The organism is Fulvimarina manganoxydans (assembly GCF_900176465.1).
Taxonomy (GTDB): domain Bacteria; phylum Pseudomonadota; class Alphaproteobacteria; order Rhizobiales; family Rhizobiaceae; genus Fulvimarina; species Fulvimarina manganoxydans.
This window is the reverse complement of record NZ_FWXR01000026.1, coordinates 1-57,671: the sequence shown is the minus strand read 5'-3', so window position 1 is coordinate 57,671 and position 57,671 is coordinate 1. Positions and strand designations below refer to the sequence as shown.

General features: G+C 63.7%; 48 protein-coding genes and 2 tRNA genes (1 of these 50 running past the window's edge). 20 read left to right on the top strand and 30 right to left on the bottom strand.

Annotated features, from left to right (window positions below):
* On the bottom strand, positions 1-330 hold the 5' portion of the coding sequence (locus B9A15_RS19980; RefSeq protein WP_084412331.1) for a hypothetical protein. 234 nt of this gene lie to the left of the window's left edge; the window shows 330 of its 564 coding nt (coding positions 1-330); it begins with the start codon at positions 328-330; its stop codon lies beyond the left edge, outside the window.
* 537 nt (positions 331-867) lie between these two features.
* Between B9A15_RS19980 and B9A15_RS19975 the strand changes: the two genes are divergently transcribed.
* Positions 868-2,415, top strand: a complete 1,548-nt coding sequence (locus B9A15_RS19975; protein WP_139798509.1) for a glutamine synthetase family protein — start codon at positions 868-870, stop codon at positions 2,413-2,415.
* Between the two features lie 122 nt (positions 2,416-2,537).
* Positions 2,538-3,818, top strand: a complete 1,281-nt coding sequence (locus tag B9A15_RS19970) for an NAD(P)/FAD-dependent oxidoreductase (protein ID WP_244557051.1) — start codon at positions 2,538-2,540, stop codon at positions 3,816-3,818.
* Here B9A15_RS19970 and B9A15_RS19965 read toward each other — a convergent pair.
* Positions 3,815-4,582: a hypothetical protein gene (locus tag B9A15_RS19965; protein ID WP_139798508.1), complete on the bottom strand. Its 768-nt coding sequence runs from the start codon at positions 4,580-4,582 to the stop codon at positions 3,815-3,817. The two genes, B9A15_RS19970 and B9A15_RS19965, sit on opposite strands and share 4 nt — an antisense overlap.
* Before the next feature lie 542 nt (positions 4,583-5,124).
* On the opposite strand from B9A15_RS19965, the gene B9A15_RS19960 reads away from it, so the two are divergent.
* The 6 genes from B9A15_RS19960 (at position 5,125) to B9A15_RS19935 (ending at position 15,134) form a co-directional block, all read left to right on the top strand.
* The gene (locus B9A15_RS19960) at positions 5,125-5,745 is read left to right on the top strand and encodes a biliverdin-producing heme oxygenase (RefSeq protein ID WP_084412326.1); all 621 of its coding nucleotides are present in this window, start codon (positions 5,125-5,127) and stop codon (positions 5,743-5,745) included.
* A 4-nt stretch (positions 5,746-5,749) separates the two neighbouring features.
* Complete coding sequence (locus B9A15_RS19955) at positions 5,750-8,341, top strand: HWE histidine kinase domain-containing protein (RefSeq protein ID WP_084412324.1); 2,592 nt, start codon at positions 5,750-5,752, stop codon at positions 8,339-8,341.
* Positions 8,342-8,612: 271 nt separating this feature from the next.
* The gene (gene zwf / locus B9A15_RS19950; RefSeq protein ID WP_084412322.1) at positions 8,613-10,091 is read left to right on the top strand and encodes a glucose-6-phosphate dehydrogenase; all 1,479 of its coding nucleotides are present in this window, start codon (positions 8,613-8,615) and stop codon (positions 10,089-10,091) included.
* A 245-nt stretch (positions 10,092-10,336) separates the two neighbouring features.
* Positions 10,337-11,041 (top strand): 6-phosphogluconolactonase, encoded by a 705-nt coding sequence (gene pgl / locus B9A15_RS19945; RefSeq protein ID WP_084412319.1) that lies wholly within the window; start codon positions 10,337-10,339, stop codon positions 11,039-11,041.
* A 104-nt stretch (positions 11,042-11,145) separates the two neighbouring features.
* The gene (edd, locus tag B9A15_RS19940; RefSeq protein WP_084412317.1) at positions 11,146-12,969 is read left to right on the top strand and encodes a phosphogluconate dehydratase; all 1,824 of its coding nucleotides are present in this window, start codon (positions 11,146-11,148) and stop codon (positions 12,967-12,969) included.
* Positions 12,970-13,100: 131 nt separating this feature from the next.
* Positions 13,101-15,134 carry a polysaccharide biosynthesis protein gene (locus tag B9A15_RS19935; RefSeq protein WP_084412314.1) on the top strand — a complete coding sequence of 678 codons (2,034 nt, stop codon included), beginning with the start codon at positions 13,101-13,103 and terminating at the stop codon, positions 15,132-15,134.
* Here B9A15_RS19935 and B9A15_RS19930 read toward each other — a convergent pair whose 3' ends face one another.
* Positions 15,135-17,267, bottom strand: a complete 2,133-nt coding sequence (locus tag B9A15_RS19930) for a GNVR domain-containing protein (RefSeq protein ID WP_084412312.1) — start codon at positions 17,265-17,267, stop codon at positions 15,135-15,137. It lies immediately after the preceding gene.
* 145 nt (positions 17,268-17,412) lie between these two features.
* Positions 17,413-18,516 (bottom strand): endo-1,4-beta-xylanase, encoded by a 1,104-nt coding sequence (locus B9A15_RS19925; RefSeq protein WP_244557050.1) that lies wholly within the window; start codon positions 18,514-18,516, stop codon positions 17,413-17,415.
* A 75-nt stretch (positions 18,517-18,591) separates the two neighbouring features.
* On the opposite strand from B9A15_RS19925, the gene B9A15_RS19920 reads away from it, so the two are divergent.
* Positions 18,592-19,905: a lipopolysaccharide biosynthesis protein gene (locus B9A15_RS19920; protein ID WP_084412310.1), complete on the top strand. Its 1,314-nt coding sequence runs from the start codon at positions 18,592-18,594 to the stop codon at positions 19,903-19,905.
* Here B9A15_RS19920 and B9A15_RS19915 read toward each other — a convergent pair.
* From B9A15_RS19915 to B9A15_RS19885, 7 genes are all read right to left on the bottom strand, one after another.
* A complete protein-coding gene (locus tag B9A15_RS19915; RefSeq protein ID WP_084412308.1) occupies positions 19,877-20,758 on the bottom strand; it encodes a DUF6492 family protein in 882 nt (293 codons plus the stop codon). The genes B9A15_RS19920 and B9A15_RS19915 overlap by 29 nt on opposite strands.
* A 12-nt stretch (positions 20,759-20,770) precedes the next feature.
* On the bottom strand, positions 20,771-21,655 hold the full coding sequence (locus tag B9A15_RS19910) for a WecB/TagA/CpsF family glycosyltransferase (protein ID WP_084412306.1): 885 nt from the start codon (positions 21,653-21,655) through the stop codon (positions 20,771-20,773).
* Complete coding sequence (locus B9A15_RS19905; protein WP_084412304.1) at positions 21,655-22,881, bottom strand: glycosyltransferase; 1,227 nt, start codon at positions 22,879-22,881, stop codon at positions 21,655-21,657. Before B9A15_RS19905 ends, B9A15_RS19910 begins: the two co-directional genes overlap by 1 nt.
* Before the next feature lie 436 nt (positions 22,882-23,317).
* The gene (hisG, locus tag B9A15_RS19900) at positions 23,318-24,022 is read right to left on the bottom strand and encodes an ATP phosphoribosyltransferase (protein ID WP_084412302.1); all 705 of its coding nucleotides are present in this window, start codon (positions 24,020-24,022) and stop codon (positions 23,318-23,320) included.
* Positions 24,019-25,179: an ATP phosphoribosyltransferase regulatory subunit gene (locus tag B9A15_RS19895; protein ID WP_084412300.1), complete on the bottom strand. Its 1,161-nt coding sequence runs from the start codon at positions 25,177-25,179 to the stop codon at positions 24,019-24,021. The genes hisG and B9A15_RS19895 overlap by 4 nt, the downstream gene beginning before the upstream one ends.
* Positions 25,176-26,732, bottom strand: coding sequence for a histidine--tRNA ligase (hisS, locus tag B9A15_RS19890; protein ID WP_084412298.1), 1,557 nt, complete (start codon positions 26,730-26,732; stop codon positions 25,176-25,178). The genes B9A15_RS19895 and hisS overlap by 4 nt, the downstream gene beginning before the upstream one ends.
* A 191-nt stretch (positions 26,733-26,923) precedes the next feature.
* Complete coding sequence (locus tag B9A15_RS19885) at positions 26,924-27,355, bottom strand: BLUF domain-containing protein (RefSeq protein WP_084412296.1); 432 nt, start codon at positions 27,353-27,355, stop codon at positions 26,924-26,926.
* A gap of 447 nt (positions 27,356-27,802) precedes the next feature.
* On the opposite strand from B9A15_RS19885, the gene mutL reads away from it, so the two are divergent.
* Both mutL and B9A15_RS19875 read left to right on the top strand, forming a co-directional pair.
* Positions 27,803-29,797, top strand: a complete 1,995-nt coding sequence (gene mutL / locus B9A15_RS19880) for a DNA mismatch repair endonuclease MutL (RefSeq protein ID WP_084412294.1) — start codon at positions 27,803-27,805, stop codon at positions 29,795-29,797.
* An 80-nt stretch (positions 29,798-29,877) separates the two neighbouring features.
* Entirely contained in the window at positions 29,878-30,093 is a 216-nt protein-coding gene (locus B9A15_RS19875; protein WP_084412291.1) for a DUF2093 domain-containing protein, read from the top strand.
* Between the two features lie 26 nt (positions 30,094-30,119).
* Here B9A15_RS19875 and lpxK read toward each other — a convergent pair whose 3' ends face one another.
* The 6 genes from lpxK to B9A15_RS19845 form a co-directional block, all read right to left on the bottom strand.
* Positions 30,120-31,106: a tetraacyldisaccharide 4'-kinase gene (gene lpxK, locus B9A15_RS19870; protein ID WP_244557049.1), complete on the bottom strand. Its 987-nt coding sequence runs from the start codon at positions 31,104-31,106 to the stop codon at positions 30,120-30,122.
* Positions 31,107-31,147: 41 nt separating this feature from the next.
* The gene (gene waaA / locus B9A15_RS19865) at positions 31,148-32,485 is read right to left on the bottom strand and encodes a lipid IV(A) 3-deoxy-D-manno-octulosonic acid transferase (RefSeq protein ID WP_084412346.1); all 1,338 of its coding nucleotides are present in this window, start codon (positions 32,483-32,485) and stop codon (positions 31,148-31,150) included.
* On the bottom strand, positions 32,482-33,270 hold the full coding sequence (locus B9A15_RS19860; protein ID WP_084412289.1) for a lysophospholipid acyltransferase family protein: 789 nt from the start codon (positions 33,268-33,270) through the stop codon (positions 32,482-32,484). The genes waaA and B9A15_RS19860 overlap by 4 nt, the downstream gene beginning before the upstream one ends.
* Before the next feature lie 194 nt (positions 33,271-33,464).
* Entirely contained in the window at positions 33,465-33,698 is a 234-nt protein-coding gene (locus B9A15_RS19855; RefSeq protein ID WP_084412344.1) for a DUF4170 domain-containing protein, read from the bottom strand.
* A gap of 41 nt (positions 33,699-33,739) precedes the next feature.
* Positions 33,740-34,564, bottom strand: coding sequence for a 3'(2'),5'-bisphosphate nucleotidase CysQ (locus B9A15_RS19850; protein ID WP_084412287.1), 825 nt, complete (start codon positions 34,562-34,564; stop codon positions 33,740-33,742).
* 7 nt (positions 34,565-34,571) lie between these two features.
* Positions 34,572-35,909, bottom strand: coding sequence for a TldD/PmbA family protein (locus tag B9A15_RS19845; protein WP_084412285.1), 1,338 nt, complete (start codon positions 35,907-35,909; stop codon positions 34,572-34,574).
* Between the two features lie 118 nt (positions 35,910-36,027).
* Between B9A15_RS19845 and B9A15_RS19840 the strand changes: the two genes are divergently transcribed.
* Positions 36,028-37,947, top strand: coding sequence for a monovalent cation:proton antiporter-2 (CPA2) family protein (locus B9A15_RS19840; protein ID WP_244557048.1), 1,920 nt, complete (start codon positions 36,028-36,030; stop codon positions 37,945-37,947).
* Positions 37,948-37,965: 18 nt separating this feature from the next.
* Here the strand turns inward: B9A15_RS19840 and B9A15_RS19835 are convergent, their stop codons facing one another.
* The gene (locus B9A15_RS19835; protein WP_084412281.1) at positions 37,966-38,187 is read right to left on the bottom strand and encodes a hypervirulence associated TUDOR domain-containing protein; all 222 of its coding nucleotides are present in this window, start codon (positions 38,185-38,187) and stop codon (positions 37,966-37,968) included.
* A 195-nt stretch (positions 38,188-38,382) separates the two neighbouring features.
* On the opposite strand from B9A15_RS19835, the gene B9A15_RS19830 reads away from it, so the two are divergent.
* From B9A15_RS19830 to B9A15_RS19815, 4 genes are all read left to right on the top strand, one after another.
* Positions 38,383-39,411 carry a DNA topoisomerase IB gene (locus tag B9A15_RS19830; RefSeq protein ID WP_084412279.1) on the top strand — a complete coding sequence of 343 codons (1,029 nt, stop codon included), beginning with the start codon at positions 38,383-38,385 and terminating at the stop codon, positions 39,409-39,411.
* Between the two features lie 244 nt (positions 39,412-39,655).
* Positions 39,656-40,495 carry an amino acid ABC transporter substrate-binding protein gene (locus B9A15_RS19825; RefSeq protein ID WP_084412270.1) on the top strand — a complete coding sequence of 280 codons (840 nt, stop codon included), beginning with the start codon at positions 39,656-39,658 and terminating at the stop codon, positions 40,493-40,495.
* Between the two features lie 4 nt (positions 40,496-40,499).
* Positions 40,500-41,174, top strand: coding sequence for an amino acid ABC transporter permease (locus B9A15_RS19820; RefSeq protein ID WP_084412268.1), 675 nt, complete (start codon positions 40,500-40,502; stop codon positions 41,172-41,174).
* Entirely contained in the window at positions 41,171-41,917 is a 747-nt protein-coding gene (locus B9A15_RS19815) for an amino acid ABC transporter ATP-binding protein (protein WP_084412267.1), read from the top strand. Before B9A15_RS19820 ends, B9A15_RS19815 begins: the two co-directional genes overlap by 4 nt.
* A gap of 143 nt (positions 41,918-42,060) precedes the next feature.
* Here the strand turns inward: B9A15_RS19815 and B9A15_RS19810 are convergent.
* The 3 genes from B9A15_RS19810 to B9A15_RS19800 form a co-directional block, all read right to left on the bottom strand.
* Positions 42,061-42,137 (bottom strand) — tRNA-Pro (locus tag B9A15_RS19810).
* Positions 42,138-42,274: 137 nt separating this feature from the next.
* Positions 42,275-43,999 (bottom strand): methyl-accepting chemotaxis protein, encoded by a 1,725-nt coding sequence (locus B9A15_RS23680; protein WP_084412266.1) that lies wholly within the window; start codon positions 43,997-43,999, stop codon positions 42,275-42,277.
* 218 nt (positions 44,000-44,217) lie between these two features.
* Entirely contained in the window at positions 44,218-45,120 is a 903-nt protein-coding gene (locus B9A15_RS19800) for a DMT family transporter (RefSeq protein WP_084412265.1), read from the bottom strand.
* Between the two features lie 181 nt (positions 45,121-45,301).
* Between B9A15_RS19800 and B9A15_RS19795 the strand changes: the two genes are divergently transcribed.
* On the top strand, positions 45,302-46,267 hold the full coding sequence (locus tag B9A15_RS19795; protein WP_084412264.1) for an AEC family transporter: 966 nt from the start codon (positions 45,302-45,304) through the stop codon (positions 46,265-46,267).
* Positions 46,268-46,383: 116 nt separating this feature from the next.
* Here B9A15_RS19795 and B9A15_RS19790 read toward each other — a convergent pair whose 3' ends face one another.
* From B9A15_RS19790 to B9A15_RS19750, 9 genes are all read right to left on the bottom strand, one after another.
* On the bottom strand, positions 46,384-46,953 hold the full coding sequence (locus tag B9A15_RS19790; protein ID WP_084412263.1) for a hypothetical protein: 570 nt from the start codon (positions 46,951-46,953) through the stop codon (positions 46,384-46,386).
* A 194-nt stretch (positions 46,954-47,147) separates the two neighbouring features.
* A complete protein-coding gene (locus B9A15_RS19785; protein ID WP_084412262.1) occupies positions 47,148-48,917 on the bottom strand; it encodes a sodium:solute symporter family protein in 1,770 nt (589 codons plus the stop codon).
* A 21-nt stretch (positions 48,918-48,938) separates the two neighbouring features.
* Positions 48,939-49,223 (bottom strand): DUF4212 domain-containing protein, encoded by a 285-nt coding sequence (locus B9A15_RS19780; RefSeq protein WP_084412261.1) that lies wholly within the window; start codon positions 49,221-49,223, stop codon positions 48,939-48,941.
* A 192-nt stretch (positions 49,224-49,415) separates the two neighbouring features.
* The gene (locus tag B9A15_RS19775; protein WP_084412260.1) at positions 49,416-50,015 is read right to left on the bottom strand and encodes an HdeD family acid-resistance protein; all 600 of its coding nucleotides are present in this window, start codon (positions 50,013-50,015) and stop codon (positions 49,416-49,418) included.
* A gap of 169 nt (positions 50,016-50,184) precedes the next feature.
* Positions 50,185-50,778, bottom strand: a complete 594-nt coding sequence (locus B9A15_RS19770; protein ID WP_084412259.1) for an NADPH-dependent FMN reductase — start codon at positions 50,776-50,778, stop codon at positions 50,185-50,187.
* Positions 50,775-51,407 carry a class I SAM-dependent methyltransferase gene (locus B9A15_RS19765; protein WP_084412342.1) on the bottom strand — a complete coding sequence of 211 codons (633 nt, stop codon included), beginning with the start codon at positions 51,405-51,407 and terminating at the stop codon, positions 50,775-50,777. Before B9A15_RS19765 ends, B9A15_RS19770 begins: the two co-directional genes overlap by 4 nt.
* 77 nt (positions 51,408-51,484) lie before the next feature.
* On the bottom strand, positions 51,485-52,132 hold the full coding sequence (locus tag B9A15_RS19760) for a class I SAM-dependent methyltransferase (protein ID WP_425292974.1): 648 nt from the start codon (positions 52,130-52,132) through the stop codon (positions 51,485-51,487).
* 302 nt (positions 52,133-52,434) lie between these two features.
* Positions 52,435-53,571 carry a molecular chaperone DnaJ gene (gene dnaJ, locus B9A15_RS19755; protein ID WP_084412258.1) on the bottom strand — a complete coding sequence of 379 codons (1,137 nt, stop codon included), beginning with the start codon at positions 53,569-53,571 and terminating at the stop codon, positions 52,435-52,437.
* 378 nt (positions 53,572-53,949) lie between these two features.
* Positions 53,950-55,035 (bottom strand): acyltransferase family protein, encoded by a 1,086-nt coding sequence (locus B9A15_RS19750; RefSeq protein ID WP_244557046.1) that lies wholly within the window; start codon positions 55,033-55,035, stop codon positions 53,950-53,952.
* A 523-nt stretch (positions 55,036-55,558) separates the two neighbouring features.
* Here B9A15_RS19750 and B9A15_RS19745 point away from each other — a divergent pair.
* From B9A15_RS19745 to B9A15_RS19735, 3 genes are all read left to right on the top strand, one after another.
* Complete coding sequence (locus B9A15_RS19745) at positions 55,559-55,792, top strand: hypothetical protein (RefSeq protein WP_084412257.1); 234 nt, start codon at positions 55,559-55,561, stop codon at positions 55,790-55,792.
* An 85-nt stretch (positions 55,793-55,877) separates the two neighbouring features.
* Positions 55,878-55,954: transfer RNA gene (locus B9A15_RS19740), tRNA-Arg, on the top strand.
* Positions 55,955-56,191: 237 nt separating this feature from the next.
* Positions 56,192-57,391 carry a tyrosine-type recombinase/integrase gene (locus B9A15_RS19735; RefSeq protein ID WP_170923376.1) on the top strand — a complete coding sequence of 400 codons (1,200 nt, stop codon included), beginning with the start codon at positions 56,192-56,194 and terminating at the stop codon, positions 57,389-57,391.
* The last annotated feature ends 280 nt before the right edge of the window (positions 57,392-57,671 follow it).

Here is a 57,671-nt window from a genome sequence, read left to right as displayed (position 1 = left end):
CTGCGCTCCTTTCGCGCGGATCCCGATGATCCGCCCTTCGGGGGCGACGAGTTCGCCGAGCGAGCGCGGGGGAATATCCGGCTCCAAAGGCGGCCCGCCATTGTCGCCGATGCCCCGACGCCGGCTCAGAACAAATTGCTCGGCTTGGCGCAGAACGGCTCGCTGATGGGCGATCTCGCCTTCGATCGTCGAGGTCAGGCTGGTGGGCGGGCGCCAATTTGGGTCTAGCCGGCGCGCGACTCGAATGCCTGCTTCTGCCTGCATTCGCGCAACGGCATAAATCGACGCTTGCGCGGGCGGCACCTCCACGAGCCCGCGCGAGGTCTGCACGGGTACGGTGTAGAGGCGCCGTCCACCTTGGGCCTGAGCAAGCCTGACGCGCGAACCTGCTTGCGGGTCGCGGCCTTCCCCGCCGCCGCCGGTCCATCGCCCGCCCTCAGCTTGAAGACGCGACCTTGTTGGATCGCGTCTTCAAGCTGAGCCATTGTTATTCGTGAGCCGTGATCCAAAAAGTCAATCAACTTTTTGGCGTCTCACTCCAGGCCGACCTTTGGGAATGCGCGGCTGATACAGCCAATGGGGCGACGGGTACCGCGCCTTCAGCTCGGACCGGTAGAGCCTCAAGGCCGCGAGTTCGAGCCGGGTGAAGGCGATATCCGCCCGCAGCCGTATCCATTCGCTGTTCGTCGTCGCCCTCATCTCGTCCACCCGCTCGCTTCGATGGACACAAGTTTAAGGTGTGGCGGGACAACCGGGGAAAACTGTCCACCGCAGATTCGGGCAAAGGCGGGCTGCCCCTTTGCTCAAAAGGGTTGGAATGGCTATGCTTCCCGGGCAAACCCAAGAAAGACGGGTCCCCTCGCCTTCATGTCGAAACCAAAAAAGAAATCCTCCTCCCGGCCGCCCTCCGTCGCGGCGGTCAAGCCGCGCAAGTCGCCCGTCGGTGGCGGCAAGGAAGCCAATGCCGTGAAGCCGACAGCCGACCGGCCGGCGCGGCGCGATCTGTCCCATGTCCGCCTGTCGGAGGAGGAGGCCCGGGCCTTTCTCGATTCCAAGCGTGGCGTGCGCTCCATCGAGGAAGCCGGGGAATGGCTCACCGCTCGCGGCATCGACGATGTGGAATGCATCACGCCGGACCTTGCGGGCGTTGCGCGCGGTAAGATGATGCCGGCCAAGAAATTCGTCGGCAACACCTCGCTCGCTTTGCCCTCGGCGCTCTTCATGCACACGATTTCGGGCGAATATCCCGAGGAGACCGGGGATTTCCGCTATTCGCCCAATGACGGCGACCTGAAGCTGATGCCCGATCTCTCGACGCTCTGCCGCGTGCCCTGGGAGAGCGATCCGACGGCCCAGGTCATCTGCGACCTCGTCGATCAGTCGGGCGCGGCCGTCGGCTATACGCCGCGCAACGTCTTGAAGCGCGTCATGGCGCTTTATGAGAACCGGGGCTGGAAGCCGGTGATCGCCCCGGAGATCGAATTCTATCTGGTCTCCAAGAATGTCGATCCAGATTATCCGCTGGTCCCGCCCATCGGGCGCTCGGGGCGGCAGATCCAGTCGGGCCAGTCCTATTCCATCGGCGGCGTCAACGAATTCGACGAGCTGATCGACGACATCTACGACTATTCGGACGCGCAGGGGCTGGAGATCGACACGCTGATCCACGAGGAGGGCGCCGCCCAGCTCGAGATCAATCTGCGTCATGGCGACCCGCTCGAACTCGCCGATCAGGTCTTCCTGTTCAAGCGCACCATCCGTGAAGCCGCGATGGGCCAGGACATCTACGCGACCTTCATGGCCAAGCCCATTCAGGGCCAGCCGGGCTCGGCCATGCATATCCACCAGTCGGTGGTCGACAGCCGAACGGGAAAGAACGTCTTCTCCAACGAGGACGGAACGGCCTCCGAGCTCTTCTATCATTTCCTTGGCGGCATGCAGAAATACGTCCCCGGCGCGCTGATCATGATGGCGCCTTACGTCAATTCCTATCGCCGGCTGACCCATGGCATGGCCGCGCCCACCAATTGCGAATGGGGTTTCGACAACCGCACGACCGCCTTCCGGGTGCCGACCTCCGACCCCCAGGCGCGGCGCGTGGAAAACCGCCTGCCTTCCTCCGACACCAATCCCTATCTCGCCATCGCCGCCTCGCTCGCCTGCGGCTATCTCGGCATGGTGGGCGCGATCGCTCCCAGCGATCCGACCGATCAGACGGCCAATGAGGACGGCGAGATCGCCCTCCCCCGCGGCCTCTTGGAGGCGGTGGCGGCCTTCGAAGCCGAAGAGGCCTTCCGCGAGGTCTTCAGCCGGGAATTCGTCGGCACCTATGCCGGCGTCAAGCGCGGGGAGCACGAGACCTTTATGCAGGTGATCAGCCCCTGGGAGCGCGAATTCCTGCTCCTGCAGGTCTGACGATCTGGAGTGACATGCGACCGGGTCGGGTCGCATGTCACTCCAACCTCTTGTTTGTCGTAAGCCGTGATCCAAGAAGTCGATCAACTTCTTGGCGTCTTACTCTAGCCAGCGTGAGCACCGTGCCCCCCTATCAGTCGCCGATCGCCCCGGGCCGCTCCTATTACGAGGACACGGTCGAGCGCCCCGCTTATCCGCCGCTCGAAGGCGCGTTGAGCGTCGATGTCGCGATCGTCGGCGGCGGTTTCACCGGGCTGTCGGCGGCCGTTCACCTTGCCCGCTCCGGCGCCTCCGTCGTCGTCCTCGAAGCCCATCGCTTCGGCGACGGGGCCTCGGGCCGCAATGGCGGCCAGATGGGAACCGGCCAGCGTCTCTGGCCGCTGGAACTGGAGGCCGAATACGGCCCGGACAAGGCCAAGCGTCTGTTCAAGCTCGGCGAAGAGGCCAAGGCCCATCTCTTCGATTTCGTCGAGGCGAACGGACTCGACGTCGATCTGGGACGCGGCCAGCTCTCGATCGCCCACAAGGCGCGCTATCTCGACGAATATCAGCGCACGGCGGAGGTGCTTGCCGAGCGCTACGACTATCCCCATGCCCGCTATATGGACGCGGCCGAAACGGCCGAGCGCGTCGGCTCGGCGCGCTATTTCGGCGGCATGCGCGACACCGGCACCGGCCATCTCAATCCCATGAAACTCGTCGTCGCGACTGCCCGGCTCGCGGCCGAGAGCGGCGCCGCGCTTCACGAGGGGACCAAGGTCGAGCGCTTCGAAGAGCGCGGCGATCGTTCGGTGGTCGTCACGGAGCGCGGCGAGATCTCGGCGGGCCATGTGCTCGTTGCGACCAATGCCTATGGCCATGACCTCGCCCCGGCCGTCGATGCCCATGTGATGCCGATCGGCTCCTTCATCGGCGCGACCGAACCCTTAGGCGACGAGACCGTCCTGCCCGGCGGCGAGGCGTGCGACGATTCCCGCTTCGTCGTGCGCTATTTCCGCAAGTCGGCCGACAATCGCCTGCTTTTTGGCGGGCGCGAGGCCTATACCTCGGCGGCCGGCGACATCACGCGCCATATCCGCACGCAGATCGCGGAGGTCTATCCGCGCCTCAAGGATGTACGCCTGACCCATGCCTGGGGCGGCAATGTCGCCATCACCATGAAGCGCATGCCCTATGTGCGCCGTCTCTCGCCGACTATGACCACGATCGGCGGCTATTCGGGCCATGGGGTTCTGTTGTCGAACTTCGCCGGGCGGCTGTTCGCCGAGCGCTTCGCCGGCAATCGCGACCGGCTGGCCGAGCTCGAGGATCTCGACATTCCCGCCTTTCCCGGCGGCAAGCGGCTGCGCTTTCCGCTCATGGTCCTCGCCATGACCTATTTCTCGCTGCGCGACCGGTTCTAACCGTTGTTGAGAGAGGCCGCCGCTTCGTCGGCGCGGCGCCTCCAGACGGGAAGTGCCTGCGAGATCACCGTCTTGTCGATCACGTCCTCGGCGATCCGCTTTTCGATCTGTTTGCGAAACCGAGCGGCCGGGAGCCCCGAGCCACGAAGGGCCGAGGCAATGAAGACCGCTCGCTCGGCGATCCGATCGCATTCGCGCGCCAGGCGTACGGGATCGCGTGGCGGCTTCATGTCGATGCGCCGAAAGCCGAGATAGCCGAAATCCTCGCCCAAGGCGGTTTCGAGCTCGCCGAGCCGCCTCACCACTCTCCTCAGGCGAAAGAACGCAAAGAGCGACATGGCCGTCCGGCTCGACAAGGCTTGCGAGGCCGACACCGCGTCCTCGGTCAGCTTTTCACAGATTGCCGGCACACGCGCCAATGCGCCACGAGCGAAGAAGGTCGAAACCCGGCTTTTGGTCAGGTCCGGCACCAAAGCCAAGGCGCCGGCCCCGGCAGCGCCACGAAGAAGACTGTCGGCCGTATCGATATCGACGTGATCGCCTTCGACGAGGGCCTCGCGCAGCTTGCCAATCAGCGCATCACGGGCAGCCCGCGGATCGCGCTCGCTTCCCGTCCCTGCCCGGTCGGTCAAGGGAACGCCGGAGCGATGACAGCCGCAGACGAGTTCGAGCAGCGCGATCGCTTCGATGGTGCTTTCAGGCGTCTCTGCAGACAGGCTGCCGAGATCGAAACCGGTCGGCAGACCCTTCTCGCATGTGAACACCTCGTCGATAAGTCGATAACCGCAATCGACACCTTGTCCATTTATCTGGACGGAAAAGAATCGCTCCATCCACACCCCCCGCTCGCATTGCTGACCGGGCCCGTGGACCACGTCACGAGCCCACTCATATCACACGTTAGAGTTCTGACAGATTCTTAATGCCCTGAATTTGCTTTGTTTGTCTGACAGTTGTGCCCTTGAAATTCATCTCCGGACTGCCAGTCGCCCCCATTGTGATGATCCGCGCGGCAGTGGCCTGAGTCCGCTCGCGCTGATGCATCCGAGGCGGAACGAAGCGAATGCGTCTTGTGCAGCCCGGCTTCTTATGATGCCGGAAAGTTGCATCGCGTGCAGATCACGCATCCGGCATCCATGACCGACATGGACACCCAAGCCCGGACGTCTATGTCGGCTTGTCACACAGCACGTCGCCACCGCTGCGTCGGGCATCGAATTTGGACTCATCCGTGCCTTCAGACCCGCGCCATCGACCAACTGAACCGACATCTCCGAAGGACCGGAGCGCTGGGCCGGCCTCTGTCTTGCCTTCGGGGAGCGCCGCACCGGTTAGGCTTCGCGAGCATCTGAAACGGGAAACCGATCCCCAACACAGGCGGCTCGACCTCGCTTTTGCCGATGTCGCGACCTCCCCTCAGGCCTATGCGCGTTTCATCTCGATGAACCATGCCGCGCATGAGGTTCTGGAGCCCGTTGTGGAAGCGGGAGCGCAGCGCTTTCCGCTTCTTGCGCCCTTCACGCCGATGCGGGGCTATCTCGACGAGGATCGGCGCGCCCTTGGACTGCCCCTTCAGACTGTGACGCCCTCCACCTTCGAAGAGGACGATCTGTTCCTGACGGCGATCGGAATCCTCTATGTGCTGGAGGGTTCGCGACTGGGTGCGCGCTTCATTCGACACCGTATTGAACAAAATTCCGTTCATGGCTTTGCCGATCGGCCCCCAACGCGCTATCTCGATGCCACAAAAGGGTTTTTTCCGAGGTTTGACGATAGAATGACACGGTTTGGGAGCAGCCTCGGCGACGGGAATGCCCTGATCCTCGTCACGCGAGCCGCGCAGAACGCCTTCACCATCTTCGAACGCGCCGCCGACGAACCACATCCCCAAAGAAACGGCCTTCTCGCGGTCGGGAAGCCAGAGTGAGAGAATGAGAGACGATCCGACCCGGTTTTCGGTCGATCTGACGAATTGCGACCGCGAGCCAATTCATCAGCTCGGTGCCATTCAGGATTTCGGCTTCCTCATTGCCGTCTCCATGGACTGGCTCATCCAGCGCGCCTCGGCCAATCTGGCCGCCTTCACGGGCCAAGAGGCGGGTGACGTGCTCGGCGAGCCGCTCTCGGCGGTGCTGTCGGAACAGGCGATCTCGTTGGTGCGCGCCCGGCTGCGGATGATCGCCAGCGAAGACGCGTCGGAACGCGCATTCTCCGTCGACTTTCTGTCGACCGGCGAACTCTTCGACATCGCGATCCATATGGCCGGCGACTCCATCATCATCGAGGCCGAACGCTCCGATCCGGGCCGCTCGGTCAATCCCGGCGCTTTGGTGAAGTCGATGATGTCGCGGCTGCAAGCCACGGCCACGACGCAGAAGCTGTTCGAGGAAAGCGTGCGCCACTTGCGCGCGGTGACCGGCTTTGACCGGGTGATGCTCTATCGCTTTGCCGATTCAGGGGCGGGAACGGTCGTCGCCGAGGCGTCGCGCAAGGGGCTCGAGGCCTATCTCGGCCTCAATTACCCGGCGACCGACATCCCGGCCCAGGCCCGGGCGCTTTACGTGCGCAATCTCGTGCGCATCATCGCCGATGTGGAAGCCGAACCCGTACCCGTCGTTCCCGCCCTCGATCCGGACGGGCGGCCGCTCGACCTGTCCTTGTCGGTGCTTCGCTCGGTCTCGCCAATCCATATCGAATATCTGAAGAATATGGGCGTTGGCGCATCCTATTCGATCTCGATCGTAATCGACGGCAAGCTCTGGGGCCTTTTCGCGCTCCATCACTACGACCGCAAGCATCTATCAATGGAGATGCGCAGCGCCACGGAACTCTTCGGCCAGATGGCGGCGCTGCTCATCGAAGGCCGGCTCGCCAAGGAACAGCGCGAGGCCGAGGAAGCGGCGCGCGAGTTGCACGACCGTTTCGTCGGCAAACTGATGTCGCTGACGCCCTCGGTCTCCGATCTGGCGGACTTCGCTAATGATCTGCGCGAGATCATGCCGAGCGACGGCTTTGCGGTCTGGGCGAAGGGCGAGGTCCGCTCCTTCGGCGAGACGCCGCCGGCCGAGGAGATGCCGGCGCTTGCACGCTTTCTGAACCGTGCGGCAGCAAACCGGGTCTATGCCAGTGACGATCTCAGTTCGGTCTATCCGAAGGCAAGCGATTTCATCGACAAGGCGGCCGGCATCCTCGCCATCCCCATCTCGCGGGCGCCGCGCGACTATCTGATGTTCTTCCGCCGGGAGCTCGTCCAGACCGTCACCTGGGCCGGCAAGCCGGAAGCCAAGGAAGTCTCCGTCGGCCCGAACGGCGCCCGCCTGACGCCGCGAAAGAGCTTCGAGGCCTGGCAGGAGACGGTGCGCGGCAAGAGCCGTCCCTGGACGACGGCCGAGCGCAAGGCCGCCGAAGCCTTGCGCGTCTCGATCCTCGAAGTGCTCTTACGCTTCAACGAGGAATCCGAGCGTCAGGCCGCCAGCGCCCATGAGCAGCAGGAGCTGTTGATCGCCGAGCTGAACCACCGGGTTCGCAACATCCTGGCGCTGATCCGCGCGCTCGTCACCCAGAGCCGGGCGACGGCCGGCGATGTCGACGATTTCGTGCGGATCATTTCGGGACGCATTCAGGCGCTCGCCAGAGCCCATGACCAGATCACCGACGAGCGCTTCGCCTTTCAGGATCTTCGTGAGATCGTGCGCACCGAATTCGAGGCCTATGTCGGTGGCAAGGTCGACCGGGTCTCGCTCACCGGTCCGAAGATCATGGTGGCCCCGCGCGCCTTTTCGATCCTGGCACTCGTCTTCCACGAGATGGTGACGAATTCGGCCAAATACGGCGCCTTGTCGGACTCGCGCGGACGCGTCAGCGTCGACTGGCATATCGACGGCAATGACTGCTGCGAGATTTTCTGGCGCGAGGAAGGCGGTCCGGCCGTCCAGCGTCCGAGCCGGCGTGGTTTCGGCACAACCATCATCGAGCGCTCCATTCCCCACGATCTGGGTGGGGAAGCGGAGGTCAGCTACCGTCTTGCGGGCTTGCGGGCCCGCTTTGTCCTGCCACCGGCCCATTTCCAGGTCAGCGAGGAATCGCCCATCATGACGACAGCCCAAGAGGACAGTCTGCGCACCCATTCGGGCTCCGAGGGCGCCAGCCGGGGCACAAAGGGCTCGATCGACGGCCTCAACGCGCTTCTGGTCGAGGACAATGTCATCATCTCCATGGACGCCGAATATCTCCTGACGAGCCACGGCGCGCGCGAGGTCTTCGTGGCGGCCAATGTCGCCGAAGCGATGAAGATCGTCGAAGGGCAGGAGATCGGCATCGCCATTCTCGACGTCAATCTCGGCAACGAGACCAGCTTTCCCCTGGTGCGCCCCCTCGTCGAGCGCGGCGTCCCCTTCGTCTTCGTCACCGGCTATGGCGAGAAGATCGAGTTTCCCGCCGAGGCGGGACCAAAGGTTCGGGCCATCAAGAAGCCTTTCGACGAAGAGGAACTCGTCGACGCCCTCAGGAATGCCCTTTCTTAACAAGGAATGAATGGCGGAGGCAGCGGCTCAGCTTCAACGAAAAGACGGCTGAGAGTGAGCGCGGGAACAGGCACGACATCGGCAACCGCCGTCCGGCCCTTTCCCGTTCGCGCTTGGCCTCAAAGGCACAATCGACTAACAAGCCGGGCAATGGTGGCGATTTCTCCACCCGTCATATGCCGCACGGTTTTTCAATCGATTGAAATGCGGTGCCGCATGGAATAGACACAAGGCCGGCCGCCAGAGCCGTTCCGTCAATTTTGGGTCGCCGATGTCCAGTCAGATCATTCCGGTTCCTCCCTTCGATTACGTCGTCTTCGGTGGCAATGGCGATCTGGCCGAGCGCAAGCTCCTGCCGGCGCTGTATCATCGTGACCGGGACGGACAGATCCCCGAGGAAGCGCGCATCATCGGCGCCTCGCGCACGGCCTTTTCCGACGACGACTATCGCGGTTTCGCCCGCGAGGCATTGACCAAGCACGTCAAGCCGGAAGATCTTCAGGACGTGACCGTGTCCCGCTTTCTGGAGCGGCTGCACTATCAGCAGGTCGATGCCCTCTCCGAGGCCGGCTGGAACGAGTTGAAGGCACTCCTCGAGGAAAGCGGGCCGGAGCGCATTCGCGCCTTCTATATGGCGGTCGCGCCGAGCCTCTTCGGCGACTTCGCCTCCAAGGTCAGCGAGTTTGGCCTGGCCGATGGACGCACCCGGGTCGTCGTCGAAAAGCCGGTCGGGCGCGATCTCGACTCCGCCCGCGCACTCAACGCCCAGATCGCCGAATATTTCGCCGAGGATCAGGTCTTCCGCATCGACCATTATCTTGGCAAGGAGACGGTCCAGAACCTGATGGCGTTGCGTTTCGCCAACGCCCTTTACGAGCCGATCTGGAACGCCAACCATATCGATCATGTCCAGATCACGGTGGCCGAGTCCGTCGGGCTTGAAGGCCGCGCCGGCTATTACGACCGGGCGGGCGCCCTGCGCGACATGGTGCAGAACCATATCGTCCAGCTGATGTGCCTCGTCGCCCTGGAGCCGCCATCGGCTTTCGACGCCGACGCTTTGCGCGACGAGAAGCTGAAAGTTCTCAGAGCGCTGAAGCGCATCGACGCATCCAATGTCGAGACGGCGACCGTTCGCGGCCAGTATAAGTCGGGCGCCTCCAATGGCGGCGCAGTGAAGAGCTATCTCGACGATCTTGGCGAGCCCGAAAGCGACACCGAGACCTTCGTCGCCATCAAGGCGGAGATCGGCAATTGGCGCTGGGCGGGCGTGCCCTTCTATCTGCGGACCGGCAAGCGCCTGTCGGAGCGCATGTCGGAGATCGTCGTCACCTTCCGCCCGGTGCCCCACAACATCTTCGCCGACGTCGCCGGCGCCATCCAGCCGAACCAGCTCGTCCTGAGGCTCCAGCCCGACGAGGGCATGAAGCAATGGCTGATGATCAAGGATCCGGGCCCGGGCGGCATGCGTCTTCGCCATATCCCGCTCGACATGACCTTCGAACAGTCGTTCCGGGTGCGCAATCCCGACGCCTATGAGCGCCTGTTGATGGATGTCATTCGCGGCAACCAGACCCTGTTCATGCGCCGCGACGAAGTGGAAGCGGCCTGGGAATGGATCGATCCGATCCTGAAGGGCTGGGAGGAAAAGCGCCACAAGCCGCAGGGCTATACGTCGGGCACCTGGGGTCCCTCCGCCTCCATCGCACTGATCGAGCGCGACGGACGCACCTGGCACGAGCCGGATTGATCCCGGATCGCGATGGCCTTTGGAGAAAGGCGATCAGAGCTTGGGAAAGGCTTCAAGAAGATCGGCGCTTAGCGGGTCCCGCTTGCCACGGCAAGCACTTTGCCCAAAGCTGCAACCGGAATGCGTAATCGATGCGATGGGCGGGTCTTCCTCCGACACCGTTCCAAAGCGAATGACAAGGCGCTTGGCAGATGATCGATCGGGCAAGGACGCATCGATCGCTGCTGCAAGTGCAGGGAGTTGCGATGAATCGTCCGGTCTTTCACGCCTATGACAGTCGGGAAGCGCTCGCCGAGGCCCTTGCGGCGGGCTGTGCGGCGGTTCTTGCCGGCGCCATCGCGACACGCGGCGTCGCCACCCTCGCAGTCTCCGGCGGCTCGACGCCCAAGCTCTTTCTCGACCATCTCTCCCGCGCCGAGATCGACTGGAAGGATGTGGAGATCACCCTTGTCGACGAGCGCTGGGTGCCAGAGACGAGCGATCGTTCGAACCATGCCATGGTGCGCGCCCATCTGATGAAGGGGCCGGCGAGCGAGGCCCATCTCCTGCCCTTCTACACCGGCCACGAGACGCCCGAAGAGGCGGTCGAGGACCTGTGCGAACGCTATCGTCGTCTCACCCGTCGCTTCGACGTCGCTGTCCTCGGCATGGGCACCGACGGCCACACCGCCTCCTTCTTTCCCGGCGCCGACAATCTCCACGCCGTCCTCGACCCGAAGGGCCAGGACGCGGTCGCGGCCGTTCGCGCGCCGGGCGCCGGCGAGCCCCGGATCACGCTGACCTTACCGCTCCTCGTGGACGCGCGGCTCCTCTGTCTCCATATCGAGGGCGAGGAGAAACGCGCGGTCTATGACCAAGCACTCGCCGGCGAGGACCCATCCGAAATGCCCGTGCGGGCCGTGCTGAATCATCCGCGCGAGGAACCCCTCAATGTCTTCTGGGCGCCCTGAGGCGGCCCGAAGCCCTTAATGGCCGAGCCGCTGGCGCCGGCCGCGACAATTTCCTGTCGGCGTATGACGCGCCGCCCGCCACACCCATCGGGAAGGACGAGACGATGACCGCCGACCGCCGTATCGAAGAGATCACCAACCGCATTCGCGAGCGCTCCGCCCCAACGCGCGAGCCATATCTGGCGCGCATCCGGGCCAAGGGCGCCGAGGGGCCGAAGCGCTCGACGCTCACATGCGGCAACCTCGCCCATGGCTTCGCGGCCTGCGGGCCGGTCGACAAGGACCGGCTGATGGGTGACCAAACCGCCAATCTCGGCATTATCACCGCCTATAACGACATGCTTTCGGCGCACCAGCCCTTCGAGCGCTTTCCCGAACTCATCCGCGACGCGGCCCGCGAGGTCGGCGCGACGGCCCAGGTGGCGGGCGGCGTGCCGGCCATGTGCGACGGGGTGACGCAAGGGCAGGCCGGCATGGAGCTGTCGCTCTTCTCGCGCGACGTGATCGCTCTGTCCGCTGCGGTCGGGCTCAGCCACGACATGTTCGACGCCGCCGTCTATCTCGGCGTCTGTGACAAGATCGTGCCGGGCCTGGCCATCGCCGCCCTCTCCTTCGGCCATCTGCCGGCGATCTTCGTGCCCGCCGGCCCGATGACGTCCGGCCTTCCCAACGACGAGAAGAGCCGGATCCGCCAGCTCTATGCCGAGGGCAAGGTTGGCCGCGACGAGCTTTTGAAGGCCGAGTCCGCCTCCTATCACGGGCCGGGCACCTGCACCTTCTACGGCACGGCCAATTCCAACCAGATGCTGATGGAGATCATGGGCCTCCACACGCCGGGCTCGTCCTTCATCAATCCGAACACGCCGCTGCGTGACGCCCTCACCAAAGAGGCGACGCGGCGCGCCTTGTCGATCACCGCGCTCGGCAACGAATATACCCCGGCCGGTCTCGTCGTCGACGAGCGCGCGGTGGTGAACGGCGTCGTCGGCCTTCATGCGACCGGCGGCTCGACCAACCACACCCTGCATCTCGTTGCGATCGCGGCTGCCGCCGGCATCAAGCTGACCTGGCAGGATATTTCGGACCTGTCCGACATCACGCCGCTGCTTGCCCGGGTCTATCCGAACGGGCTCGCCGATGTGAACCATTTCCACGCCGCGGGCGGCATGGGCTTCCTGATCCGCGAGCTTCTCGGCCGTGGTCTCCTGCATGACGACGTGCGCACTGCCTGGGGTACCGGGCTCAACGCCTATGCGATCGAGGCAAGCCTTGCCGCCGACGGCGTCAGCGTCGTGCGCCATCCGGCGCCCAAGGAGAGCGGCGATCCGAAGGTTCTGACGACCGCCGACAAGCCGTTCTCCTCGAATGGTGGCTTGCGCATCCTCACCGGTAATCTCGGCAAGGCGGTGATCAAGGTCTCGGCGGTGAAGCCCGAGAACCGCTTCGTCGAGGCACCGGCCAAGATCTTCAACGATCAGAACGAGTTGAAGGTCGCCTTCGACGCCGGCGAGCTCGACAAGGACTTCGTCGCCGTCGTCCGCTTCCAGGGCCCCAAATCGAACGGCATGCCTGAGCTTCACAAGCTGACCCCGCTTCTCGGTGTCCTGCAGGACCGGGGCCGCAAGGTCGCGCTCGTCACCGACGGGCGCATGTCGGGCGCATCGGGCAAGGTGCCGGCCGCGATCCATGTGACGCCGGAGGCCAAGGCCGAAGGGCCGATCTCGAAGATCCGCGACGGCGACATGGTCCGCCTCGACGGCGAGAACGGCACGCTGGAAATTCTGGTCGATGCCGACGAATTCGCATCGCGCGAGCCGATGAAGATCGACCTGTCGCATTATGAAGTCGGGCTCGGCCGCGAACTCTTCGCGCCGTTCAGGGCCCATGTGGGCCTTGCCGAGGACGGGGCCAGCATTTTCGCGGCCTGATCGATCTGTGGTCGAAGCGCCCCAGTCGCCGCTTCGACCATGACGCTTCCCTCAAATTCTCCGTCGGGCCATTTGTCACATTCGGCCCGGTGTGATGTAACTCGTCGGGAAGCGATGAGGAGACGAAGGCCATGAGGGCCCTGACGAATTTGCGGCGCGCGATCGTCACCTATTGGCAGACGAGCCTGTCGCGCCAGTCGCTGCGCCAGCTCGGCATCGTCCACGACATTCTGATCAGCTTCGTCGCCATCACGCTTGCCATGGGGCTCGCCTGGGGTCTCGCGCCGCTCCTGTCGATCTGGCAGATCTGGGTGCTGATCGGCGGCTTCACCCTGTTCAGCGCGATCGCCTTCCCCTTCTTTTCGCTCAATAGCGGCGCCTGGCGCTATGCCTCGCTTCTCGACGTGGTGTCGATCGTCAAGGCGGTGACCTTCGTCAATCTCGCCTTTCTCGTCGTCAGCTTTTTCATCTTCCGGGGCGCCTATCTGCCTCGCACGGCCCTCGTGATGGCCTGGTTCATCATGATCGTCGGGCTGGGGGGCCCGCGTCTCGCCTATCGGCTGATGAAGGAGCGCGGCACGTCGCGCGCCGGAGAGCCTGGCGAGGAAGGCGGCCCGAACGACAATATCCTGATCTACGGCTATAACGACAACGCCGATCTCTTCATCCGCAATGCCCGGCGCATGCGCAGTCGCAAGACGATCGTCGGCATCCTGGACGAGAAGCCGAAGAACCGCCGGCGTCATCTCCATGGCGTGCGCGTGCTCGGCGGGCTCGCCGACATCGCCAAGGTCGTGCGTCATTCCGAACTCCAGGCGCTGCCCGTCGGCGAGATCGTCGTGGCCGAGCCGGACGTCTCGCCGCAGACACTGTCCGAGCTCGTCGCCGCCGCCGCGCCTTTGAAGGTGCAGGTGAAGCGGCTTCCCGACATCAACCGGACGGGTGTCGTCGACGAAAACGCCCCGATCGAGACGATTCCCGTCTCGCTGGAGGATCTTCTTGGGCGCAAGGAGGTCGATCTCGACATCGGCGAGGTCGCCCATCTCATCAACAATCGCCGCATCGCCGTGACCGGGGCCGGCGGGTCGATCGGCTCGGAACTCGTCCGCCAGATCGCGAATTTCGGGCCGAGTCTTCTCCTTCTCGTCGACAACAGCGAATTCAATCTCTGGTCGATCGAGCGTCAGATCGCGGCCGATCATCCGGAGCTCAACTGCCTCGGCCGCACCGTCGACGTGCGCCAGAAGAAGCGCGTCGACGCGCTCTTCGCCGAGATGCGCCCCGAGGTCATCTTCCACGCCGCCGCCATGAAACATGTGCCGATCGTGGAGGAGAACCCGGTCGAGGGCATCGAGACCAATCTTATAGGCACGCGCAATGTCGCCGATGCCGCGCTGAAGGCCGGTGCCCGTGCCTTCGTCATGGTCTCGACCGACAAGGCGGTCAATCCGACCAATGTGATGGGCGCGACCAAGCGCGCGGCGGAGGCCTATTGCCAAGCCCTCGACCTGTCCCAGGACGCCACCCGCTTCATGACGGTGCGCTTCGGCAATGTTCTGGGCTCGACCGGCTCGGTGATCCCGCTCTTCCAGAGCCAGCTCGCCCGGGGCGGTCCGCTGACGGTGACCGACCCGAACATCACCCGCTTCTTCATGACGATCCCCGAGGCTTCCCGCCTCATCCTTCATGCCGCCGGCCACGGCATCCATGACGGGCAGGCGCGCGGACAGCTCTATGTCCTCGACATGGGCAAGCCGATCCGCATCGCCGAGCTCGCCGAACGGCTCATCCAGCTGGCGGGCCTGCGCCCCCATGTGGACATTCCGATCGAATTCGTCGGTCTGCGGCGGGGCGAGAAGCTCTATGAAGAGCTGTTCAGTCATGAGGAGACGCGGGAGAAGACCGGCCGCGCCGGCCTCCTCGTCGCCCGTTCGCGCGTCAGCGACGTCCAGCTCCTGTCGCGCCATCTCACCACGCTCGAAGCGGCGGTGGAAGCCGCCGATGTCGATCGCGCCGTCGAAACGCTCAAACGGATCGTGCCGGAATTTCGCCAGAGCGAACTCGGTCGCCCGTCCGCGCCAGTGGAACCCTTGCGGGTGGTCGGCGCACCGGCCGCACCCGGCATGCTCGCGCCGCCGAGCCGCCAGCCACCGACGGCGGGTTGATTAAGCCGGCTGGCGCTTGCTGCCCCTCAGGGCGTTGAGCCGCGCCTTCACCGCCTCGATCTCCCGCTGGATGTCGTCGATGTCGTTCGGATCGTCCGTCTTGCCGGCTTGGCCCTGATCGTCGTCGCGCCCCGATGCGTCGCCGGTCTCGGCGAGACGCAGGCCCGACGATGGGCCGCGCAGCGATGACGGCTCGGCGAGGCGCACGGACCGCTCCGCCTCGACCTCGGACGGCCGATCATTGGCGGCGGCAATGGGGCGGCGCGGTTCGCCGTGCTGAACATCATTCGGCTCGGCAGAGAGCGGGTTCGTCTCGTCATCGCCCGTCATCGCACGCCGGACACGGTCGAGCTCACTGCGAAGGGACGAACGGCGCGTCGATGGCGCAGCCTGGGGGTGACGCTCTTGGTCCGCGCTCCTTTCGGTTTGCGGCGTGGTCCGCGCGAGCGCTAGACGGGCGGCAACGGGCTCGGCGCGATCGGCGGCCGGCGTTTCATAGACGCCCTCGCCGATCTCGGGCGCATCAGATCCGCGAAGGTCCATGGCATGGGCATGACCCGGCCTCGCCCAACGGGGCGCCACCGCAAAATGGGCCGGCGCCGGTGCTATGGCTTCGCCCGTGGCGGCTTGGCTCGCCGGCATCGCATCCTCTTCCTCGCGCCGGCGCAGGGAGACCCGCATGGCGCTCCAAAGGGCCAATGCGCCCGCCAGCGCGACACCGGCGCCCGAGCCGAGGATAAAGCCGAGGACGACCACCGTACGGCGCGAGAGGCTGGAGGGCTCCAGCGGCGGGGTCGCCTCGGAGATGATGCGGACATTGGCGGTGTTGAGGCTCTCCTGCTCACCGGTTTCGCGCGCTCTAAGAAGAAAGGCTTCGTAGACGGCGCGCGAAGCTTCGACCTCGCGCTCCAACTCGCGCAGTTTGACGAAGGATTCGCTGGTTGCGAGCTGCTTGGTCTTCAGATCGTCGAACTGGGTGGTGAGATCCTTGTCGGTCTGCTCGGCGCGCCGCAGCTCGGTCTGGGTGGCGGCAATGATGCGATTGACCTCGTTGCGGATGGCCTCGCGTGCCGCGTTGAGCGCCTGGTCGTTGGCGATCCGCTGGGGGTGACGCGGTCCGAGCGAGGCCGACAGGACGGCCTGCTGCTGGCGCAGTTCGGAATAGCTGTTGCGCAAGCGATTGAGCGCCTCGGAGGTCAGTTCTTCGGGGAAGGAGCCCTCGACCACGTCGTCGACAGTCGCTGCCCGCATCTGCTCGGCCTTGACCCTCAGCGCCGTGATCTCGCCGCGCGAGCGGGCGAGCTGGTCGTTGACCCGCAAGATGTAGTCGTCGTCGACCAGCCGGCCGCCGGCGCCGACAAGGCGGTTCTCAGCCTTGTAATCCTCGACCGCCCGCTCGGCCGCGACAACGCTCTGGCGCAGCTCTTCCAGCCGTCCGGATAGGGCTTCGCTCGCCCGGCGCGCGGTGGAGGACTGGACGCGGCCGAGTTCGTCGATGAAGGTCTCGGCAAGCAAATTGGCGAGCTTGGCCGACTTCACCGGCGACCGGGTCTTGACCGACAGATTGAGGACGAAGCTCTTGGTCTCGCGCGACACCTCCATGGCGCGGCGGAGATTTCGGAGGGTCAGGAGCTCGGTCCTGTTCAGCGGCTCGCCTTCGGCCGAGGGCGTATTCGGGCTGGATAGCCCCAGCGCATCCATGATTGCCCCGGTCAGCGACCAGCCCTGGCCGTTGAACTCGTCGTCATTCAGGAGATCGGCTTCACGCACGACTTTGAGGAGGACATCGTTCGAATAGACGACGGCGATCTGACTTTCGATGAGGGCCAGGGTCGCCTCACTCGGCAGACCATTGGGGGTGACTTCGTTCTGCACCACCTTGATGTCGCGTGGATCGGCAAGGATCTGCGAGGTAGCGGTGTACATTTTCGGCGTCGCCATGGCGATCGCAATGGCGATCAGCGCACCGAGGACCGCACAGGTGACGATGAGGAGCTTCGAATTCCAGACGGACTGAACGATGAAGACCGGATCGATCAGCGAATCCCCTCCGAACGGTTCGGGACGGCCGCGTGCATTGGCCTTTCGCGCGCCGGATGTCGGCGAACGATGGTCGGTCGGGGCAGAGAACATGGGCTGATGCGCCTCTCATATCCGATGGCCGTCCGAGCGAAGCCCGAACGTAACATTCGGTGAGAATTGCAAAATCATGCTGAATAAAGCGTTAACTTAGACGCCCTGACTATCGCCCGCCTCGCATATTCCCTCAGAGAGCCCTTCACGACGTCGAGAGAAGGCGAGCCTTCAGGATCTCGAACCAGGCTTTCGGGCGATAATCGCGATCGAGCGGAAGGGGGCGATGGGGTTCGCCATCATAGCGCGGCATCTCGTCGGGAATCCACGTGTAGCGGTCAGTGATCCCCCAGGTGACCACCGCCGCCGGACGTTTCCAGGCAAAGATGCCATCCATGAGATCGCCCACCAGCTTGCCCGCAAGCGCATCCATTGAGGCGGGATCAGGCGCCGATTCCCGATTGATGACGTCGAGCTCGGTGACGAGGAGTTCGACCCCGAGAGCATCCAGATCCTTGTGGAAGCGGGTCAGGGCGTCGATGTCGATCTGCCGGTCGCCATAGAGATGGCCCTGAATGCCGACGCCGCCGACCGGAATGTTCGCATCCAGCATCTGGCGCACAATGGTCAGCATGATCTCGCGCCGCGCGTCGAAACGCGGTCCGACAAATTCGAGATCATAGTCGTTGACGACCAGCCGCGCGGCCGGGTCCGTGCGGGCCGTGGCCTCGAAGGCGAGCGGGATATGGCGGGGCCCGAGAAGCTGCAGCCATTTGGAGCGGCGCAAGGGCCCCTCCTGGATCGGATCGTGAGCGATGACCTCGTTGACCACGTCCCAGCCGAGAAGCTTTCCCCGAAAATGATTGGTCACGCGCTCCACATGCTCGATCAGAACCCGCTCGCCTTCCCGCCGATCGGTGATCGCCTCCAGCCAGGGCGGAACCGAGTTCCACCAGACATGGGTGTGGCCCCGGCTCGTCCGCCCGTTGTCCATCGCGAAATCGACGAGGGTCTCGGCGGGCTCCAGGCGCCAGATATCGCGCTCCGGCCGGATCTGGTCGAATTTCAACTCGGCGCCCGGCACGATCATGTCGCAATGATCGAGAAAGGCCTGACGATAGGCGGCGTCACTGCGAAAATAATCGCTCTGGATCATCGCGCCGAAGGGAACGCCCCGGCTTTCGGCTTTTGCCTCGCCCGCGCGGGGCAGACCGAACGCAGCCAGCGCGGCCCCGGCCGCGAGAACGGAACGCCGTGTTAAACCCTTGTCGATAGCGATAGGGGTAGAAAAGCGGGTGTCGTCTGTCACGGGGCGACCTTCTCGGTGGCTTCGATGTGTGAGCCACCTTCGCGCGACTTTCGTTGTCGAAAGGTTCAAGGACCCATGAGCCGGATCGCATTCTTGGCCGGTAGCCTTAAGGCGAACCTCCATCTCGTCCGCGACTTTGCCTCGCTTCTGTCGGGATCGGTCGGCCGGCTGGTCCTGTCGCTCGCCTATTTCGTCTGCGTCGCCAACGGGCTTTCGCTGGCCGATTTCGGCCTCTTCGCGACCGCTTCGGCGACCGGCGTCGTGCTCGCGCGCATCGCCGGTTTCGGCTTCGTCTCACCGCTCTATCGCGCCGCGACCGTCAAGAAGCATCTCGTCGGCACCTATACGGCCGGCTATCTCGCCGCCCTCGTCCTCTCCTTGCCGGTGGCGGTTCTCGCCAGCGCCTTCGTCTATTGGATCCTGTTTGCCGGCGAGATGGCCTGGACGGCCTTTGCCGCGATCCTTGCCGCCGAAATCCTCTGCTGGCGCTCGCTCGAGGTCGTGCTGATCGTCAATAACGGCATCGGCCGCTTCACGCGAGCGGCAATCCTCGTCATTGTCGGCTCGGCCATCCGCGCCGGCGCGGCGGTCCTCTTCTGGTTCGGCGGCGACGGCTCGCTCCTCACCTGGGCGCTGCTTTATCTCGCGGCCAACGCCCTGGCCGCTTTGGCCGCGATCACCACCTCCTATCCGCGCCAGAGGCTGCGCTGGCGCCCCGACCTTTATCTCCGGCGCTGGCGCGACAGCGTCGCGGTGGCGGGGGCGGAGATGGTCTTCTTCCTCCAGTCCGAGCTCGACAAGCTTCTCGTCCTGTCGCTCGGCGGACCGGCGCTGGCCGGCCTTTACGCGATCATCATGCGGCTCGTCGATCTGACCGCGATCCCCGTGCGCGCCTTCAACACCATCGTCGTCCAGAAGCTGATGCGCCCCAACAAGGCCGACTGGCTCGGCGCGTGGCGCCGGCGGCTCGGCGTCGAGGCGATGGTCGCCTTCGTCTCGATCGCGGGATTCACCGGCCTTGGCGGCTTTCTGTGGCTGTTCCCGACGGCGCTTGGCGCCAATGTGGCGGACGCCGCGCCGCTTCTTCTGCTGGCCCTGCTCGTTCCCGCCTTCCGCAATCTCGTCGAATATCAGAGCGAGCTTCTCTATGCGCGCGGCAAGACCGGCATCCGGGTTCTGGTTCTGGTGTTGGTGGGCCTTGCCAAGGCCGGCTTCCTGGCACTGATCTTAAGCGAAGATACCCCGCCCGAAACCTGGATCGTCGCACTCAACGGCGTTTTCGCCGTGCTCTGGGCGATGTCCGCGGTCATGACCTATGGGGCGCTGGATTGGGCGGGACGCAAGGCGCGCGGCGCGTCCTTCAGCCCAAGCCTGCAACCCGGCGAATGAGGTCCGTGCTGGTTCCGGTGAAGGACTGGATGCCGATCGCGACCTGCTGGGACTCCAGCCCGCCGACGAAACGCGACAGGGTTTCGCCGTCGAGCGCCGCGCCCGACCAATAGACGCTGCACAGCGCCTCGGGGCTTGCCGCATGATGGCGATCCAAGCCCTCGATCTCCTCGACGAAACGGCCATAGATCGTGCATTCGGAGAGCTGACGCGTCGCCGCCAGGGCATCGAAGGCCTTCTTGCCGGTCACGGCCTCGATACGCTCGGCCATGGCGCGCACGCTTTCCGTGCGCCAGGCGATCAGGGTCGAGATATAACCGTGATCGCTGATCTCGGGCGTCTTGATCCCGAGCAGTTCGCCCGCCTTTTTCGACCAGCCGCGATGCTCCGAGCGCGAGGGCTCGGCGATGCCGGCGAACCAATCGGGCCGCCGAAAGAGCCGGACCCGGCCATCGTCCTCGACGAAACGCTGCGTATCGAAGGGGCGTAGGAACACGACATCGGAATCGACCGAGATCATCACCGCTTCCGGCAACCGGCGCCCGATCTCGATGCGCCGGAGCTGCTGGGCATGCCAGCCGCGCAGAGGCGGGCCCTTCAAGGATGCCCAAATACGCCGACGCCCGAAACTCGTCGGATCGGGTACGGAGCGAAGCCACCAGGGAAAGAGCTCTCTTTCGTCGACCACCTCACGCTTCGGCCCTTCGAGAGCCCGGAACATCGCGACATCTCTTGGCTCGACCAGAAGGATATGGCGGCTATGGCCACGCACATGGGCGTCGATGCTTTCGCACAAGAGGCGGCAGCGTTCGAAGTCGCCGCGATAGCTCGCGGTCACAATCGCGGAATTCATGGGACCCAAGCCTTAGCCGCGCTCGTTGCGCGGCGCGGCCGGGCCGGCTTGAAAGATGCACATGAGGCGGTCCTTCAGCATGCCGGCGATGAAGAGCGGATTGCCGAGAATATAGCGGCGCCAAAGGCGGCCGGGCTCGAGGCCGAGGCGCCAGACCCATTCGAGACGCAGGCGGCGGACGGCGCGCGGCGCGCGCACCACCTCGCCGGCAAGAAAGTCGAACAGGGCGCCGACGGCAAAGGCCACCTGCCCATGGCGATGATCGAGCGCTTCGACGATGAAGCGCTCCTGAAGCGGCACGCCCATGGCGACGAGAACGATGTCGAAGCGACCCTCTTCCAGCCGCGACAGGACGTCGGGCAGCCCGGCCTCGCTGAAGAACCCGTCGGAAACGGCTTCATAATGATGCTGGGGCGCGATGGCGGCGAGGGAGAGCACCGCGCGATCGGCGATGCCGGGCCGGCCGCCGACCAGAGCGACGCGTCGGCCGGTCCTCAGCGCCATCAGGAAGCGTGGCAGAAAATCCGTCCCGTTGAGGTTTTCGGAAAAGGGCGCGCCATAGAGGATCTTCGCCCCGATATCGACGCCGACGCCATCGGGCAGGACGAGGCATTGGGACATCGCCTCGCGATAGGCCTGATCGCGGCGAGCGATATTGGCGCAATGGGCGTTGAGAAAGGCGACGCGCGTCAACTTCGTGCCGGCAAGCGCCGAACGCAGGCGTTGCACCACATCGCCGCCTTTGGCGTCGATTACCTCGACCCCGGCGATGCGCCGCTTTTGGGTCAAGGGCGACACGGCGTCATCAAGGGTTGCGCGGCCCTGCGGCAGGGCGATCGACGCCGTCTGGCCGGCTTGCCTCCGGCGGGCGCCGGTGTCGGGTGTGTCCACTGACATCAGGCGACCTCCGAATAGGGCTCTGGGCTTGGATGCGGGCGTTGCGCCGAAGACGATCCTGCGCGCGCCTTGTCCCCGTTCAAAAGGGCAAGGCCCGCAGCGATCGCCTTGTCGAGACCGGCTTCCTGCGCCTTGGCGAAGGCGCGACCGTCGAGCCGGCCGATTTCGCCCGCCCGCTCGGCCTGGACGAGATCGGTGAGGGCGCTCGCGAAATCATGGGCGGAATTGGCAAGCCGCACATTGGCGGGCATGCGCGTGACCCCGCGCAGCGCACGGCTGGTCGCGACCGCCGGCATCCCTTCCTCGAAGGCTTCGAGCGTTTTCAGCTGAATGCCCGTCCCGGCCTTTGTCGCAAGCGCGAGAACGCGGGAGCCACGCACGAAATCCTCGGCGCTCTCGACCCGGCCGAGAAGACGCGCATTCTTCGGAACGGAGGGGAGATTGTCGTCGAGCCGGCCGGCGATCGCCACATCGATCCCGCCCGGCAGGAGCGGAGCGACTTCTTCCAGGAACCAGACGAGGCCGATGCGGTTCGGCGCCCAGCTCCAGGTTCCGATCAGCCCGACATCCTGATGACGCATGCCGTCATCGGGCGCGGGATGGCGGCCGACGACCAGAGGCAGGGTGATGGCGCGCGGATCGTCGTCGAGGCCGAGACCGGTCTTGTCGGCTTCGGACAGCACATGGACCACATCGGCTTTTGCGCAGGCCTCCGCCTCCAGACTCTTCAGGAGCGCCGCCTCGCGCCGATAGAGCAGCCGGTCGACGATCGTCTCGGCATTGGCCGCGTTTTCGCTGGCCGAACGATGCTCCACATTGTGGGCGACATAGGCGCAAGGATGATCGCGCATGAGAAAGGGATAGGCGGCCAGCATTTGAATGGAGCTGACCACCACGGCGTCGAAGGGGCCGGCCTTCAGGACCGCCGCGCGCATCTCGGCCTCCGAGAGCCGCGCCACCTTGGCGACGCAGACCGGCATATGGCGGCCGAGGGCCGCGCCGACCCAGGCCGCTTTCCGCAATGTCGAAGCGCCGGCATTCTCGATGGCGAGTTCGCCGAGACAGATCGAATCGGCAGGAATCGCCGCATCCGGCCGCCGGTAGCCGACGAAGGTCAGCCGAACGCCCTGACGACGATAGGCTTCGAGGATCGCTCGGTTGGCGATCTCGAAACCGGTCGAGGGATTCGGATCGGGCAGCAGCGAGGAAACGACGAGAATGTGCATCGGCGGGCCTTTCGGGGTCCGTCCTTCAGGTTCGCGCCGAGATTGTCAGGAAAGGTTTGAGGGAACGCTAATGCACGCTTTTCGTCGCGGCAGGGCTTTTGACCCTGCCTTTCCTCGTTCACGATTTCAGATTCACGCTGCACGACACGACGCTCGAACGCAGGTGGCGACTTGATCGTAAAGCCGAACCCTTCAACGCTTCGTCATTCTCGGCCACCGTGCCGAGAATCCAGGCCCGGCGCCACCCGAAAGCGGCTAAAGATGAAACTATCCCTTTATTCCAGCACCTTAGAGCGCCACCCTAGATTCTCGGTACGGGGACCGAGAATGACGACGCGATGAAAGACAACGCGTCACCTTTAAGGACAGCGCACTCGATAGACGCCATTTCGAAGAGACGGCCCTGTTGCCGAATTCCGGTCGATCGCATTTCGCTCTAGCTGTGTTCGGCCGAAAAAAGCGCCGCCAGCCTCTTGGCACGGGCCTCGTCCTCCGCCGCCCGATCGCGGCTCTTGGAGAGGACGAGACAGGCCTCGGACTTCAGGATCAGCCCGTCCGAGAGGATCTTCAGCTGATTGGCGGTCAGCGTCGACCCGGTCGAGGTGATATCGACGATGACATCGGCCGAACCCGCCGCAGGCGCCCCTTCGGTCGCGCCGAGGCTTTCCACGATCCGATAGCTCTGAATGCCGTGGCGCCGTGTGAAGAAGCTCTGGGTCAGGCGCCAATATTTGGTCGCGATGCGAAGGCGTCGGCCGTGGCGGGGGCGGAAGGCGCCGGCGACATCGCCGAGATCTTCCATCGTCTCCACATCGACCCAGGATTCGGGCACCGCGACCACCACATCGGCATGGCCGAAGCCGAGCCTGGCGACGAAATCGACGACCGCCTCCGGTTCGGCAATCGTCTCGCGCACCAGATCTTCGCCGGTCACGCCGAAATCGATCGCCCCCTCGCGCAATTGGCGCGCGATCTCCGAGGCCGACAGAAGCAGGACGTCGAGCCCGTCAAAGCCCGAGACGGTGGTGCGATAGGAGCGGGAATTCTCCGCCGAGGTGATTTCGATGCCGACGGCCGCGAGCGCCTCAACGCTTTTGTCCTTCAGCCGGCCTTTGGACGGAATGGCGAGGGTGATGGTCATGCGGCCTCTCCGGCATCGGAGCTTTCGGTCCGGGCGCTCGTCGCCTCGCGCATACGGCCGAGCCAAAGCGTGAAGCCCACCGCCGGGATCGGCTGGGCGGCGCCGAGAAGGCGCAACAGGCGATCATAGCGCCCGCCGCCGACCAGCGGCTCGCCGCCATCCTTCAAAAGCGCCTCGAAGACGAGGCCCGTATAATAGTCGAGCGGGCGGCCGAAGGCGGCCCGATAGCGTAGCGCGTCGAGCGGGACGTCGGCGGCCCGCAAAGCGAGATTGCGCGCCTCGAAGAAGGTCAGGGCGCGGCCGAGTTCGAGCCCCGCCTCGGCGGCGAGCGCCCGCACGATTTCGGGCGCATCCGACAGGGCGCAATCGATCGACAGGAAGCGCTTCAGAAGCGAGAGAGAGCTGTCCGGCAGCCTGGCTTCGGCGATCGCCACCTTCTCGATGAGACGCTGAGCGACTTCCAGCGGCGCCCGGCCCGAATGGGGCGGCAGGCCGCCCTCCTCCATCAGATCACGAATGGCTCTTGTCAGCGCCCCTTCCTCACGGGCGCGGGCGAGCTCCACGAGCGGCGCGGGCACGGTGTCGATTGCCGCCCCCCGCCCGCCGGAAAGAGCGGTGAGTGCCTCATCGAGCAGCCGGTCCTCGCCGAATGTGCGGATGAGCCGGCGCTGCCAGCCATCGGGCAAGCCGAGGGCGCGCAGGAAGGCCTCGAAAAGCCCCTGATCCCCGAGAACGACACTCAGCCTTTCCAAAGGCAGGCCGGCCGTCTCCAGGCTCGCCAGCGCATCGGCCAGCGCCCGCGCATCGGCCATGGCGAGATTGGTCTCGCCCAGATCCTCGATGCCCGCTTGTTCGATCTCGTTCGGCCCGTCAATGTCGCGCGGGCGGCGAAAGACCAGGCCGCGATAGGAATAGCGGCGTGGCAGATCCGCCCCGCTGACGATATGGTCGAGGCAGACCGGGATGGTGAAATCGGGCCGAAGGCAGAGATTTTCCCCGCCCTCTCCGGTCGTCAGGAAGATGCGCCGGCGCAGCGCTTCGCCCGCCGTGTCGAGATAGGGCTCGGCCGGCTGCAGGATCGGCGTCTCCATCGGCACCGCGCCGCGCAAGGCGAAGAGATCGGCGAGCGCCTGGTCGGCATCCGTGGCAGCGCTCATCGGGACGACGAGCCGGCCATGCGCGACAGGATCGCCTGAACGGCCTCGACGAGCTGGTCCTCGTCGACCATCTCCTGGCCGGCGCGGGCCTCGCGCCATTCGGCATTGTCGGTGATCTGGGCGGACAACTCCTTGCCGAGCGCCAAATCCTTTACCTGCACCTTGCCGGCCTCCTTCTCGTCGCCGCCCTGAATGACGACGACGGGCGAGCCGATGCGATCGGCATATTGCAGCTGCTTGCCGAACTGTTTGGGATTGCCCTGGAAGACCTCGACGGGGACCGGCGGCTTGGACGGGTCGGCGTTCAGCGCCTGGCGCAGCTTCGTCGCCATGGCCTGATAATCGGCCATGCGATCCTTATCCATGACGGTGACGACCACCGGACCGGTTCGCTCCGCCGTCTCCAGCCGGCCGAGATTCTTCAGGGCCGTCATGAGACGCGAAACGCCGATGGAAAAGCCCGTCGCCGGCACCGGCTGGCTCATGAAGCGCGAGACCAGCCCATCATAACGCCCGCCGCCGCCGACCGAGCCAAATTGGACCTTCTGGCCCTTTTCATTGACGACATCGAAGAGGAGTTCGGCTTCGAACACGGGGCCGGTGTAGTATTCGAGGCCGCGGACGACGGAAGTATCGATGCGAATACGATCTGAATCGTATCCAGCAGCATGTGACAGTTGAGCGATATGTAATAGCTCTTGAAAGGCCTGATCGAGCAACTCACTCTTACCGCCAAAAATTTTATGTAATGCCGAAATGAACAACCTATTGTAGGGAGTTGATTGATCATCACAATCAATCGACTCTATTGAATAGAACATTTGAATGAATTCGATTTGTTGAGGAAGGAGATTTGCTCCCCTTGTGAAATCTCCACTCTCATCCAAACGGCCCTTGCCGAGGAGTTCCTTCACGCCCTCAAGGCCGAATTTGTCGAGCTTATCAATAGCTCGCAGCACAATGAGCCAGCGCTCGTCGTCTTCTCGGCTATCTAGGCCCAACACCTGACGCAGGCCGTCAAATGCCTTCCGGTTGTTGACCCGGATGACATATTGGCCGCGCGGAATGCCCAAGGCCTCCATCGTGTCGGCCATCATCATCGCCATTTCGGCATCCGCCGAGACATTCGGCGCGCCGACGATGTCGGCGTCGAACTGCATGAATTGACGGAAGCGGCCCGGCCCCGGCTTCTCGTTGCGGAAGACATAGCCCGCCCGATAGGAGCGATAGGGTTTGGGCAGGCTCTCGTAATTCTCCGCCACATGGCGGGCGAGCGGCGCGGTCAGATCATAGCGGAGGGACAGCCACTGCTCGTCATCGTCCTGGAGCGAGAAGACGCCCTCGTTCGGCCGGTCGGAATCGGGCAGGAATTTTCCCAGCGCATCGGTGAATTCGAAGGCGGGCGTCTCGACCGGCGTGAACCCATAGGTCTCATAGACCCGCCTTATGGTGGCGAGCATCGCCTCCTGGGCTCTCAGATCGGGCGCCTCGCGATCGACGAAGCCGCGCGGCAGACGGGCGGCGACCCGCTTTTGTTTCTTCTCTTTCGCCATCGACCCAAACCTCGTCTCGTCTTCTGTTCGCGTGAAGAGAGCGCCGCGCGGCCGCCTCTCCCGAAAGTTGGAGACGAAGAAGCGTGAAATGGCCGGGCAAACCCTTCAGGCGAGGGAAGTTCCTCTTCGAGCGAGGCTCTAGAACATCGCGGATGGCGGAACAAGCATGGAAGGCGCCGTTTCCCGGGCGCTCAAGCGCCTGTCTTATGCCTGAAGCCGTGCGGACCCTGTCGCGGCATGGAGCGCATGAGGGCGCGCACATAGCGCGCCTCTTCGGCGTCCCGGCGGGGCTGACGGTGTGCGGCGGATATGGCGATCGAATGGCGGGCGAGATCCAGAGGATGGACGAGGGCCATGCCGAAATTTCGAAAATGCGTCGTTTCGATCGAAAAGTCCGAGATGACGACAATGCCGTCATGACGCTCGTCGCGCCAGATCGCGTCCATGAGGGTGGCCAGCGCCTCCTCCGGCCCTTCGAGGATTTGCGTCAGGCTCTGATCGTGGAAACTGATCTCGCCGCCGATGCCGAGCGCCGCGTTTTTCCGATTGGCGTGATCCACGATGGAATAGAACACGTTCAAGTCGATCGTCTTGCCGTAACTTGTATAGCAAATATGCCGCATCGCCCCGCTCCCCACCCACAGGGTTAATTCAGCATTATTATTTATCTATATCAAAAATAACATCTGTTCAGATCAAACTGACAACGAACGACTTCATATCATAAATGGCCTGATCGTCTCTTCTGATAGGATTATATCATCAGAACCAAGCGCGATCGTCTTGGAGCCCATGATGCAACGAGAAAGGGGACACTGGGCCGGCCTTGGGCTAAAATGGCGCGTCAGGTCAGATCGAGGCGGTTCCGCGATGTCCGGTTCAGCCGAACTATGAGCATTTCTTGGCTCCCGAAGGGCTGTGGATGATGCCGCATATTATCGGCTCGAGCACCCCTCCACCCTTCGCCTCCGGCGATGTCCGGCTTAGAAGCGCTATCATGATCGCAAATCCGCCCGAGAGACCCCATCTCCCTCGGCGGCCCGTAAAGACCGCAAACCCGGGAGCCCGGCTTGCCCATTGTCGAACTCGACCCTTTTCTGATCGATCAGATCGCCGCCGGCGAGGTGGTCGAGCGGCCGGCGAGCGTCGTCAAGGAATTGGTCGAGAACGCCCTCGATGCCGGCGCCCGGCGCATCCAGATCGCCACCGCCGGCGGCGGCAAGACGCTTTTGCGCGTCACCGATGACGGCAACGGCATTCCACGCGAGGAACTGCGGCTCGCCGTGCGCCGCCATTGCACCTCCAAGCTCTCCGGCGGGCTCGACAAGATCGCGACCTTGGGCTTTCGCGGCGAGGCCTTGCCCTCGATCGGCTCCGTGGCCAGACTTTCGGTCGCGTCACGCGCCAAAGGCGCCGACGATGCCTTCGAAGTCGTCGTCGAGGCCGGCCATTGCGAGGGGCCGAAACCGGCCGCGCTGACCAAGGGGACGGTCGTCGAGGTGCGCGGCCTCTTCCAATCGGTGCCCGCGCGGCTGAAATTTTTAAAAAGCGACCGGGCCGAAGCCCAGGCGATCACCGAGACGGTGAAGCGGCTCGCCATCGCCTTTCCGGGCGTGCGTTTCGAGCTGTCCGGCCCCGACCGCTCGCGCACGCTCTTCGAGGCGGTCGCGCCCGAAGCGGCCCTGACGCGCATCGGCGCGGTGGTCGGCGAGGATTTCGCCGAGAACGCGGTTGAGATCGACGCGGAGCGCGACGGCGTCTTCCTGTCGGGCTTTGCCGGCCTGCCGACCTTCAATCGCGGCAATTCGCTCGCCCAATATTTCTATGTGAACGGCCGTCCGGTGCGCGACCGAACCCTCGTCTCGGCGCTGGCAGGCGCCTATGCCGACATGGTCGCCAAGGGCCGCTACGGGGTCGCCGTCCTCTTCATCGAACTCGATCCGGCGCTCGTCGACGTCAATGTCCACCCCGCCAAGGCCGATGTGCGCTTTCGCGATCCAGGCTTGGTGCGCGGTCTCATCGTCGGGGCGCTGCGCGAGGCTTTCGCGCGCGAGGGCGTGCGCGGCTCGACCGCCAATGCCGACGGGCTGCTCGGTCGCTTTTCGGGTGGGGTCCCCCGACAAGGCGGGGACGCATCGTCCAAAGCCCCGGCGCCCGCCGCGACGCCGCGCTTCGCCGATCTCGCACCCGGCGCCGCCTTGGGGCGCGACGTGTCCTCCAGGCCGCGCCTCGATTTCGGCGCCTATCGCCCCCCTGAGCGTCCGCGCACGCCCTTCGAGGCCGCGAGCGCCGCCTATCGGCCGCTCGAGACGCAGCCGCAAGGCGCCGGGGAGACGGCTGCGGCCTATAAGCCGGGAGACTCCAGCGGCAAGCTCACCGGCCAAGACCACGGCTTTGGCGAAAGCAGCCAGACCGCTTATCGGAGCGAAGAGCCTGCCGTCGCGGCGCATGCCGGCGAGAGGACGCCAGAGGAGCCCGCGACACACTTTCCCCTGGGCGCCGCCAAGGCCCAGCTCTTCGGCAATTTCATCGTTGCCGAGACGGAAGACGGTCTCGTCCTCGTCGATCAGCACGCCGCCCATGAGCGTCTCGTCTATGAGCGGCTGAAGACCGCGCTCTATGGCAAGGCGCTCGCCTCGCAGCTCCTGCTTCTGCCCGAAATCGTCGAACTCCCCGAAGACGATTGCGACCGTCTGGCCGAAGAGGCGGACACGTTCCGCAGCCTCGGCCTTAGCCTCGAACGCTTCGGCGCGGGCGCCGTCGCCGTGCGTGAGACACCGGCGATCCTCGGCCAATGCGACGTCAAGCGGCTGGTGAAGGACTTGGCCGACGAGCTCGCCGAATTCGGCACCGGCGACAGCGTCAAAAGCCGGATCGATCACGTGGCCGCGACGATTGCCTGCCATGGCTCGGTGCGCTCGGGCCGGCAGCTGCGGCCCGAAGAGATGAATGCCCTCTTGCGCGAGATGGAGGCAACGCCCGGCTCGGGCCAATGCAATCACGGCCGCCCGACCTTCATCGAATTGAAGCTCGCCGATATCGAGAGCCTGTTCGGACGGCGGTAGGAGCAGCGCCGTGCCACCCGCGATTGACCTTGGCCGATCGGCCTCTTAAGTCCCGGATCAACAGGACGGAGAGACAAGTCATGAACCGAATGGAGCCGGCCGGCGAGGCCAAGCTGAAATATGGAACGCCCGATTTTCAGGTGGTGCGTTCGGGCTCCTTCGTGCGCTGCGCCGTCACCGGCGATCCGATCCCGCTCGATCTTCTGAAATATTGGAGCGTCGAGCGCCAGGAAGCGTATCGCGACGCCGACGCGGTCTTCGAGCGCGAAAAGCAGGTGCGCGCCGCCGGGCGTTGAGCCAAAAGCCGGCCGAATGCAGCGCGTTATCCGAAGCGGCGGCGGCGGAAATTGGCGAGCGTTTCGCGGATCAGACGCTCGGCCGTGCCCTCCACATCGAAGCGGAAGGTGACATCGAGCACGTCGCATTCGGTCGCAAACAGCCGCAAGGCGTCCGCTCCGCCGGCAAGCCGGACGGCGTCCTTCCGGGTCGTGACCAATTGCAGACCCTGACGCCAAGCGGCGGCCGAAAGTGCCGCCACATCCTCGGCCGTATAGGGGTGATGATCGGGAAAGACCCGACTGTCCTCGACGCGCGCGCCGACGGCTGAAAGGCTCGCCAGGAATTTCGCCGGATCGCCGATCCCGGCAAAGGCCAGAACCCGCATCCCGGCGAAGCGTTCGGCCTTCGTCGGCGTGATCGCGCCATAATGGACCGGCCTGTTGGAGCGCCCGGCAAGCGAGGCGATGTCGGCACCCGCCGGGCCCTTGCCCACCACCACGAAACCATCGGCATGGCGCGTCTGGTCCTCGATCGGCGCGCGCAAAGGCCCGGCGGGAAAGACCCGCCAATTGCCGAGGCCGCGCTGGCCGTCGACGAGAAGAAGCGAAAGATCGGTCTTCAGCCGCGCACTCTGAAACCCGTCATCCATGATGATGATGTCACAGCCGGCCTCTTCGATCAGAAGGCGCGCGGCGGCCGCACGATCGGCGCCGACCGCCGTCGGCGCGATCCGGGCGAGAAGCAAGGGCTCATCCCCCGTCTCGCGGCTCGTCTGACGCTCGGGATCGACGAGAAGTGTGCCCCGCCCCTTTCGGCCATAGCCGCGCGAGACGAAACCGGGCTTGCGCCCGAGCCCGATCGCCGCTTGCCCAAGGGCTATCGCGCAGGGCGTCTTGCCGGCCCCGCCCACCGTCGGATTGCCGACACACAGAACCGGAACGCCGGTCTCGGCGCGCTGGCCCTTGTCCAGATTGCGGGTAGCGATGCGGCCGTAAAGATCGGCGACCGGCGCAAGGAGGGTGGACGGCACGCCAGGCGCCCGCCACCAGAATTGCGGAGACGACAGCCGCATCAGCCGGCAGAGGTCGGCGCAAGGCCGCCGCGCCGATCGAGACGCATCGAGAGTTTCATGGGATTGATGAAGGGCGTCAGGGCTCGCATGGTCCGGTCCAGCGCCCCGCGCATCTCGCCCAAGGCGATCTGCGCGCCGCCGGCCATATGGGCGCGGCGCTCGTCATTGGAAAGGAGATGATCGACTTCCTGGGCAAGCGAGGCTTCGTCGCGCACGATCACCGCCGCCTCATGGCGCAGGAGCCTCTGATAGACGTCGCGGAAATTCTGGACATAGCGCCCCGACAGAATGGCCGTGCCGAGCATGGCCGCCTCCAGCGGGTTCTGTCCGCCCTCGCCCGTCAGCGACTTGCCGAGAAAGGCGACCGGGGCGAGGCGCAGATAAAGGCCCATTTCGCCGATCGTATCACCGATGAGAATGTCGGTGCGCGCCGTCGGCATCTCGCCGAGACTGCGCCGAGCCACGCTGAGGCCGATCTCGGACAGGGATTTGGCGATCTCGGCGCCGCGCTCCACATGGCGCGGCACGATGAGGGTCAAAAGCCCTTCATGCCGGCGTTTCAAGGTGATGTGGCAGGTCGCGGCAGCGTCTTCCTCGCCGGCATGGGTCGAAAGCGCTCCCCAGACCGGACGGGTGCCGATCGCGCCCGCCAGTTCGCTCAAGGCCGCCTCGTCGCAGGCCGGCGGATCGGTATCGGCCTTCAGATTGCCGGCGACCGTCACCGAGGGCGCGCCAAGAAGGCGATAGCGTTCGGCATCCACATCCGACTGAGCAACGACGCAGGCGAGATGTTCCAGAAGCGCTTCGGCGAACCAATGGGCCCGCTTCCAACGATCGAAGGAGCGATCGGACAGGCGAGCATTGACGAGCACCTGGGGAATGCGTCTCTGGCCAAGCGCCTCGATCGTCACCGGCCAAAGCTCGCTTTCGGCGAAAAGCGCCAGATCGGGGCGCCAATGATCGAGAAAGCGCGCGATGGAGGCGCCCACATCGAGAGGCACATATTGGTGGATGACGCAGTCGGCGAGGCGCTTTTCGACGATCTCGGCCGAGGTTCGGGTGCCCGTCGTCATCAAAATGGCGATGCCTTCGGCCGCGATCGCGCGCACGAGAGGCGTCACGGCCGCCGTCTCGCCGACGCTCGCCGCATGGACCCAGACCAGCGGCCGGTCGCCGGGCCGCTCGCTGCTCGCCTCGCCATAGCGCTCGCGCCGGCGCGCGCCGTCCTCCTTGCCGCGCTTGGCGCGGTAGGCGACATAGGGGCCGAGCATGGGATAAGCGAGCGTGCCCATCAGGCGATAGACCGACAGGGCGGCTCGGGCTCTGCGCTCACTCACCGTTTCGTCCCCGCCAATTCGATGGCCCGTTGGTTCGCCCATTCGATCGCGTCCGTCACCTCTTTTCGCTTCGCCTCCAAGATTGCCGCGTCCGCATCCATCGGGACATGGATGGGATCACCGATGACCACCGCCATGCGCCCGAAAGGCAGCGGAATCGTGGTCCTGTCCCATGAAGATGCGACCACATGACGGCGGCTCGTCACGGCCGCGCTCGGAAGGATGGGTCGGCCGGAAATCTTGGCGAGCGTCACGATGCCGAGGCCTGCCTGACGCGGCGCCCCCTTCGAGATGTCGGCGATCATGACGACGCTCTTTCCCGACCCCAAGGCCCGGCGCAACGCGATCAGTGCCCGCGCACCGCCTTTGTCGGTCCGCGTCTCGCCTTCGCGCCCGCCCGAGCCGCGCACGGTCGAGGCGCCGAAGCGCTCCACGACAAGGGCGTTGAGTTCGGCATCGGCGTTGCGCGACAAAAGCGCGACCGAAGGCAGATCCTTCGGCCGCACCAAGGGGGCAAGAAGATGCTGGCCATGCCACAGGCCGATAATCGCCGGATGGCTGGCAAAGAGCGCCTGTCTCTCTTCCGTGGAGCCTTCGGCGCGGCTCTGGGTCGCATCCACGAAGCGAAGGGCGTGATAGACGAGGGCCCCGGCCAGCGACGTGACGAAGCGGCTCCGCCCGACCGAGCGGATCAGCCGCCGATAGCGCCGGCGCCATTGCTTGAAGGGCTTCTTTCCGGCCGTCGCTTGCGCCGTCTCGCTCCGGCCCTCCTCTGCCCCTCTCATGTCACCTCAAGTCAAATCGGCTACAATCGGCAGGCATACCCTCGATCGCGGCCTCGATCTCTGCGTTTCGACGGACGGTCCCGCCGAGCCCGGATGCATTTAGGTCGGCACGCTCAAAGGCCATCCCTTTTGCGACCCGGCACCCGGCGAGGAGCGGTCCATCGGATCGCCCCTGTGTTGGTGCCCGAGCGGCGTCAGTGTCCGCCCGGCGTCAGGAGCCGATGCATATGGACGATGAAGTAGCGCATCGCGGCATTGTCGACGGTCTGCTGCGCGCGGCCACGCCAGGCGGTCAAGGCGCTCTGATAGTCCGGGAAAATGCCGACGATATCGAGATTGTCGAGATCCTTGAACTCGACCGATTGCAGGTCGCTCAACTCGCCGCCGAATACGAGATGCAGCAGCTGTTTGGGTTTCTGCTCTTCCATCTTTGTCATCACCTCTGTCGTTTCAGCAAGAAGGGTGTCGATCAACGCGTGATTGGAGCAAGGCCTTCGGCAAGACGCATGGCCAGGCCCTGCGACGCCTCGGAGGCCGCAATGAGTACGCCATGCCGGTTGGGGCTCTCGCTGTAAAGGATGTCCTGCCCATTCGTATCGACCAGCCGGCCGCCGGCCCGCTTGAGGATGAGATCGCCGGCGGCGATATCCCAATCGTTGCAGCGCGGGCGGATCAGGGTCGCATCGAGCCGTCCGTCGGCGACGAGGGCGAGGCGATAGGCGAGCGAGGGCACGGCCTTCGCCGGCGTTACCGCATCTCGTAACGGAGGGTCGAGCCGCTCGAAACGGCCGCGCAACTGGTCCGGCATCGCGACGGACAAGGCCTCGCCCGCACCTTCACCCCAGCGCTGGCCTACCTCAATCGGACGGCCATTGCAGGTCGCGGCTCCCTCTTCGGTCGCCAGAAACACCTCGCTTAAGGCCGGCGCATGGATGACACCCGCGACTGGACGCCCCTTCGAGACCAATGCCAGCGACACGCACCAGGTCGCCTCGCCGCGCAGATAAGCTCTGGTGCCGTCGATCGGATCGACCACGAAAAAGCGCGATTGGGCGTCCTCGATGTTGCCGGTGCGCGGTTGCTCGCTCTCTTCCGACACCCAGCCATAACCGGGGCGGGCAGCAAGAAGAACGCTCTTCAAATATCGATCGACCGCATAATCGGCTTCTGAGACCGGAGAATGCCCGGCCTTCATCCAGACCTCGGGAGACCGGCCGAAATAGCTCATCGCGATCTCGGCCGCGCCGCGTGCCGCCTCGATCAGGAGCTCCAGTTCTTCCCTTTGCGATCGCACGATCTCCTCAGCGCCCCGCCACGGTCATTTCGCCGATGCGAAGCGTCGGCGCGACGATCGAAAAGCGCGTGTCGAGATCGTCTGCCGCGACAAGCGCGAGCAGCATCTCCTTCAGATTACCCGCGATCGTCACTTCGGAGATCGGCCGGGTCAGCTCGCCATTTTCGATGAGAAAGCCCGAAGCGCCACAGGAATAATCGCCGGTGACGAGATTGGTGCCGTGGCCGATGGTTTCGTTGACATAAAAGCCCAAGCCGGTTTCGGCGATCAGCGCCTGCGGCGACAGCTGGCCGGGTGTCAGGACCACATTGGTGGAACCGGGCGAGAGCCCGGCGCCGGACCGGCTCGCCCGCCCATTCGTCTCGAGACCGAGCTCCTTGGCGGTCGCCGTGTCGAGGAGCCAGTGCTTCAAGACGCCCGCCTCGACGAGGGTCAACGGCTTGCCGGCAACCCCCTCGCCATCGAAGGGGCGCGAGCCGGGACGGCGCTTCAAGCTCGGCTCGTCGGTGACCGTCATCGCCTCGGGCAGGACCTTTTCACCCATCCGATCTTTCAGGAAACTCGTCCCGCGCGCGATCGCCGCACCATTGATGGCCGAGACGAGCGTCGAGAGAAGACCACGTGCAATGCGTGGATCGAGCACGATCGGCATCCGCCCGGTCGCAAGCGTGCCGGGATTGAGCCGCTTCACCGCCCGCTCACCCGCTTCCCGGCCGATCACCTCGGCGGATTTCAGATCGGCGTAATGCATGCGCGAATCGAAATCATAGTCGCGCTGCATGGCCGTGCCCTCGCCCGCCACAACGCTTGCCGAGCGCGAAAAGCCCGAACGGAAGCGATGACCGCGAAAGCCGTGCGACGTGGCAAGGACGAGGCTCGACGTGCCGGCCGAAGCCGAGGCGCCGTTGGAATTCGTCACGCCCGGCACGGACCGGGCCGCGTCTTCCAGTGCGAGCGCCGTCTCGCGCAAGGATTCGGTCGGAACATCCGTCGGATCGAACTGGTCGAGATCGAGAATCTCCTTCGCCAGACGCGCTTCGTCGGCAAGGCTTGCAAAGCGATCCGGGGGCGAGACCTTGGCCATGGCGACGGCGCGTTCGGCCAGCATTTTGAGGTCCGAGCGCGTATCGCCCGAAACGCTCGCGACGCGGTCGCCGACAAAGACGCGCAAGGACACGCTCTCGGTCTCGGAGGAGCCGGTCTCCTCCACATGACCGAGGCGCACATCGACCGAGCGGCTGAAGGCGCTGGCAACGGCGACATCTGCCGCATCGCTTCCCGCTTGCCGCGCCTCTCCAAGCAGGCGTTCGGCAACGGCGAGGAGCCGGGTCGTATCTTGATCCATGAGGTCGGTCCGTTGGTATCGATCGAACTTGCATCTATTGTTGCAAGAGGGAAGCATCAAGCCGTCGCTGCATCGCAATAGGATGGCGCGAGGACAAAACCGGCAAAGGGACCGAAAGTTGGAACATGGCGCCGACGCACAATTCCTTGAAGTCCTGCTGCTTCTGGGGGGCGGGATCGTGGCCGGCACGCTGTTCAAGCGCATCGGGCTCGGCACCGTGCTCGGCTATCTTTTTGCCGGGATCGCGATGGGGCCGCTTCTTGGCCTGATCTCGGGCGGCGAGGAAATTCTCCATATCGGCGAGCTCGGCGTCGTCTTCCTCCTCTTCATCATCGGGCTGGAGCTAAAGCTGTCCCGCCTCTGGACCCTGCGCCGTCAGATCTTCGGCCTGGGCGCCGCCCAGGTCGTGGTCACCGGCGCCGCGCTCGCAGCGCTTTTGTGGTGGCTTGTCTTTCCCGGCGGCGCTGCGATCGTGATCGGCTTCGGCTTTGCTCTTTCCTCCACCGCCTTCGGGCTTCAACTACTGGAAGAGGCGGGCGAGACGAATACGCGGCACGGCCAGGCGGGTTTTTCGATTCTCCTGTTCCAAGATCTCGCCGTCGTGCCGCTTCTGGCCGTCATTCCCTTTCTCGCGCCCTATTCGAACGACGCGTCCATCAAGCCGATGGAGGTTGCGATTTCGCTTGGCGCCCTGGTCGGCCTCATCGCCGCCGGCCGTTGGCTGCTCAATCCCCTGTTTCGGATCATGGCCTCGGCGGGCGCGCGGGAGGTAATGCTCGGCGCCGCGCTCTTCGTCGTTCTCGGCTCGGCCATGTTGATGGCGATCGCCGGCTTCTCGATGGCAATGGGCGCCTTTATCGCTGGCGTACTCCTGGCCGAATCCTCCTATCGCCATGAGTTGGAGGCCAATATCGAGCCGTTCCGGGGGCTTCTTCTCGGCCTCTTCTTCATCGGCGTCGGCCTGTCGATCGATCTTCAGGTTCTCACCGAGGATTGGATGATCATCCTTCTCGCCGCCCCCCTCCTGATGATCGTGAAATCCGTCTTCATCTATTCTCTGGCCCGTGCTTTTGGCGAAGGCCACGACACCGCCATGAGGATCGCCGGGCTTCTCGCCCAGGCGGGTGAATTCGGCTTCGTGCTGTTCTCGGCGGCGGCCGCAGACCGCATTTTTCCCCAGTCGACGTCTTCGCTGCTCATCGCCATCACCACGCTGACGATGATGCTGACGCCGCTCTCGACCACTCTCGCCACCTATCTTCTCGGCCGCAAGGACGAGGAAGAGGACGAGATGGAGGAGGATTTCGAGGGCGCGGGCTCGGACGTTCTCCTGATCGGCTTCTCGCGTTTCGGTCAGATCGTTGCCCAGGTGCTTCTGTCGAGCGGCATCGACGTCACCATTCTCGATTCCTCCGCCGAGCGCATCCGCACGGCGACGCGCTTCGGCTTTCGCATCTATTTCGGATCGGGCATGCGCAAGGAGGTCCTGGAAGCCTCCGGCATCCGCCACGCCAAGCTCGTCGCCGTCTGCACCAACAAGAAGGAGACGACCGACCGGGTGGTCGATCTGATCCGCTCCGAATTTCCCAACGTCAATCTCTATGTGCGCGCCTATGACCGGGCCCACGCCCTGTCGCTGAGAGCCAGAGGCGTCGACTACGAAATCCGGGAGACGGTGGAGTCGGCCCTGTCCTTCGGCAATGCGACGCTGACCTCCCTCGGCGTCGAGGAGGAGTTGGCCCGCGAGATCGTCGCCGATGTGCGCAAGCGCGATACGGCCCGGCTCAAGCTGCAGGAAGCGGAGGGTTACAGTGCGGGCGCCGATATGGTGACCACCAAGGTCGTGGCGCCCGAGCCGCTGGTCAAACCCCATCCGGCCCTCCAGGCGGTGGACAAGGCCGGCGACGGCTCGGAGGGCGGCTCGGACCTCTTCGACGACCAGGCGCCGATCCGTCGGCGCCGTGGCCGCTTCCTCAGATCGCGCCGCACCCAGATCAAGGAGCCCGTCGCCGGGCGCCCCGATCCGTTGCGATCGTGACGTGGACCCGCGACGGGCTCAATCGTCGGGTTTGTGAAGCTCCGATTCCAGCTTGAGAACCCGCGAGCCGTCGTCCTGCTCGATCAGATAGGCGGGGTTGTCCTCCTCGCCGTTGCGGGTGATCTCCTCGCCATCGATCGTTCGCGTGACCTTTTCGGTGAAATGGTCCTGCACCTTGCCCTTGGCGCTGCCATTGCCCCAATTCCAGGCGACATATTGGCCTTTTCGAAACGCGACCATCGGCGCCTCCTTTTTCGGATTTTGAAACGAAACTGGAATCGCCAAGCCTTTGCAGTGGTCTGAAGTTCCCTTCTCCTGTTCCGGCCGGTTGCTTTGTCGCAGGCAGGCCGGACCACCGGAACCGCCGTCCCGGCTTCGCGGTTTTCTCCTTCAAAAGAACCCAAAAGACACGAAGAGAGGAGACGCCGCGAAGCCATGGATGCGCGCCTTGCCCACCACGCAGAACTCTATGGCCTCTCGATCGTCGATCCGGCCTGTTTCGAGATCGAGCGCCATCGCCACGGCAAAGGCCATCGCATCTGCTTCACCTCCGGCGAGACGATCCGCGACAAGGAGCTGCGCGCCCGCGTCAAGCAACTGGTCCTGCCACCGGCCTGGAGCGAAGTGCGTATCTGCATCTCGGAGACCGGCCATATCCAGGCGATCGGCCGTGACGAAAAGGGCCGACTGCAATATCGCTATCACGATCGCTGGGCCGATGTGCGCAATGCGGTGAAGACCGAGCGGCTCCTGCGCTTCGGCCATGCGCTTCCCGCCTTGCGGGCGCAGGTGGCGCGTGACATGCGCCGGCGCACCACCGATCAGCGCATGACGGCCGCCACCGCGACTCGCCTCATCGATGTCGCCATCATGCGGCCCGGCCACGAGAAATATGCCGCTGATGGCGGTCGGGGCGTCGCCTCCTTGCGCAAACAGAATTTGCGCATCGTCAAGAACCGCGTCGCCCGGCTGAAATTCGTCGGCAAGTCCAACAAGGAACATGAGATCACGATCGAGGACAAGCGCCTCGTAAACGCGCTGAAGACCGTGCGCAAAGGCAAGGGCCAGCGTCTCTTCCGCTTTCCCGGCAAGAAGCGCAAGACACGGGAACTCAACGCCAATATCCTCAATAGCTATATGCGCGAGGCGGCCGGGGCACGGATTTCGGCCAAAGATTTCCGCACCTTTCACGGCTCGGCTGAAGCCTTACGCTTCTTGATCGAAGAGATCGGGACCAGCGCCGATACCGAGCCCAAGCGCAAGCGCGCGGTCGCCGCAGCCATGCGCCAGGTTTCCGAGCGGTTGCGCAATACGCCGGCCGTCGCCCGCTCGTCTTACGTCCACCCACCCATTCTGGAAGCCTTCGAGGCGGGAGATCTTTCCCCGGACCTTTTAAAGGGTCGCTCTCGCGAGGGCCTGTCGCGGGAAGAGACCGGCCTCATGCGTTTCCTCGAACGGCGCTGAGCTTTATCGATCCCAGAACGAGCAAGGACGAGCCACCCCTCTGAAATAAGCGAGGATAGGCTCAGTGCCGATCGTCTTCTCGTCCTGCCCCTTCCCATCGGGCTCTTCCGTGACCACGTGACAAGCCCAAGCGCCGCACCATTTGCAGCCCTAAACGGACTTGCTGTCTCACGAGCCCTTGCCTCTCCAAGCAAGCGGGCCGGGTCGAGGCAACGCCATCCATTCGCATGAGAGGATTTTGATCATGTTCAAACGCCTTGCCCTTGCCGCGGTGATCACGGCCGGCTTCGCAAGCGCAGCCTTTGCCCAGGGCACCGAGCCCTCGGGCGGCGAAACGAGTGGACAGGAGACCCTGCGCGTCGGCATGTCGGGCGGCTATTTTCCCTTCACCTTCGTGCGCCAGGACGAGCTTCAGGGTTTTGAGGTCGACGTCATGAATGCGGTCGGCGAAGAGACCGGCCTCGATGTCGAATTCGTCACCATGTCCTTTTCCGGCCTGATCGGCGCGCTGGAATCGAACCGCATCGACACGATCGCCAATCAGATCACCATCACGCCGGAGCGCGAGGAGGCCTTCCTCTTCACCCAGCCTTATGTGATCGACGGCGCCCAGGTCGTGGTCAAGGCCGGCAATGAGGACACGATCACCGGCCCCGAAGACCTCAAGGGCAAGACCGTCGCGGTCAATCTCGGATCGAATTTCGAGCAGCTTCTGCGCGACCTTCCCTATGCCGGCGAGATCGACATCAAGACCTATGAGTCCAATATCGAGCAGGACACGGCGCTCGGCCGGGTCGATGCCTTCGTGATGGATCGCGTCTCCTCGGCGCAGGTCATCAAGGAAAGCCCCCTACCCTTGGCGCTCGCCGGCCAGCCCTTCAGCGAAATCCGCAACGCGCTGCCCTTCCGCAAGACGCCCGAGGGCGAGGCCCTGCGGGATAAGGTCGATGCGGCGCTGACGACGCTGAAGGAGAACGGAACCTTGAGCGAGATCTCACAGAAGTGGTTCGACAGCGACATCACCACGACGCCTGGCGAGGCGGGCTCCGCTGCTGGCGCTAAGGCCGAGGCCGCCGCGGAGTAAAGCCATGCGGGCACTCGATCTCGACTATATGCTGGGTCTGGTGCCCGTCATCCTCGGCTATGTGCCGCTGACCCTCTTCATGGCGGCTGTCGCCATGGTGCTGGCGCTCCTTCTCGCCTCGCTGATGGCGGTCGAGCGCGTCATCAAGGTGCCGGTGCTCGATGGCTTCGTGCGCCTCTTCATCAGCTTCTTTCGGGGCACGCCGCTCCTCGTCCAGCTTTTCCTCTTCTATTACGGCCTGCCCCAGATCTTCGCCTTCCTCACGCAGATCGACGGGGTGACGGCGGCGATCATGGGCCTCACCCTGCATTTCTCCGCCTATATGGCCGAGAGCATCCGGGCCGCGATCGTCGGCGTCGACCGCAGCCAATGGGAAGCCGCGGAATCGATCGGCATGACGCGCGGCCAGATGATGCGGCGTATCATCCTCCCCCAAGCCGGCCGCATCGCCGCCCCGACATTGGTCAATTACTTCATCGACATGATCAAGAGCACCTCGCTTGCCTTCACCCTCGGCGTCACCGAAATGATGGGCGCCGCCCAGAAGGAAGCGGCCGGCAGCTTCCGCTATTTCGAAGCCTTTCTCGTCGTCGCCATCATCTATTGGGTCATGGTCGAGCTTCTGTCCCAGGCGCAGAGACAGCTTGAAGGCCGGCTGAACAGGGCATTTGCGCGATGATCGACATTCGCGGACTGACCAAGCGCTTCGGCCACCAGACCGTTCTGGACGGCATCGATCTGTCGATCGAAGCAGGCGAGCGGGTCGTCGTCATCGGCCCCTCGGGCACCGGCAAATCGACGCTGCTTCGCTGCATCAATTTCCTCGATCGCCCAGATTCCGGCACGATAAGGCTCTCCAATCTCGGCGTCGATGCAAAAGCCGCAAGCCGCGCCGACATCCTCGCCTTGCGCCGCCGCACGGCCTTCGTCTTTCAGAATTATGCGCTTTTCGCCAATCGCACCGCCAAGCAAAACATCATGGAAGCGCTGGTGACCGTGCAGAAGCAGCCGAAGGCGGAGGCCGAAAAGCGGGCGCTGGCAATCCTCGCCGAGACCGGCCTTTCCGAGCGCGCCGACTCCTATCCAGCGGCGCTCTCCGGCGGGCAGCAGCAACGCGTCGGCATCGGCCGCGCCATGGCGATCGGCGCCGAGCTGATGCTCTTCGACGAGCCGACCTCGGCGCTTGATCCCGAATGGGTGGGCGAAGTCCTCGATCTCATGCGCCGTATCGCCGAGCGGCGCCAGACCATGCTGATCGTCACCCACGAAATGCAGTTCGCCCGAGAAATCGCCGACCGCGTCCTCTTCATGGATGGCGGCCGGATCGTCGAGGAAGGCCCACCAGATGCGATCTTCGAAAATGCGACGGACCCGCGCACTCGCGCCTTCCTCAAACGCGTGAGATCGGACGGCTCAGCGTGATACGAAACCCGTTTGATCGCTTCGCGATGACGGATCTCAACACGCTCAGGCGCCGCGCGGGCTTTGATACGGTATCGGCGTGATCAGCCGGATGAGAAGTCTGGCCGCGCCCAAAATCAACTCGATGAAATTACTTGGGAAAATGGTCGGAGCGGCGAGATTCGAACTCACGACCCCCTGAACCCCATTCAGGTGCGCTACCAGGCTGCGCTACGCTCCGACTGGGCGGAACCCTTAGAACCAACGGCTTTTGCGCGCAACCCTTTTGATCGGAGTGTCCGCATAAAGTTGAGACGGACGGCAAAGCGGGGCCTTAGGCTGCCCCGCCCATTTGCGCTGTCTGAGGGTCTTCCGCCCTCAAGCCGCCCGTCTTTCGACGAAGGCCGGCTGCTTGCCAGCCGATCCCGGGCGCTGATTTTCCGGCTTTGTCCGAAAACGGCCGAGAAGGCTCGTCAACTCGTGCATCTGGGACAGAAGCTGATGGCAAGCGGCGGTCGCCTCTTCGGCCATGGAGGCGTTCTGCTGGGTACCTTGATCGATCGAGCCGACGGCGACGTTGATCTCGGCAAGGCCGGTCTTCTGGACGCGGGCCGCCTGGACGATCGCTGCGACATGCTGATCGATCTCCTGGACCTCGGAGACGATCACCTGCAGCGCGTCGCCGGTTTGCCCGACAAGCTCGACACCCTTGTGGACCTGATCGCTCGAGCGGGTGATGAGATCCTTGATCTCCTTGGCCGCGCTCGCCGAACGTTGCGCGAGTTCGCGCACCTCCTGGGCAACGACCGCAAAGCCGCGTCCGGCCTCGCCGGCGCGTGCCGCCTCGACCCCGGCATTCAGGGCAAGAAGATTGGTCTGGAACGCAATCTCGTCGATGACGCCGATGATCCGGCCGATCTGTCCGGACGAGGCCTCGATCTCGCCCATCGCCGCAACGGCGTTGCGCACGACGTCTCCCGAGCGCTCGGCGCCGCCGCGCATTTGGGTGACGAGAGTGCCCGCCCCTTCGGCGCGTTTGGTCGAGTCGGCGATGGCGGAGGTCATTTCCTCAACCGTGGCCGCCGTCTCTTCGACGGATGCCGCCTGCTGCTCAGTTCGGCCAGCCAGCTCGTCAGAAGCCGTGCGGATCTCCGCCGTCGACACCGCCAGCGCGTCCGCGGTGTCGCGAATGCGCTCCATCGTATCGGCCAGAGCGTCCATGGATTGATTGAAATTAGTCTTGACCGCTTCGAGTTCTTGGGGAAAGGGGATGGAGATACGCTTGCTCAAATCGCCCGCAGCTAGGCCCGCGAGGCCGTCGGCCAATGCGCGGACGGCACGGACACGAGGCGTGACATCCGTCGCGAATTTGACGATCTTGATGACCCGGCCTTTCGGGTCGAGAACCGGATTGTAGGAGGCGGAGATGAACACGTCCCGTGAGTTCTTGCCGATCCGGCGAAATTCGTCGGCGACCGCCTCGCCGCGGCGAAGCTTTTCCCAGAAGGCGCGATAGGCGGGCGAAGCTGCCTCTGCGGCATCGACGAACATCGAATGATGCCGCCCGACGATCTCATCCCGCCCGTAACCGAGCGCTTTAATGAAATTGTCGTTGGCTTCGATGATCGTCCCGTCAGGCGAAAATTCGATGACCGCCTGAACCTTTCCGATCGCCGTGACCTTGGCGTTGGCGTCGATCGACCTCAAACGGCGCGCGGTGATGTCCGAGGCGAATTTGACGACGCGTATGACGTGCCCCTTCTTATCGAGGATCGGATTGTAGGTCGCTTCGATATGAACTTCGCGACCGCCCTTGGCGTAGCGAATATATGTCCCGGAATCGAACTCGCCTCGCCTTAACTTCTGCCAAAATGCTTCATAGGCCGGTTGCCGGGCGTCGTCCGGGTCGACGAAGACTCGATGATGCTGGCCGATGATTTCCGACGCTTCATAGCCAAGGGCTCGGCAGAAATTGGCGTTGGCGCGCAGGATCGTGCCGTTCGGATCGAACTCGATGATCGCAAGCGAACGATCCAGCGCCTCGAGAATAGCCGCGCTATTGGAGAAGCCATCAACTGCGCGACTTTTTGAAAACAACGCCATCTTTGCCCCTTTCAAGAGACAGTGTCCCTGGCTAGTGCCCCGGCTAAGGGTTGCAGCCTCACAAAACTGTCATAAGGCGGAACAATTAAATGGCGTTTAAGATTGATCTCAATCGAAAGTTTTCCTCAGTTTTACTGAGTAATGTCATTCTCAATTGGAGATTATATCGCCATGCTATTGAATTAAGCCGAACCCGTATCCCGGGATTTTACTCAGTATCAGGATGGAAGAATGCGGTTCTTGATGGATGACCTGTGACCCATGCGCGTAGTCGATGCCGCCACGCCCGCACCAGCCAGGACAAGGCCGGCAGCCTGAAGAAGGTTAAGCGTCTCACCAAAAAGTATGAGAGCCATTAGTGCCGTTACGCCAGGCGTCAGATACATGAGCGAAGCCACTTTGGAGACGGCGCCCTCGCGAATGAGGACGAGCATCAGAAAAATTGCGCCGATCGAGAGCACCAATGTCAGCCAGAGAAGAGCGAAGACGAGCTCGCCCGTCCATTCGATCCGCCGGGTTTCGATGGTGAAGGCCAGAAACAGGGTGGGAATGAGCGCGCCGACATATTGAAGGGCCGTCGACGCCCTCAAGTCGGAGCGCTGGACGAAGCGCTTCTGCCAGACGATCCCGAGAGAGATGGCGATCGCCGCGCCGACGACAGGCGCGAGCGTTAAAAGAGCGAGGTCGCCGCCGGCCTCGAATTTCGGCGCAACGACGAGCGCGATCCCGGCAAGCCCGAGACACAGACCCACGCCATGGCGCGGGCTGACCTTCTCGCCGAGGAGCGAAGCGGCGATGAAGGTCGTCAGGATCGGCTGAAGGCCGACGATCAGGGCGGCGATCCCGGCATTCAGCCCATGCCGGATCGCAAAGAAGACGCCGCCGAGATAGGCGCCGTGAATGAGGCTGCCCGCGATGATCGAATGCAGAGCCTGGCGCCCCTTCGGCCAGGTGACGCCGGACAGCGCCGCCAGGCCGGACAGAATCGCCAAGGCCAAAGTGAAGCGCAAGGCGAGAAAGGTGAAAGGCTCCGCATAGGGCATCGCATAGCGAGCGCCGATGAAACCGGTCGACCAGAGCAGAACGAAAAGCGGCGGAAACAGCCCGATGAAGCGAGCCATGGCGGGGCATCCCAATGATGAGCTGAGCGAGCGAAAGGCGGGAACAGGATCGGGGTGTAAGCGGCCTCGCCCGCCATGTCGAGCCGGCCGCCGATTTGCATGGCTCGCCGCAAGCGCCTATCGCAGGCCTCGTGCGGCTCGCATCGAGCCCGCGCACCCTTCCCCTCGTCTCACCGGGCCCATGCAGACCAGCTTCGACATCATCGTCCCGATCTTCGGTCTCATCGCGATCGGCACTCTGGTCGCCTATGCCGGGCTCTTGTCGCATGCGGTGGGCGAGGGGCTCGCCCGTTACGTCTTCGTCATCGCCGTTCCGGTGCTTTTGTTTCGAACGCTCGCCCAGGTCGATTTCGGCGACGCTAATCCCGTCTATCTCTGGCTCGCCTATTTCGGATCGGCGGCGATCGCCTGGACGCTCGGAACGCTCCTCACCCGGGCCTTGACACGATGCGACCATCGAACGGGGGTCATCGCGGGCATCTCGTCGAGCTTTGCCAATACGGTCTTCGTCGCGATCCCGACCCTCGACCGGGCCTATGGGGAGGCCGGCCTCGAGCCGCTGCTCCTCATCATCTCCATCCACCTGCCCCTGATGATGATCGCCTCGACGCTTCTCGTCGAACGGGCCGTCGTGCTCGACGCCAAGGACAAGGGCGAGCGCCGGCGCACGATGAGCGTCCTGGAGACGGCCAAGCGCGTCGGGCGCAATCTCATCACCAATTCCATTGTCATCGGCATTGTCTGCGGGCTGTTGTGGCGCGCGACGGGCTTTACGTTGGAAAGCCACCTGAACGAGATCACGCGGCTGATCGCCCAGACCGCCGGGCCGGTCGCGCTCTTTGCCCTCGGCATGTCGCTGACGCGCTACGGACTTCGTGGCGATATCCTCGCGTCGTCGATCGTCACGTTCATTTCGCTGGTGGTCCAGCCGGCGATCGTCTGGCTGGTGACGACGCGCCTCGGCCTGCCCGATCTTTGGGTCAAGGGCGCGGTGCTCACGGCGGCCGCGCCGGCCGGCGTCAACGCTTATCTCTTCGCGACCTATTTTCAGGTGGGCGAGAAGCTGGCGGCGACCACGATCCTCTTGTCCACCATGCTCTCGGTCTTCACCTTGAGCGCCTGGCTTCTGATCCTGTCGCCGACCTGAAGAGGATTAGCGCCTCATACGAAATCCGTTTGATCGCTTCGCGATGACGGATTTCAACATGCTCAAGCACCGCGCGGGCTTTGATACGGCACCGGCCTGATCAGCCGGATGCCGTATCAAGCCGTGCAGACGGCCGGCGCCAAGCGGCTGTCGGCCGGCAGAGGGGCCCAGTCGAGATCGGCAACGGATTCCGGTGAGAGCGCGGCGGGATCGCTAACAATCGCGGACCGATTGCCCTGGCAATCGACGAGCATCGGCAATTGGCGCGTCGCGGCCCGCCGCTCCATGAAAACGAGATCGACGAGAACCGTGCCGGGCAGAGCCTCGTTGCGCATGGCACCGCCACGATCGACGGCGACGATGCGCTCGGTGACCGGGACGACATAGGTCCAGGGGCGCCAAAGATTGGATTGCGGCAATTCGTCGATCACGGTGAGCCGCTCCGGCAGGGCGCCCTCCGTGCGCGAGGCCCAGGAATAATCGCCCCAGACGGCGAAGGCGATCAGCGCGCAGGCGATGGAGGCCGGCAGCGCGATCTTCGGAATTCGGCCGCCAGAGAGCTTGCGGGCCAGAAGCACGAGGCCCGCAACACCGAAGGCCAAGGTGATCGCGGCGATGAGTTCGAGAGCCATGGGGAACCGATCGGAATTGGCTTCGAGCGAAATGCGATCAATCGGGATCGCCATTTCGCTCTCAGTGTTTGTTCTGACGCATGATGTGATCGGAAAAGTCATGCAACTTTCCCGCATCATGCTCTTAGAATGCCGTCCTGCCTCGATGAAAACAAAGAGGCGCTGGGACGACAATGGCCCGACCGGTGGTCCGGCGGGCCATTGTCTTGGTCAAAGGATCTTACATCCTCAAAGGCTTTCTAGTGAAATCAGTGGCCGGTTGCTGCCCCTGCTCCACGGGGCACACGGATCGATTCCACGAGCTCCTGGATGTGGGCCGGCGGCTCACGCGTCGCCAGGGACACCGCATAGGCACTGGCGAAGTTGAGGAGCGCGCCGATGGCGCCGAAGGCGGCCGGCGAGATGCCGAGGAACCAGCTGGCCGGCGTATCGGCAAAGCTGTTGGTATCCGGCAGGAAGAACCAGCCCTTGTAGAGGAAGATGTAGATCACCGTCGACAGGAGGCCGACCAGCATGCCGACGACCGCACCGCGATTGTTGATGCGGGTCGAGAAGATGCCCATCATCAGAACCGGGAAGATCGAGGCTGCCGCGATACCGAAGGCGAGCGCCACGGTCTGGGCCGCAAATCCAGGAGGATTGAGACCGAGATAGGTGGCCACCGCGATCGCGACCGCCATGGCGATACGCGCCGCCAGGAGTTCGCTCTTCTCCGAGATGTTCGGATTGATCGCGCCCTTGATGAGGTCGTGAGACACCGCGCCGGAGATCGCCAGCAGGAGACCCGCCGCCGTCGAGAGCGCCGCGGCAAGACCGCCGGCCGCCACGAGGGCGATCACCCAGCCCGGAAGCCCTGCGATTTCCGGATTGGCGAGGACGAGGATATCATTGTTGATGTCCAGCTCCGAACCCTGCCAGCCGCGCTCGGCTGCCTGCTCGGCAAAGGCCTGGTTCTTCTCGTTATAGAGCTGCATGCGGCCATCGCCGTTCTTGTCGGTGAAGGCGAGAAGCCCCGTGGTCTCCCAGTTCTTCATCCATTCCGGACGGGCTTCATATTCGAGAGCCTGACCCTCGACGCCGTTCGGGAAGACGGTGTTGATGATGTTAAGGCGCGCCATCGCACCGACCGCCGGGGCCGTGAGATAGAGAAGCGCGATGAAGACCAGCGCCCAGCCCGCCGAATAGCGCGCATCGGAGACCTTCGGCACCGTGAAGAAGCGGATGATGACATGGGGCAGACCCGCCGTGCCGATCATCAGCGTCAGGGTGAAGAGGAAGAGGTTGAGCGTCGAGCCCTGCTGGCCGGTATAGCTGGCGAAACCCAGCTCACCGAGGATCTGGTTCAGCGTTGCCAAGAGCGGCTGGCCGGAGGCCTCATAGGTGGAGAAGAGGCCGAGCGGCGGCAGGACATTGCCAGTCAGCTGCAGCGAGATGAAGATCGCCGGGATCGTATAGGCCAGGATCAGCACGATATACTGCGCGACCTGTGTATAGGTGACGCCCTTCATGCCGCCGAGCACCGCATAGAAGAACACGACCGCAGCACCGATCAGAAGACCGGCGGTGTTGGAGACTTCCAAGAAGCGCGAAAAGGCGACGCCGACGCCGGTCATCTGCCCGATGACATAGGTCACCGAGGCGACGATCAGGCAGAGAACGCCGATCAGGCGGGCCGTCTTCGAATAGAAGCGGTCGCCGATGAATTCCGGCACGGTGAACTTGCCGAACTTGCGCAGATAAGGCGCAAGAAGCAGAGCCAAGAGAACGTAGCCGCCGGTCCAGCCCATCAGATAGGCAGAGTTGTCATAGCCGGTGAAGGCGATGAGACCCGCCATCGACAGGAAGGAGGCCGCCGACATCCAGTCGGCCGCCGTCGCCATGCCGTTGGTGACGGGATGGACACCGCGATTGGCGGCGTAGAAGTCGCTCGTCGTTCCGGCCCGCGCCCAGAAGGCGATACCGATATAGAGCGCGAAGGTCGCACCGACGAAGAGAAGATTAAGGTAATATTGATCCATGATTGTTCGGCCCGCGATCGATCAGTCTTCGGAGACGTTGTACTTCTTGTCCAGCTTCGTCATGCGCCAGGCATAGAAGAAGATCAGGACGATGAAGACGAGGATGGAGCCCTGCTGGGCGAACCAGAATCCGAGATCCGTACCGCCCACGGGGATACCGCTCAAAAGCGGACGGAACAGAATCGCGCAACCGAACGACACGAATGCCCACACGATGAGACATCCGGTCACGAGTCGAATATTTGCTTTCCAATAAGCGTGAGCGCTGAGATCTTCCGATCCCGCGCCGGTCTGAGGCGAAGCCATGTTTTTCCTCCCATAGCACACCTCTCCTTTACCATGAGGCCCCGCGCCCACGACAATTCCAGCTTTGGTCTTATGCCCTTCGGTGGGTGCGGGCGGGCGCATACGAAAACGGACCGCCAGGGGTCTGGCGGCCCTTCTTTCACGAGGGACGGTTTTGCGCGAGACGGCCACGCCCGAAAGCGGGCCGACACATCACCCGGCCGGATGGTGGCGGCGCGCGTCGAGGGCCGCGGCTAAGAGCGCAACGCCGGAAGTCGCGAGCGAGATACCGATAACAAGGCCGACGGACCAGATCGCCGTCATGGGCAAGTTGAAGACCAGAAACAGGGCCAGCGCGATATCGACGACGCCGGAAATCGCGATCAGCCAAAATCGCCCGGTCGAGACCCGCAAGAGGCGCGCGATCGCCAGATTGCCGAGGCCCGACAGCAGGAAGAAGAGGGCCAGAACCCAGGTCAAGGTGATCGAGCCGGCGAACGGATCGGCAATGATCACGACGCCCAGAACCAAGGCGAGAAGCGGTAGGAGAATATGCGACCAAGAGCCCGCGCTGCGCCAGCTTCGAAAGGTCGCGACCAGGCCCAGGACGCCGCCCATGATCAGGAGCCAGCCGAAGAAGAGCGTCGTCGCCAGGGTCGCCGCCCAAGGGGCGAAAAGCGCCAGGGTTCCGATGACGGTCATCAAGGCGCCCTGAAGGGCATAGGATTTCCAGTGCTCGTGCAAAGGCCCGAGCGGATTGACGGGCCCGCGAGCGTCTGGCCCGCGACCGATGGAGAGATCAGTTTGGGACATGGCTCCGGCTCCTTTCGAAAATCACCGGTCGAGCGCCATTGGGATCAATGGCCCGACCGGGGCGATGCGAGGTGACAAACGCCGTCTCGTACGCCGGATCGTTTCGAAAGAAACCATTTGGAGAGGAGCCGGTTCCGGGCGGCTTCCATGACATTTCGGACAGATTTGCTCAGTCGGTATATGCGGTCCGCGACAGGCTCCGCGAGACGTCGACGAGCGACTCGCACAAAGCTTCGAGCGACAAGCGTGCATGATCGTCGATAAGCGCGCCCTTCGCGTCGAACGCATCCGAGGCGTTGGCGACCGAGCACTGGGTCGTCAGCACCTCCGACCCCAAGGCGCGCATGACTAGACGCAGTGCCTCCAAACCGTTGGAACCGCCGAACCGGCCGGGAGAGGCCGAAGCCAGCCCCACCACAAGGCCCTTGAAGGGCTGAACGGGACGGCCATCGATCTTGCGCACCCGGCTGACCCAGTCGATCGTGTTCTTCAGCAAGGGCGGGATCGACCGATTATATTCTGGCGAGATCAATAGAAGCGCATCCTGCCGCATCAGTTGACGCGCCAGAAGCGAGGCGTTTTCCGGAATGCCCTGGCCACTCTCCTCGTCGCCGTCATAGATGGGCAGCGGATAATCGGCGAGATCGAGGAAGGCGACGCTCGCATCGGTGCGCGCGAGTATCCGCATCGTCTCATTGGCGACCAGCCGATTGAGGGAGGCCGAGCGGTTCGAACCTGGAATGATCGCGATCTTCGGGTTCACGCGTTGCCCTCGTTGGCCCGGTCCGTGCCGCGCCGATCCTGATCATAAATCCAGACCCGGGCCGGCGGAATGTTGTTCCAGACAATGTCGCTGGAATCGACGGTGAAGACACCTTCCACCGGGCGCACGGGCGGCGACCACATATAGGAAAGCTGGGTGAGATTGCCGCCGGGCAGAAGCCGCTTGAAATATTGGCGGAACAGAGCCTGCCGCTTCTCCTGCGCCATGGAGACGATCGGAATGGCGAAGAGGATCGCGGCAAAGCGCGTGGCGCCCTGATCCTTCAAGGTCTTGTCGAGATCGAAGCCATCGCCTTGAATGACATTCACCTCCCGAAAGCGCGTCTTGAGGGCGTCGGCGAAATCCCGGTCATATTCGATCGAGGTGATCCGGGCCGGATCGACGCCCTTTTCCAGAAGCGCGCGGGTGACCGCCCCAAGACCGGGTCCAAGCTCCAGCACCGGCCCGTCCAGCTCAGTCGTCGCCTTCTCCACCATCATCCGGCAATAGGCGCGGCTCGACGGGGCGACGGCGCCCATGGCGATCGGGTGCCGGACCCATGTGGCGAAGAAGCGGGCCATATCGCCCTTGTCGCCGTCGCGTGCCAGGACTTCCGAATTATCCGCCATCGGCTCAGCATCCTTTTCTTCGAGCAACGTCAATCGGGGGGCGAAAGGCGCGAGAGGCGCGCCGATCGCTTCCGCGTTTAGTCCTTGCGATAGACAAGCACCCGGGCCGGCGGAAGGTTGCGCTTGATCCAGGGGCTCGTCTCGATCGTCGCCCCGATCCGCGCCGGTTTCACCGGCAGAGTGAGCGCGTAGGAAAACTGGATGAAGGGCCGACCGGCCGCCATGCGCGCGAGCGGCGCGCCGACGACGATCTCGCGCTGCAGGTCGGGCTTGGTAAAAAGCGGCAGCCCCGAGACCACGGCCTCCAGCCGCCGGCCATCGGCGTGGCGCTCGATCTCGGCAGCCACCTGATAGGCGTCGCCATGGGTCACCTTCGCCTTCGGAAAGCGAGCCCTTAGGAGAACGCAGAACTCTTCGGAATATTCCACGAGATGGAGCGAGGATTCCGGCACGCCCCGCTCGATGAGACATTGGGTGACGACGCCGGTGCCGGGGCCTAGCTCCAGCACCATGGAGCGCTCGTCGAACTGCGCGGGGTCGGGAACATAGCCGGCCATGGCGCGGCCGAGCGCTTTGGAGGAGGGCGAGACCGCGCCCATGACGAGCGGGCGACGCAGCCAGGTGCGGAAGAAACGGGCCTCGTCGCTGACACGCCTCGTGTCGGTTCTGCGCTTCGATCGACGCTTCTTTTCAGGCGGCACGACGGGATTCGTCTCCAGGTTCAACAACGGCCATTCCTCTTCCCGGACCCGCACGATTCCACTCTGGGATCGGCTGAGGTCTCCTTGCCGAATTCCCTTGACGCTTTGACGACAGCCCCCTTTCGGGCGGATGGCGCCCCGCCATTCAGGCGCGAGGCGAATCGAGCTCACGGCGTTTCGACCCTATATGGCGCAGTCCTCGCCGAGCGTCATAGGATTTCAGCGGAAAATGTCACATTCTCTCAAGGAGCGGCAGGGGAAGAGGTGTTCGATCGTCATGACACTGGCGCAAACCCCTTTCTAGGAGGGAGCGCCAGTACGTCATGTCAGTCGCTCAACCCTTCGAAGAACTCCTTCATGCGCGAGAAGAAACCGTTCGATTGCGGTGAGTTTTCGTGGGAGCCGATCGCATCGAACTCTTCGAGCAGCTCGCGCTGGCGGCGGGAGAGGTTCTGCGGCGTCTCGATCGCCACCTGGATGAAGAGATCGCCCGTCTGCGGCGAGCGCAGGACCGGCATGCCCTTGCCCTTCAGGCGGAACTGCTTGCCGGTCTGGGTGCCCTCGGGCAGCTTCACCCGCGCCTTGGAGTTGTCGATCGTCGTCACCTCGAAGGAACCGCCAAGCGCCGCCTTGGTCATGGAGACCGGCACTGTGCAATAAAGATCGGCGCCGTCGCGCTGGAAGAATTCGTGGGGGCTGACCGACAGGAAGATGTAAAGATCGCCCGCCGGACCGCCGCGAAGCCCGGCCTCGCCCTCCCCGGCCAGGCGAATGCGCGTTCCATCCTCGATACCCGCCGGAATATTGACCTGCAGCGTACGCTCTTCCGGTAGGCGCCCGTCGCCGCCGCATTTGCCGCATGGATCGGTGATGACCTGGCCTCGGCCCTGACAGGTCGGGCAGGTGCGCTCGATGGAGAAGAAGCCCTGGGCGGCGCGCACGCGCCCGACGCCGGCGCAGGTCGGGCAGGTTTTCGGACTGGTGCCGGGCTTGGCCCCCGATCCGGTGCATTCGTCGCATTGGATCGTCGTCGGCACGGAGATGTCGGCGGTCTTGCCGGCAAAAGCCTCGGCAAGGCTGATCTCCATATTGTAGCGAAGATCCGATCCACGCTCGCGACCCGACGTGCCAGAGCGGGCCCGGCCGCGACCGCCCATCATCTCGCCGAAAATGTCGTCGAAGATATCGGCCATGGAGGAGGCGAAATCGCCCCGGAAGCCGGCGCCCCCCTGGCCGCCATTCTGGAAGGCGGCATGGCCGAAGCGGTCATAGGCCGATCGCTTCTGCGGGTCCTTCAGGACCTCATAGGCCTCGCCCAATTCCTTGAAGCGCGCCTCGGCATCCTTGTCGCCCGGATTGCGATCAGGGTGATACTGCATGGCGAGCTTGCGAAACGCGCTCTTCAGCGCCTTGTCGTCCACGTCGCGGGACACGCCGAGCGTCTCGTAGTAATCGACCTTCATTCACACTTTCCACACATCTGCCGGCGGATCGCCGCGCATGCCGTTTTCGGCTGCTGCAGCTTGACGCCGTACCCTCAAGACGGTCGACCGGAGCGGTGCGGCGAACGCAGGCCCTCGGCCTTGTCGAAAAACCAATCTCCATCCGGCTCCATGGCTTCTTCCGCCCGAGTGAAAGACAAGACGAGCCGATCCAGAATGGATTGCGTCACGATGTAGTGACGATGGGCGGGCGATACCATAGGCGGGCGTGGAATCAAAAAGATCGGCTGGCATCAGAGCGCTGCTGCGGGGCCGGCCGACAGGCCTCATGCCAGCGAACGAAAGATTTGACCCGTCTGCTCGAACCCCGTCCGGCGAGGTGCTCAAACGCGGCTGGTATCAGGCCGAGGCCCCGGCCGGCGACACCGCCTTGCTGCGCTCGCCACGCCCCTTGATGAGGCGCCCCAGCCCCGGCTCGACGAAGCGCTGGGAGAGCATGGCAACGGCGATGGTGCTCAGCATGGGCAAGAGCGCGAAGACATAGAAGTTCACCCCGTCCACATGGACGAGATAGCGCGACCACAGGACGGTGAAGAACAGGAACTCCATGATCGGATGCCAGATATAGACGCCGAAAGAGGCGCTGGTCACGCGCATCAAGGGGTGAAGCGCAGCGGTGGATTCCGGCCGCGCGGTCTCGGCGAGCGCGGTCGCGGTCAAGGAGAGAGCGATCAGCGCGAAAGGCACGAACCAGGGCGCCTGCAAGAGCATGGCGACCACGGCGAGCCCCAGAAGACAAAGGCCCGGCCCATGGGAGCGGATATCGACGAGGCGTCGGTAGACGATCTGCGCGATCAGCCCGCCGATCATGAAGTCGGCAAAGGCCCGATAGGCGCCGAGCGTATCGGCATTGGTCCAGTGTCCACTGGGAAAGACATCGGCGGCCGAGGCGATTTCGAGCCCGACGAGATAGGCAAGGATCAGCAACGCCAGGCCCATCATCCCGCGGGCCCGCAGGGTGATGACGATGAGCGGGAACATGGCATAGGAGAAGAATTCAGCCGAGACCGACCATGTCACATAGTTGAGATTGAGCGTGTTGGTCACCCCGAGCGCGTGAATGGCGGCCAGATGATAGGGCAAGGCCGCCAGTTCTTCGGCATAGGGATAATGATGGGCGCCGATCGCCCAGGCAAAGACCGCGACGGCGGCAAAGAACATCGTGGTGACGAAATGCAAAGGATAGAGCCGCGCCACACGCCGCCTCAGAAAGCGCGCGAAGTCCCCCGGGCTCGCGATGCGCGTCGCATAGCGCTCGGTGATCACGAAGCCCGAGATCATGAAGAACATGTCGAGAAGCGGCAGAAGGCGCCGCATGAAATCGGCTGCCTCGACACCGCCGACGGGCGCCCAGAACAGATAATGATAGGTCATCACCAGAAGCGCCGCCGACATGCGCCAACAGTCGAAGAGGCGGAAATACAAATCGCGACCCTCGCTGGCTGATCACCCCGGACAGGACACTCCATAAGGACTCCTATCTTTTCAGACCAAATCAAAACACCGGGTGCAACTGCATGGTTATTTTATAGTAAATAGGGATGAATTGAAGAAAATTGGGTGGGAGGCCGCCAGCTTGTGCATCGTCTTCACGGGACAAAGCATGGCGCGGGACCCAAGCGACCATGAAGGCTGGCCCGAAATCGACCGCGCCACCCACGCGCTCTCCTCGCAGCCGTTCCGATAAACGTCGCTTCGATCAGCGATCCGAAACGGGTGCGGTGTGCGACGAGACACCGGGAAGGCGTCTCCCCCTATGGCCCTCATCGACATGCCCCCCTATCTGTCCGTCTAACGAGACGGCCCTGGCGGGAGGGCGCCGGGCTGGTGGCCTCGACCCACGACAGCGTCGTCGAGGCGTGCCGAGCCTTTGACGAGAGAAACGCCGGGCCCCAAGCGCCGATCAAATGCGACAGCCGGCCGAGCGGACAAGGAAGAGGCGAGCGCGATGCGCCAAAGGGAAGCCGAACATCCATTCTACCGGCCTTTGTGGGTGCGCATCGTGCTCACGACCGTCCTTTGCCTCTGGTGCCTCGTCGAATGGATGAATGGCGAGGCCTTTTGGGGGGTCCTCGTCGGCGCGGCCTCGCTCTGGGCGATCTGGACCTTCTTCATCACCTACCGCCCCGAGGAGCCACTCTCCGCGCCCGAAAAGACCTCCGAGACCCCGCCAGACGAATAGGCCGCGCCCGCGCCATTCGCCCCTCCCGCGCTTGACTGTCGTGTTGTCTTCAAGGCTCCGGTGTTATACGGATTTCGAAACGATCGGCCCCATAGCTCAGCTGGATAGAGCAACGGCCTTCTAAGCCGTAGGTCCTAGGTTCGAGTCCTAGTGGGGTCGCCAATCTGCAAAATAGTCACGTTTGAAGTTGACAAGTCACCAGAGATCATGATGTCTCAGGGCTTGTCACTTACCCCTCTTTCTCTGGAAATCATACATTCTGCGGCGGTGACTTCGAGTCCCCAGTCAACTCACCATGTCTCATACAATGTCACGTTATAGCTGGGTATCTCAGTAGCGTGACATACAACAGACATACGGAAGGCTGCCTCCCGCATTTTGTATGTCATGAGGCAAACGATGAACGATCTGCGTTTCGCACAGCTCAAAGCCATTCGCCCGACCGGAAAGGTTCAACAATTTTTCGACGGGGGCGGTCTCGTGATGCGTGTCACGGGGCAAGGCAAAATGACGTGGCGTCTGGAATACCGTTTTGACGGTGAGCGGCGCTCTCGATCGCTGGGGCTATTCCCTGATGTCCCGCTCGCGGAAGCTCGTGAGATGCGAGATCACGTCCGCAATCAGATCGCTCGGGGAGAAGACCCTGATGCGGTCGTCGAGGCGCCCGCTGCTGAAACCACCTTCGGCGAGATCGTTGCGTATTTCATTCAGAACCTCGTCGATCAAGAAATGTCCGATGCGACCCTCCAGAAGAATCGGTGGCTCCTCCTCGATTTGGCCGGTCCGCTTCACTCGCGGCCGATCGCCAAGGTCCGAGCCGGGGATATTATACCGCTGATTCAGGAGCAGATCGTCCGCGGCAAGCGTGAGACAGCCAAGCGCCTCCGCAGCCGTATCGCTGCGGTTTTCGATCTGGGCATTGTCATGGAGGTCTGCCAGGGCAATCCGGCAATCGCTCTGCGCTCGATCGTCCCGAAAGCAGAAGTTAAACATACCGCTGCGATTACGGAGGAGGCTGAATTCGGCACGCTTCTGCGCACTATTGACAACTATCCAAATTCTACGATTCGAAACCTCTTGAAGATGCAAGTTTTATGCTACACGCGACTGGGAGAAATGAGGATGTCGCGCTGGGAGAACATTAATTTCGATGAGAAAGTCATGCTCGTCCCGAAGGACATCGTAAAGGTTCGGCGGGAGCATCAGGTTCCGCTCAGCCGACAAGCGATTGCGATCTTAGCGGAGCAACAGAAAATCAGTGGCGGGTCAAACCTCGTGTTCCCCCAGCTTCGTAAGCGGGATAAGCCACTTAGCGAGAATGCCGTGAATAACGCGCTCCTTGCTATGGGGTACGGTGGGGACATTCATACGGCCCATGGCTTCAGATCATCTGCTTCGACGATCCTCAACGAACGTGGATTCCGCCATGATGTGATCGAGGCCAGCTTGGGACACGTTGAGTCTAATGCGGTCCGTCGTGCCTATAACCGTGCCGTCTATTGGAAAGAGCGTGTGGAGATGGCGCAGGCATGGGCCGATTTATGCGACAAATTCCGCGGGAAGGTTTCCCGTCTCGCTGAGATCGAAGAATCTCTATGATCTTCTTGCGTTATTTTATGAACGGAGAATTAAATCGAATTTAAACAAAATATTGGATTGCGTTATGAATGGGCTTTTATGATTTTGTGTTGATTGATGGATCCAGATCATCGCCGTTATTATCCGTCGGACGCCTCGCCCTGCCCCTACCGGCTGGTCCAGAGTGGCTCTTAAAGCCCATCCGGAGTGACGTTGCCCCTGTGGCTTGATCCAGGTTGAAGTTCGTTCTGGCCGATCAATAAGGACCAGAACATGAAGCGCAGCCGTTTCTCCGAAGAGC

Excerpts from the sequence above, each read along its gene's own strand:
- B9A15_RS19895 (WP_084412300.1), bottom strand. The coding sequence starts at position 25,179 with ATGAGCGCTGCCACGGATGCCGACCAGGCGCTCGCCGATCTCTTCGCC.
- B9A15_RS19745 (WP_084412257.1), top strand. The coding sequence starts at position 55,559 with ATGCGCCAAAGGGAAGCCGAACATCCATTCTACCGGCCTTTGTGGGTG.
- B9A15_RS23680 (WP_084412266.1), bottom strand. The coding sequence starts at position 43,999 with ATGGCGTTGTTTTCAAAAAGTCGCGCAGTTGATGGCTTCTCCAATAGC.
- B9A15_RS19955 (WP_084412324.1), top strand. The coding sequence starts at position 5,750 with ATGAGAGACGATCCGACCCGGTTTTCGGTCGATCTGACGAATTGCGAC.
- B9A15_RS19845 (WP_084412285.1), bottom strand. The coding sequence starts at position 35,909 with ATGGATCAAGATACGACCCGGCTCCTCGCCGTTGCCGAACGCCTGCTT.
- B9A15_RS19910 (WP_084412306.1), bottom strand. The coding sequence starts at position 21,655 with ATGTCAGTGGACACACCCGACACCGGCGCCCGCCGGAGGCAAGCCGGC.
- dnaJ (WP_084412258.1), bottom strand. The coding sequence starts at position 53,571 with ATGAAGGTCGATTACTACGAGACGCTCGGCGTGTCCCGCGACGTGGAC.
- B9A15_RS19935 (WP_084412314.1), top strand. The coding sequence starts at position 13,101 with ATGAGGGCCCTGACGAATTTGCGGCGCGCGATCGTCACCTATTGGCAG.
- zwf (WP_084412322.1), top strand. The coding sequence starts at position 8,613 with ATGTCCAGTCAGATCATTCCGGTTCCTCCCTTCGATTACGTCGTCTTC.
- hisG (WP_084412302.1), bottom strand. The coding sequence starts at position 24,022 with ATGACCATCACCCTCGCCATTCCGTCCAAAGGCCGGCTGAAGGACAAA.
- B9A15_RS19860 (WP_084412289.1), bottom strand. The coding sequence starts at position 33,270 with ATGAGAGGGGCAGAGGAGGGCCGGAGCGAGACGGCGCAAGCGACGGCC.
- B9A15_RS19820 (WP_084412268.1), top strand. The coding sequence starts at position 40,500 with ATGCGGGCACTCGATCTCGACTATATGCTGGGTCTGGTGCCCGTCATC.
- B9A15_RS19855 (WP_084412344.1), bottom strand. The coding sequence starts at position 33,698 with ATGGAAGAGCAGAAACCCAAACAGCTGCTGCATCTCGTATTCGGCGGC.
- B9A15_RS19735 (WP_170923376.1), top strand. The coding sequence starts at position 56,192 with ATGAACGATCTGCGTTTCGCACAGCTCAAAGCCATTCGCCCGACCGGA.
- B9A15_RS19785 (WP_084412262.1), bottom strand. The coding sequence starts at position 48,917 with ATGGATCAATATTACCTTAATCTTCTCTTCGTCGGTGCGACCTTCGCG.
- B9A15_RS19975 (WP_139798509.1), top strand. The coding sequence starts at position 868 with ATGTCGAAACCAAAAAAGAAATCCTCCTCCCGGCCGCCCTCCGTCGCG.
- B9A15_RS19885 (WP_084412296.1), bottom strand. The coding sequence starts at position 27,355 with ATGCGGCATATTTGCTATACAAGTTACGGCAAGACGATCGACTTGAAC.
- B9A15_RS19825 (WP_084412270.1), top strand. The coding sequence starts at position 39,656 with ATGTTCAAACGCCTTGCCCTTGCCGCGGTGATCACGGCCGGCTTCGCA.
- B9A15_RS19835 (WP_084412281.1), bottom strand. The coding sequence starts at position 38,187 with ATGGTCGCGTTTCGAAAAGGCCAATATGTCGCCTGGAATTGGGGCAAT.
- B9A15_RS19775 (WP_084412260.1), bottom strand. The coding sequence starts at position 50,015 with ATGTCCCAAACTGATCTCTCCATCGGTCGCGGGCCAGACGCTCGCGGG.
- B9A15_RS19920 (WP_084412310.1), top strand. The coding sequence starts at position 18,592 with ATGAGCCGGATCGCATTCTTGGCCGGTAGCCTTAAGGCGAACCTCCAT.
- B9A15_RS19790 (WP_084412263.1), bottom strand. The coding sequence starts at position 46,953 with ATGGCGATCCCGATTGATCGCATTTCGCTCGAAGCCAATTCCGATCGG.
- pgl (WP_084412319.1), top strand. The coding sequence starts at position 10,337 with ATGAATCGTCCGGTCTTTCACGCCTATGACAGTCGGGAAGCGCTCGCC.
- B9A15_RS19815 (WP_084412267.1), top strand. The coding sequence starts at position 41,171 with ATGATCGACATTCGCGGACTGACCAAGCGCTTCGGCCACCAGACCGTT.
- B9A15_RS19780 (WP_084412261.1), bottom strand. The coding sequence starts at position 49,223 with ATGGCTTCGCCTCAGACCGGCGCGGGATCGGAAGATCTCAGCGCTCAC.
- B9A15_RS19930 (WP_084412312.1), bottom strand. The coding sequence starts at position 17,267 with ATGTTCTCTGCCCCGACCGACCATCGTTCGCCGACATCCGGCGCGCGA.
- hisS (WP_084412298.1), bottom strand. The coding sequence starts at position 26,732 with ATGGCGAAAGAGAAGAAACAAAAGCGGGTCGCCGCCCGTCTGCCGCGC.
- B9A15_RS19765 (WP_084412342.1), bottom strand. The coding sequence starts at position 51,407 with ATGGCGGATAATTCGGAAGTCCTGGCACGCGACGGCGACAAGGGCGAT.
- B9A15_RS19915 (WP_084412308.1), bottom strand. The coding sequence starts at position 20,758 with ATGAATTCCGCGATTGTGACCGCGAGCTATCGCGGCGACTTCGAACGC.
- edd (WP_084412317.1), top strand. The coding sequence starts at position 11,146 with ATGACCGCCGACCGCCGTATCGAAGAGATCACCAACCGCATTCGCGAG.
- B9A15_RS19875 (WP_084412291.1), top strand. The coding sequence starts at position 29,878 with ATGAACCGAATGGAGCCGGCCGGCGAGGCCAAGCTGAAATATGGAACG.
- B9A15_RS19905 (WP_084412304.1), bottom strand. The coding sequence starts at position 22,881 with ATGCACATTCTCGTCGTTTCCTCGCTGCTGCCCGATCCGAATCCCTCG.
- B9A15_RS19830 (WP_084412279.1), top strand. The coding sequence starts at position 38,383 with ATGGATGCGCGCCTTGCCCACCACGCAGAACTCTATGGCCTCTCGATC.
- B9A15_RS19800 (WP_084412265.1), bottom strand. The coding sequence starts at position 45,120 with ATGGCTCGCTTCATCGGGCTGTTTCCGCCGCTTTTCGTTCTGCTCTGG.
- B9A15_RS19795 (WP_084412264.1), top strand. The coding sequence starts at position 45,302 with ATGCAGACCAGCTTCGACATCATCGTCCCGATCTTCGGTCTCATCGCG.